This is a genomic window from Hymenobacter sp. 5317J-9, assembly GCF_022921075.1.
Classification (GTDB): domain Bacteria; phylum Bacteroidota; class Bacteroidia; order Cytophagales; family Hymenobacteraceae; genus Hymenobacter.
In genome coordinates, this window is the sequence record NZ_CP095050.1 from 2973737 (window position 1) to 3030899 (window position 57163).

Below are 57163 nucleotides of genomic sequence, written 5' to 3' on the forward strand. Positions count from 1 at the left end.
GCTGAGAGCTTTGCTATTAGTTCCAACTCCTACTACGAAGATTTCATTAATGACTGGAAGCTTCTTGAATATCTTCTCGTTTCACTTGTAGCTAAACTTGATGGGAGTGATGAAAGCTTGCTACTGAAAAAAGGCCATAATCCAAGAATTTTCATGAAAGTCCTTTTTGAACGAGGCCTCATAGATTCAAGTTTTGTAATGAAGTTTGACCATCTTAGGAATCTGCGCAATGACATAGTTCACAATCTCCATTACAATGCAAGTGAGAATGATATTAGAATGATTTACCCTACACTGAAGTGGTGTATTGGATTGATTAAAGGCCTTTTAGGGTCTTTACCTAATCATCAATAATTTCTACAACCGCGGGTCCACCGCCTCGCTTTCCAGCGCGAGCACACCGAAGACGCACTGGTGCACGCGGCACAGGGGCTGGCCGGCCACGAAGCGTTCGAGGCCCTCGACGCCGAGGGCGAACTCGCGCAGGGCGAGGTTGCGCTTGGCTTTCACGTTGCGCTGGCGGAGGCGGTCGAGGTGGCCGGGCAGCAAGTAGTCGGGGCCGTAGATGATGCGCAGGTACTCGCGGCCCCGGCACTTGAGGGCGGGCTGGAGCAGGCCGCCTTTGCCCTGGGGGATGAAGTCGTAGGGCTTCACCACCATGCCCTCGCCCCCGGCGGCGGTGAGGTCGGTCCACCACTGGATGGCGGCTTCGACTTCGGCGGGGTTGGTGAGGGGGACGACGCGGTAAGGCGTGGCGCGGAGCAGGCTGGGGTCGGCCAGGGCGAGGGTGCGCAGGGTTTCCATGTGCCAGGCGTGGTCGCGGTCGAAGTAGGTCTTGCCTTCGGTGGCTAATAAATGGAAGGGGGCCAGTTTGAGGTCATCCAGCGAATGGACGGGCCAGCAGTAGCGGCGGTAGGCGTCGGCGTAGTGGGCGGCGGCCTGGTGGCGGGCTGTTGTGCGGGCCAGCAGGGCTTCGGCGCCGTCGAGCTGGCGGGCGGCGGCTTCGGTGAGGGCGGCTTCGACCTGGGGCAGGGCGGCGAGGGCGGCGGCGGCCACGGCGGCGTACTGGGTTTTGACCAGTTCCTGGGCTTTGGCCGACCAGGGCAGCAGCTCGGCATCGAGGCAGACCCAGTCGGTGTAGAATTTCTCCCAGAAACCGGCCGTGCTCAGGGCGTCGCGCAGGCGGGCGAGGAAGGCAGTTTCGAGGGCAGCGTCGGTGAAGAAGTTGCGGCCGGTGCGGGTGTATACCTTGCCGATGCCCTCGCCCACGAGGCCGAGGCGGCGCTGGATGGCGGCTTCGTTGCGGCCCAGTACCACGACCACGCGGCTGCCCATGTGCTTTTCTTCGCACACCACGCGCTCCACGCCGAGGCGTTTGTAGTAGTCGAAGGCTTCGGCGGGGTGTTCGAGCAGGTCGGGCAAGGCCGAGGTTTCGGTGGGCGACATGGTGGGCGGCAGGTACAGCAGCCACTTGGGGTGCAGGGCGAAGCTCGACATCACCTCCAGGGCGGCCACGGCGTTGTCTTCGCGGATGGTGACGCCGCGCATGAGCCGGGTTTCGATGAACTGCTTGCCGGTCACGTCGCGGATGTCGAGCAGGTCGTCTTGCTCGTGCTGGGCGGACTGTAGTGCGGACTCTGTATTCCGCGAATCGGGGGATTGTTCTGGGTCGCGGACTACAGAGTCCGCGCTACTTGTCGTACTACGGCTGCGGTAGTTGAGCGGCCTGGCTGGTTCGCAATACACCTGCGCGGCGGGCACGGCCACGAGCTCGCGCTCGGGGTAGCGCAGGGCGGTGAGGCGGCCGCCGAACACGCAGCCGGTGTCGAGGTCGATGGTGTTGTTGAGCCATTCGGCCTCGGGCACGGGCGTGTGGCCGAAGGCGACCATGGCGCGGCCCCGGTACTCGCGGGCCCATTCGTAGCGCACGGGCAGGCCGAATTCGTCAATCTCGCCGGTGCTTTCGCCAAACAGCGCGAAGGCCCGCACGGCCCCCGAGCCGCGTCCCTGCATCTCCTCGGTGAGGCCGGCGTGGGCGACGACCAGCTTGCCGCCGTCGAGCACATAGTGGCTCACCAGGCCGTCGAGGAAGCGCCGCACTTCGCTTTTGAAGGCTTCGGGCTCGGGTTCAAGCTGGGCCAGGGTTTCGGCCAGGCCGTGGTTGACGGTGACGTTTTTGCCGTTGAGGTGGCGCAGGAGCTTGATGTCGTGGTTGCCGGGCACGCAGAGGGCGCTGCCGTCGCGCACCATGCTCATCACGAGGCGCAGCACCTGCGGGGAAGCGGGGCCGCGGTCCACGAGGTCGCCGAGGAAGATGGCCTTGCGGGTCGTTCTAGAGGACGCCTCACCCCCGGCCCCCTCTCCCCAAGGAGAGGGGGAGTCTGACGATTTCCGTCTGGTGCAAGACCGGTGTCCCCTCTCCTTTCGGAGAGGGGGTCAGGGGGTGAGGCGCCCGCCTGCACGACCAACGGCGCCACCACCCGCACGCTCAAATCCCGCACGTCCGTAATCGGCTCTTCCGTAATCTGATACCCCAGTTTCTCCAGCAGCGCGCGCAGCTCCTCGTAGCAGCCGTGCACGTCGCCGATGATGTCGAAGGGGCCGGTTTCCTCCTGGCGGTTGTTGTAGAGGCGGTCGCGGGTGATGGACTGGATGGCGTCGATTTCGCCCACGTTGCGCAGGTGGTGGATGTGCCGGAAGCCCTCCTGTTTGAGGTTGCGCAGGCTGCGGCGCAGCTGCTGGCGGTGGCTGGCGATGACGTGCCGGCCCAGGTGGCGGCGGTCGGGGCGCTGGGCGTTGCGCTCCTGGGCCACGGCATCGGGCACGTCGAGCACTATCGCCACGGGCAGCACGTGGTATTGGCGGGCCAGGGCCACCAGGGGCTTGCGGCCTTCCTCTTGCACGTTGGTGGCATCGACCACGGTGAGCAGCCCGCGCTTCAGGCGCTTGGCCACCAGGTAGTGCAGCAGCTCGAAAGCGTCTTTGCTGGCCGATTGGTCGTTTTCATCGTCGGCCACTAGGCCCCGGCAGGCATCCGACGACACGATTTCCGTGGGCTTGAACAAGCGCCGCGCAAACGTGGACTTGCCCGCGCCCGTGCTGCCAATGAGGAGGATAAGGGAGAGTTCGGGGACCTTGAGGGTATCTTGGGGCATTGGAAAGGGTATTTCAGGCAACATCATGTGAAAATTCACATGGCTTGGCATCTTGGCAATATGAAAAATTTGGTAAATGCTTTATTTTGGGTGTGTATCAGTTTTACGTCTTGCAGAACTCAACTATCTAAACAAAAACCATCTATTCAAGTGGTTCAAACAAAAAATCAGACTCTGATTGGATTAAAAGGGTCTAATTTCAAAGGGACCATATTTACTAAGGAATACCCTTTCCAACTTTTATTTGTATCTGATATTGACTCAATTCAAAGATTCACTCCTTCACTGGAAGATGTGGGAATTGCGGAGAACTTATTGCGTCAACAACTAAAGACTATAAACAAACTTCGGCCAAACCAGCAGGCTGGCAATCCAGTTCTGCATAGGAATCTGCCAAAGTATTTCAGGCAATATGTTGGCTTTATAGATAAGAATGGTGACAAAATAATTCACATTAATTTTCACTGGAACAGATATAACATCATCGATAAAATCAATAATTATATCTATTTCAATGATAGCAGAATCAATTATGATTCTGATTACACCCTTGTAATGGATGGTGGAAGTTACTATTGGGGAATAAACGCTAACATTACGCAGAAGCGCCTAACGGATTTAGGTGTTAACGGCTTTGGCTAATTGAGATAGAGCCGGTTCGGGTTGCCCAAACACCGCCATCTGCGAAGGCGCGCCCACGCCTTCCACCTCCTCCCCCATGCTCTCCAGCCGCAGCTGATACCCGTGCCGCTCAGCCACGCCGGCGGCCCAGGCGGCAAACTCGGCGCGGGACCATTCGAAGCGGTGGTCGTCGTGGCGGAATTCGCCGGCGTTTAGCTTTTCGAAAAGCTGGTTGTAATCGGCGTTGGGGGTAGTGACGAAGACGTGCGCCGGGCGGGCCTGGCCGAATACCACGGCTTCGAGGGCGGCGAGGCGGTTCGGGTCGAGGTGCTCGATGACTTCGACCAGGGCCGCCGCGTCGAAGCCGGCGAGGCGCTCGTCGCGGTAGAGCAACGAGCCCTGGATGAGGTCGATACGGGTGCGCTGGCGCGGGGGCATCTCGTCGAGGTGCAGACGCTGGGCGGCGCGGGCCAGCGCCTGGTGCGATACGTCCATGCCGAGAATGTACTCGATTTTGGGGTGGCGCAGGAGCAGGCGCAGCAGCTTGCCTTCGCCGCAGCCCAGGTCGAGCACGCGCTTGGGGGCGAGTTGGTAGATTTCGTGGGCGACTTGCTGCAGGCGCTGGTCGTGGAGGGAAGTTTTGGGGTCCGTGCTTGCGGGCGCCTCACCCCCGGCCCCCTCTCCGAAGGGAGAGGGGGAGCCAGACGACTTTCATCTAGAGACTGACCGGCATCGCCTGAAGCAAAACCGGTGCCCCCTCTCCTTTCGGAGAGGGGGCCAGGGGGTGAGGCGTCCTCCTGAACTTCCCCTTCCATCAGCCGCTCCAGCGTCGGGTTCACATACGCCGCCAGGTAGCGCAGGTAGCGGCGCGTGATGAAGCCGCGCTCCGGGTGCTGGGGCAGCCAGCCGACGCCGCGGTGCAGCAGCTTCTCGGCCTCGTGCTCGCCGATGTAGTAGTGCTTGTCGTTATCGAGCACCGGGAGCAGGACGTAGAGGTGCGTCAGCACGTCTTGCAGGCGCAGGCCGGCGTGGCGCAGGTGCAGGGTGTAGTAGCGGCTGTCGCCCCATTCGGGCTGGGTGGGGTCGAGCGGAGTGGTTTCGATTTCGACTTCGTAGCCCAGCGGCTCGAAGAGGCGGCGCGGCCAGTCGGGACCGGGCGCGGATACTACGGTCACTTTCACGGCCAGCGGCAGGGCTTGGGCGGGCAGGTCGGGCTTGTCTTTGCAGGTGCCGTTCATGGCCGTGCCGAAGGCTTTGCTCAGGGCCGCGCTCAGGAAGGACGAGGCCACGTAGGGCCGGTCGTTCACGTACTGCTCCAGGGCGAAGCCTTCGCCGGAGGCGCCGCCCCGGCCGCGCACCAGGCCGATGGGGTCGAGGTCGAGCAGCAGGGCGGCGGTGCAGCGCTCGGCGGTGGCTTCGGGGTAGAAGATGTGGGCCTGGCCGCCGGCTACTTCGAGGCTTTGCAGGCGCGCGGGGTTCTTGTGCAGCAGGTAGCCCAGGTCGGTGGCGGGCTGGTAGGTGGTGGAGATGGTGAGGAGCATGAGGCGAAACAGAAGCTGCGAAGCGCCGAATGTAGCACTGTTGCCCTCGGGACAGGGCTTTTTCAGCCAAACCGAAATAGGTTTGCGTACTGAATAAGCATTTTCTTGTTGCAATCCCTCTGTTTTTAAAGCTGCCTCACGTGTCTGACTCCGCTTCCACTGCCAGCCCAGCTGGGCCTACTCTAAACGATTTCGCCAGCTTCTATCTATACGGCCTCACCAATAATCCTTACCAGCAATCGACTGACTTCGACAAGTTTGGCGAACTCTACAACCTGGTCATCGGGGCGCACGGGGGCTTTAGCATTGCCAGCTCTTTCCACCCCTACCAGCTGGTGAATCCGGCCGGGGTGTCGGTGTGGTACGCGGCCTATGCGCAGTTCTATTCGCAGCCCAACCGCGTCGAAATGTTTGGGGAAATGACCCTGGAACAGGCCAAGTTTGTGGTGACGCCCCCGGATTCTTTTTCGGCCTACCACGTGTGGCCCGACAGCCGCCTCATTCACGCTGAAAACCCCATTTTCAGCCAATATATCCCCTTCGTGCTGCCTTTCCTGGTGCGCAAAGACCCCGCTGCGCTGCGCTGGGACGCTGAAATATCGGCCGCGGAGGGCGACCGTGAACGCCTCGGCTGGTACCACGACGCGGTGAATGAGGCCATCAAATTCGTGCAGCCCTCCCCCTCTTTTGTGCTGGGCTTCGAAGAATTTGACGAACAGCACCCCGAGCGAGTGATTGAAAAATTCATGAGCTGCCGCGACATGTTGCGGGCGCTTTAATCAGCGAACCAAGGCGAAAGCTTGCCTGGGTCTTACTGCTGGCGCAAGGCAGCTTCCCGAACCTGTTCTGCTCCAACCATTGCCCCGCTCAGGAAATCACGGTACCAGCGCCCGGAATCTTTCACGATGCGCTCCTGGGTTTCGTAGTCGACGTGGATGAGGCCAAAGCGCGGGCCGTAGCCCTCAGCCCACTCGAAATTATCGGTCAGGCTCCAGGCAAAATAGCCGGCTACGTTCACCCCTTCCTGTCGGGCCCGCAGCACCTGGCCGATGGCGGCCTGCAGGTAGGCGCGGCGCGCTTCATCGTGCACCCGTCCTCCCGTTGCCACATCCGGGAACGCTGAGCCACTTTCGGTTATGAGCAGCTTTGGGGCATTGGGGTAAGCGCCGAATTGCTTTAACATTTGGTAAACCGACTCCGGATATACCTCCCAGCCCATGTCGGTGTAAGGCACGCCGCGCTGCTTGGCGGGTACCAGGGCAGCCCATTGCAGGGGCAGCCAAGGCGAGAATTTCACCACCTCGCGGGTGTAGTTCTGAATGCCCCAGAAGTCGAAATCGAAGGCCATGCGCCGTTCGTCGCCCGGCTTGTGGTAGCGTTCCAGCAGCCAGCGCAGGGCCGGCAGCTCGGCCAGCGGGTAGCCCAGGCCGAGGGCGGGCTCCACAAAAAAGCGGTTCAGCACGGCATCGGCGCGGCGGGTGGCGGCTTCGTCGTAGGCATTGCCGGGGCGGTGCGGCGTGAGGTAAGAGCAGGAGAAAGTGGTACCGATTTGGGCTGCTTCGGGCAACACGGCTCGCAAAGCACGGCCGCCTTCGGCCTGGGCCAACGTGGCGTGGTGGGCCGCTGCCAGAAAGGCCCCCAAATGCCGCCGGCCGGGCGCGTGAATTCCCAACAAATGCCCGGCACCCACAAACACCATGGGCTCATTGAGCACGGCCCAATGCCCCACCCGGTCGCCCAGGCAGCGCCCCATGAGCTGGGCATAGTCCGCAAACCAGCCCACCACGTCGCGGTTGGCCCAGCCGCCGCGGGCCTGCAGGGCGCTGGGCAAGTCCCAATGGTAGAGCGTGAGCCAGGGCCGCAGGTCGCGGGCCAGGCAGGCATCCACCAGCCGGTCGTAGAAGTCGAGCCCGCGGCGGCTCACGGCGCCGGTGCCCGCCGGCAGTACCCGCGACCACGCCGCCGAAAAGCGAAAGTCGCTGAGCCCGAGCCCGCGCGCCAGGTCGAGGTCGGTTTCGTAGCGATTATAAAAGTCAGTGGCCACGCGGGCGTGCTCGTTGCGGCGAATGGCGCCTTTGCGGCGCGTGAAATCGTCCCAGATGCTGGGCCCTTTGCCCTGGTGTTGCCAGGCGCCTTCCGTCTGGTAGGCGGCGGCGGAGGCACCCCACGAAAAATCGGTGCCGAAATCGGCGCGTGAGAAAGGCAACGGGGCCGACGGCGGGTAGAAAGCCGGCGGCAACGGCTCAGCGTAGCGAGGCGGGAGGTGCAGCATGCACTGTGTGCTATAAAACCAGGTGAACGAATACTTATACCGCTAAGCCGCGGGCGCGCTGGCGGGCGGGGGCACGGCCGTTGGCATCGGGCAGCTGCTGGCGCAGCAGCCGGTCTAATACGGCTGCGGTGCCGTCGGGGTAGTCAACGGCGATGGTACCCTCTTCGTGCAGCCACTGGTCGACTTTGTCGAGGTTCTTGTCCTTCAGGCTTTTGATGACGGGCACGCCCATGTGGGCCAGTGCGGCGGCGTTGCATTGCTGCTCATATTGCTGCTTCATGGGCATAACCAACAGCTTTTTACCAAGATATAGAGCCTCGGCGGGCGTTTCGAAGCCGGCGCCGCACAGCACCCCGGCCGAGCGGCCCAGGCTGTCGAGAAACGCCGGGCCGCTCACCGGCCACACTTGCACGTTGCCGTGAGTGGCGGCCGCTGTGCTGTGTTTGCTGAACACCTCCCAGCGGGTGCTGCGGCTCAAGTACTGCAGGCGCTCCACCAGCAGCTTTTCCTCGTAAGCCGGCAGATACACGGTGTAGTGGCCGTCGTTCACGGCGCGCAGTTCGCGTACCTGCTGCCGAATAACCGGCGTGGAGATTTCGGGCGCATACGCCTGAAAATGAAAGCCGTACTGGGCCGTACTCGGGGCATAGTGCCGCAGCACGGCGCGGCCCGCCGGGTCTTCGCCGCGGGGGCGCGGGGCCTTGGGGTGCAACACCACGCTCTGGTGGCTCAGGGCCACGCAGGGCACCTCGCGCAGCTTGCAGGCCCAGCTGCTCACCGGCTCGAAGTCGCTGATGACCAAGTCGTACTGTTCTACCGGCAGCTGGCGCACCTCACGCAGAAACGTGGCCGAATTGAACTGCCAGAAGGTTTTTACGAAGTTGATGCCACCCTTTTTGCCAAACAAAAAGCCCATGCCCTGCGCCCGGTGCTTCACGGCGAAGGGCAGCGGCAGGTCGGCCGGCGGGCCGCTCACCAGCACGTCGACCTGCTCGCAGCGGGCCTGCAACAGGGGCACCACGTCGAGGGCGCGGGCCAGGTGCCCGTTGCCGGTGCCCTGAATGGCGTATAGAATGCGGGGCATGTCGTTTGTTGTGTTGTCTCCTAAAACACCATCTGACTGCGCACAGACCGCAGAAAGGCGTGCCGAAGCTGCCTTCATTCTTCAGACTTTGATGTTGAACTCCGCAAGCAGTCCTTCCAATAGCTGCGCCGGGTTGGCGTCGGCGAGTTCCTCGGCGGCATCGGTAGCATCGGCTTCGGGGGCTTGTTGCATGCGGGGGTCGTCGTTATAGTAATATAGCTGCCAGCCGGCCTCGGCTGTGTATTCCAGCGCCGTGAGGTTTTCCACCCAGTCGCCGGAATTCAGGTACACCACCTCCCCTTTTTCAGTGGGCAAGGCCTTTATCTCGGGTTGGTGAATGTGGCCGCAGGCCACGTAGCGGTACCCTTCGTCGGCGGCAATGGCGGCCGCGGTGGCCTCGAAGTTGCTAACGGCCGCCACGGCGGTTTTCACCCGCTCCTTCACCCGCTTGCTCAGGGCCACGCGGGGCCGGCCCAGGCGGGCCAGGCCGTAGTTCACGAAGCGGTTTATCAGAATCAGCAGGTCGTAGCCGTGCCCGCCCAGCCGGGCCAGCCAGCGCGAGTGGCGCATGGTCAGGTCGAACACGTCGCCGTGAAACAGCCAGGTGCGGCCGTGCGGCAGGTCGAGCACCAGCTTGTTATCGAGCCGAAACTGGCCCAGCCGGAGGCCGGCAAATTTGCGCAGCAGCTCGTCGTGGTTGCCGGTGAGGTAGTGAATGGCGGTGCCTTTGGCAGCCAGGCCGGCCAAGTAGCGCACTACGCGCATGTGGGCCGGCGGCCAGTAGTTTTTGCTGAATTGCCAGATGTCCACAATATCGCCGTTGAGCACCAGCACCTGCGGCCGAATGCTTTTGAGGTAGCGCAGCAGTTCGGTGGCGTGGCAGCCGTAGGTGCCTAGGTGCACGTCGCTAATCACGGCCACCTGCACGCGGCGCTTGCGCCGGGGCTTGGGGCTGGCCGGAGCGCCAGGCACTGTCAGTAGTGAAGGGTGCTTGCTCATGCGGCCGCGGACTGGGCCAAACGTCCCGGGCGGGTATGGCCGCCCCCCGTGCGGCGCGGCCGGATGGCGGGGCCGCGGCGGGCCGCGCCCCACTCGCCCCCGCCGCCCAGCGCCGAGCGCAGGCTGGCCAGCGTGCGCAAGCCAAACGCCAGCCACAGCGCCACTCGAAACAACTCGTACACGAGCCAGCGCCCCAAGCGGCGCAGCCCCAGAACCAAGGCCGGAAAGTGCATGGCAGAAAGTCGGTTATGGTGGTTAAATTCTGCGCTCAAAGTTCTGCCCCGGCTGTGAAGGCTTGATTACGCCGGGGTTATACTTCCGTCACCAGCTTCGCCCTGCCACGCGGCGCCAACCGCCGCCTGCGCACGGTATGGCGGGTGTTCGCGTCGCAAAGTGTTAATATTGGTCAGCCATTCTCCCGGCGTCGCCCATAATTTTCATTTGTTGCTTTCCAATTGCATTCCCCCAATTATGCCCACCTTTTCCCGTTTCTGCCGCCACCTGCTGGCACTGCTGGCTGTTAGTTTTTTTGCCGCCGGGGCTGCCCATGCCCAACCCACCGGCAAGGCCGCCAAGGGCCGTAAGCGCTACACCTTCGCGCAAAAAGACGCCGTGTCGCCCTACGTGCAGAACGTCACCAAAAACACCGACGAAGAACAGGACGTTGACGGCTCCTTCACCCGCCTGGGCTACCGCTCCTATACCGACCTGCTCACCGAAGTGGAAGCTCTGCGTAAGCTCAAGGACTGGGCCGATACCACTTACCAGCGCCGCGTGGCCGCCATTCCGCCCGGTGGCGTGCTGCTGGTCACCGTGCACCGCCAGGGCCCTAAAGGCGTGGAATTGGCCAACCTCACGCTCACCATCACCAACAAAGACGGCAAGGAAGTGCTGGCCCAAACCCTGGCGCCCGGCGGCGGCCGCTTCATGGGCCGCGACCTCTACCAGGGCCAGCGCCTCATCCCCTTCCCCAAAATGGAGCCTCAGGAGCTCACCGTGAGTATCCGTGACGCCAAGCTTTACCAGACCTTCGACTACATTCTGACCTTGCCCAAGGCCCAGTAGGCCCGCCACTATTTTTTGGCGCAACAACATGGGGGCGGCCTCCGCGAGCGCGGGGCCGCCCCTTTGCGTCAGGACTTGTCAAAATTTATCGGCGCAATTGGCTCAGGCCCGCTGCCGCAGGCGCACCCATTGCACGGCAATCACCGTTTTGGCGTCGCGCAGTGGTTCGGCCACCAGCGCTTCAAAGGAGAAATCCACCAGCTCAATGCTTTCGTGTTCTTCGGCCAGCCCGCCGCCGTCGCCGGATTTGTGGCTCACTTCGGCGTAATACACGGTGATTTCCTCCGAGCTCATGCCCGGCGAGGGCCAGATGCACACGATTTCCTCCAGCTTGTCGATTTCGTAGCCCAGCTCTTCGTGTATCTCGCGGCGCACGGCAGTTTCCGGCGCTTCGCCGCGGTCTATCATGCCGGCGGCAATTTCCAGCAGCTCGGCCTCGGGTCCGATGCGAAACTGGCGCGTGAGCACATACACCTGGCGGGCCGTGTCATACACCAGCGCCGCCACGGCTTTGCCCGGCACAAACTGCTCGCGCTTCAGCTCGTGGCCGTCGTGCTGCACCAGGAGCTGGTCGATTTTATAATGGCCGTTGAAAACGCGGGTGCGGTCGATAATCTGCATGTTCGGATTTAAGTGTTGTACCTTTGTTGTCACCAGGGCCGCCGTCGGAGCAGCCCGCTGCCCGGCGGCGCCGGGCAAAGCCCCGCGCCTCGGCTGTCTCCGCGAAGTAAGCGCACCTCACCCCAATTCCACTTCATCTTGGGAATCGGTCGGCCTCCGACGAGCCGCCCACCCTCCCCACGCCCGGCCCTTGCCGGCGTGGCCATGCCCGCCTATGCTACGGCGCAGGCTCGACCACTCATTGCGCAGGCCATTGCCTGCCACCATCTTACCGCGGCAGCTGCTATGCAGCGCCCGGTATTCCCTACTTACCCCTTACATGACGTTTGACGAGTTAAATCTGATTGACCCCATTCTCAAAGCCCTCAAAGAAGAAGGCTACACCACCCCCACGCCCATTCAGGAGCAAGCCATCCCGCACGTGCTCGAAGGCAAAGACCTGCTCGGCGTGGCCCAAACCGGCACCGGCAAAACCGCAGCCTTCACGGTGCCCATTCTGCAGGTGCTGCACCGCACGGCCCAGCTCGAGCGCCACGCCCCCCGCGCCATTCGCTGCCTGGTGCTCACGCCCACCCGCGAGCTGGCCATCCAAATCAACGAAAGCTTTGGCGCCTACGGCCGCCACCTGAGCCAGATTCGCCACACCGTCATTTTCGGCGGCGTGGGCCAGAATCCGCAGGTGCAGGCCCTCAAGCGCGGCGTGGAAGTGCTTATTGCCACGCCCGGCCGCCTGCTCGACCTCATGAACCAGGGCTTTGTGGACCTGCGCCAGATTGAGGTGTTCGTGCTCGACGAAGCCGACCGCATGCTCGACATGGGCTTCATCAACGACATCAAGCGCATCCTGCCCAAACTGCCCACCCGCCGCCAGACGCTTTTTTTCTCGGCCACCATGCCCGGCCAGATTCAGGAGCTTGCCGCCACCATCCTGCGCCCCAACCCCGTGCGCGTGGCCGTGACGCCCGTGAGCAGCACCGCCGACACGGTGACGCAATCGGTGTATCTGGTGGAAAATAACGACAAGCCCGGCCTGCTGCGCCACATTCTGCAGGATAAGGACATCAAGCGCGTGCTGGTCTTTACCCGCACCAAGCATGGCGCCGATAAAGTGGTGAAAACCCTGGCGGCCAATCAGATTCCGGCCGAAGCCATTCACGGCAACAAAAGCCAGAACCACCGCCAGCGCGCGCTGTCCAACTTCAAAGCCGGCAGTACCCGCGTGCTCGTGGCCACCGACATTGCCGCCCGCGGCATCGACGTTGACGAGCTGACCCACGTCATCAACTACGAAATCCCGAACGAGCCCGAAACCTACGTTCACCGCATTGGCCGGACGGGCCGGGCCGGGGCGTTTGGCACCGCTTTCTCGTTTGTGGAAGACGAGGAGCGCGCCTACCTGCAAGACATCCAGAAGCTCATCAACCGCCAGATTGACGTGGAGGCCGAGCATCCGTTTGTATCGGGCCGCATCAAGCCCGTGATGCTACACGGCAACGAGCGCATCATCCGGCCTAAAGGCCCGGCCGGTCGCCCGCCCCGCTCAGGCCCCCGCGAGGGCGGCAACGGCGGCCGTTCGGGTGGCCAAGGTGGTGGCCGTGCCAGCGGCGGCCAGGGCAATGCCCGGCCCAGCGGGGAGCGCAACGCCGGCGGCCGTTCAGACGGCGGCGAGCGTAACCGCCCGGCGGCTTCTGGCGGCCAGGGCCAGTCGGACACTGCGCGCCGCTTCGGCAGTGGCGGGGCCCGCGTGAACGTGGGCGGCAACCGCGAGGGCGGCGACCTCGGCGGTCGTCGGCGCGGCGAAGCTGGTGGTTCGCGCCGCGGCTCGTTCTAAGCATTGCCTGCGGCCACTGCGGCGCGCAGCCTTAGCACTTCATAAGCAACAGGTCCCGGAAAACCTTTTCCGGGGCCTGTTGCTTTTTAGGCTGATTACTTGCTTCGTTGGTAACTAATTTCTGCTCGATATGGCTCAGCCCACGCTTCCTGTTATCCAAGCTCTGCGCAACACCGCTCACCGCCTCGCTACCCAGGCGCCCTACCAATGGGGCCACATGGGCAGCTGCAACTGCGGGCACCTTGCCCAAACCGTTACGCGCTTGACCAAAGCCGAAATCCATGCCCGTGCCATGCAGCGCTATGGCGACTGGGAGCGCCAGCTCATCGACTACTGCCCTACCAGCGGCCTGCCCATCGACCAGACCATCGACGAGATGCTGGCCCTCGGCTTTTCGCGCCGGGACCTCACCCACCTCGAACGTATTTCCGACCCTACCATTCGGGCCGCCATCCCGTTTGAGCGCCGCGACGCCTTGCGCCACAACCAGCGCGACGACGTGGTGCTCTACCTGCGCACCTGGGCCGACTTGCTGGAACGCGACCTGTTGGCCGGCATCAGCCTGCCCGATTTCAACGTTGCGCCCGTTCCCACGTCGGTACTGGCAGTTGCCCAGTAACTGCCGCTCGGCCACCAAGCCCGGCAGCCGACACTATCCTTCACGCAAAAAGCCCCCGTCAATTTCTTGACGGGGGCTTTTCATTTCATAACTGAACCAGTCTATCCGCGGGCGCGAACATCTGGCGAGGAATTATTGACGGGTGACGTTGGAACGCTGGGCCTCGCGATAGCCTTCAGCCCGGTGCTCGCGCTTGTAGGCGGCATCGGCCATGGGGTCTTTTTCAGCATCGGGGGCCTGAGAGCAAGAGGCCGTCAGGGACAAAGCCGCCACTGCGGCCAACCAAAGATTCGTGCGGGTCAGTTTCATGCTGCGAAGGTAGCCCAGCGCCGCCAAATGGCCAACCCCGGTCTGCCCACACTCGCCCGGGTTTGTGGTGCTCCTAGCATTGAGCCCCTCTTTGCTCACGCCAATTACCTACCGTGCCAACGCACCATAGGCAGGTTTACATTTGACAACGCCTCCTCTCCCGGCCTGTGAAAGCTCTTTCATTACAGCCCTTTTCAACCGTCGGCTTTGCTCCTTGATAAAGCCCTGGCAGCAACAGCAACACAGCGTGTGCGCAGACCTCCAAAATCTGCTTTTACCGTACAGGCACCGCTCAATCGATTAGCACCACCCAATTCGGGCCGCTCACCTGATTTTGAACTTAACCCCGGAACAGGCCTGTCAATACAATTAGCACACAGATTAGTTGCAGTGCTACAGGCAAACCTATACCATGCTCGATTTCGTGTTAGCAAACCCTGCAAACCATATAGTATCGAACACGCCAAAAAGGTATCCAAATCAATTTATTCTTTGGTTTTATTAGCAATGTTAATCTCTTTGAAAACAAGTATTTTATGACATTTAAAAAGCCTGTTATTTAAGCACTCAAAAAGCACCCACTCTATTTAGCAAGGTGAGAACATCAATATTCCAATTATCAGGGGTTTCTACCATCTTATTTGTCGGATAATGAACGTCCCATAAGCTCGGTTTTTCATTACTGACAAGTTGCATTCCCCGCAGGCAGCGCTGCGCAACATACACACTACTTCAGAAATGGAATGGCAAGCCAAAAGACACCACATAGGTGCGACAGGAGTACGTTATTCAACCTAGGATGAGAGGCCTGTTGGTAGCCGAAAGAAGGTGATTGGCATGCCAGTTGAAGCCACAATGAACCCCTCGACGCTTACAGATAAAAGCCCGCTCTAACACCCATTGCGTACGCAACAGTTGCCAAAGCGGGCTATGCTGAAGTTGGGACGTGAGTGACCAGCCGGATGACAGCGGGCTACTCCGGTTGGTAGTCGGCAAATGAGCCGTCCCGGTAAAAAATCACAATTCGCCGAATAGGTTTTTCAGAGTTGGCCAGCAGTTGAGTTGCCATGCCGGGGCCCGAGGGCTCAGCAGGCTCAGGAAGCGCAGCGGGAGCGGCAACCGGGACCGGAGCGGCACTATTGGCAGGCTCGTCAGAAGTAGCTGCTACGGGAGCAATAGCCGACTTTTGCGCCGGTGCAAAACGCTTCGGCATCGGCGCTTCCACCGGGGGCTTAGGTGCCTGGCGTGGCAGCGCGGGACCCGTTTCGGGTTTATGAATGCTAATAACCTCAGGGTCTGGCTCTTGTGCAACTACCTGCGTCGGCTCTGAATGCTTAGGAGGGGCCGGTGCGGGTGCCTGAGGGGCGCTGACCTGCGTGGGGGCCACCATCGGCTGGGGCGTTGGTGCCGAAGTGGTAGCGGCCAGCATGGCCCCGGTGCCAATGAGCAGCCAGGGCATCGAAAGGTCAGGCATCGCCGTCAAAATTCGCTGTACCACTTCCAGACTGGGCTTATTGCGGCCCGACAGGATGTGACTAACAATAGGCCGGGCAACGCCAATGGCATCGGCAAACTGGGTGGGAGTTAGCTGACGGACTTCCAGCAACGTCCTGATACGTTCAACCATTACAGAAACAAAGCAATTAATAACAAATGTAAGTACTGATAATTTGTTCTTGCTACTCCATCCTACTATTTCATTGTTTACAAAAGTGTCATCTAAAGGAGATTGATTTACTTTTGTTTCACAAAGGGCAGCTTCTTGTCCGCGGTGAATCACCACTGCCATCGGCACCATTAATTAACAATTGTATTTAAATAAAGAAGCCCATCAGCATAATTGCTGATGGGCTTCTTTACAAGCGGAACCTCCTATACTTCGGGTCGGAGGCAGTCCAACTGAGTGCTTGGCGCGCAGTAGGCAAACGCTCAGTTTAGTCGAAGAACTCCTTCGCGAGGGTTTTGTCGTGACCATAGATGTCGTCGCGGAAGTGCGGGTGCCCGGCGGCATCGGCCCAGGCCGTGAAGTAGACCAAGTATACGGGAAGCTTTTCCTTTAGCGGAACGTATTTCTCACGGCGCACGGCAATGGTGTCGAGGATGGTTTGCTGGTCCCAGCCGGGCTTGTTGCGCAGCAGGTAGGTGGCCAGTTTGATAGGCTCCTTAACCCGCACGCAGCCGTGACTGAAGCTGCGGGCCGACTGCGAAAACAGGGCATCATGCGGGGTGTCGTGCAGGTAGATGTCGTTCGAGTTGGGGAAAATAAACTTGACATCGCCGAGGTCATTGTCGGGCCCGGGGCGGCGGCGCAACGTGTATTTGAAGGTCTGCTGCGTCACGTTGGCCCAGTCCACGGAGGTCGGGTCGATGACTTTGGCCTTGCGGCCGAAGCCTTTCACCACCTCCATATCGAGGCGGTTGAGGGTGCCTACGGGGTCGGCCACGAGCTTGCCGCGCATCTCGTTCTGAATGATGCTGAAGGGCACGTTCCAGTAAGGTGCGAGCACCACATATTCCATTTTGTCGCTGAATATGGGGGTTTCGTGCAGGACTTTGCCCACGATGACGGGCATCGAAAAAGCCTCCTTGTTGTCCTCCACCACGTGCAGCGTATACTCCGGAATGTTCACCAACAGGTAGTCTGGCTCGAAGCGCTTGGGCAGCCAGCGCCAACGCTCCATGTTCAGGATAAGCTGGTCGATGCGCGCGCCAATGGGCACGTTGAGCTGGCGCAGGGTTTCGCCGCCCACCACGCCGTCGGGCTTTAGGCCGGCATCCTGCTGGAATTTCTTCACGGCGGCCACCAGCTCGGGGTCATAGGTGTAGGCGGCCGGGGCCGCTCCCACCCGCGTCGAATCGGCCGGGGGTGTGCTGGCGGCTTCGCCGCCTTCGCTGTTGAGCAAGCGCTTGCGCAGAGCCGCCACGGCCGGCGACGACTGCCCCGGCTTGAGCTTGAGGCTGGCCGGCAGCGAGGGCCAGCCCCCCGCCCGCTCCTGAGCGCGGTAAATGGCCAGCGCCTTTTTCAGCTGGTCGTACTCGGGGTGTAGCGGGGCAAACTCGTAATAGTTATAGCGGCTTTTCCGCTCACCCAGAAAGGTGAGCAGGGCTTTGTTGAGCTTGATTTTATTGGGCTTCACCTGCCAGGTGGTGCTCTTCAAATCGCGCGGATTGGCCACGCCGCGGTAATAGTCCGATGCCCACTTCATATAGATTCCGGTCAGCAACACGTCAATTTCGCGCTCCAGTGCCGTGCGCTTGGTCGAGTCGGCGCGCACCTGTTCCAGCTTTGCCAATAGAGGCCTAACATCCTTAACCTTATAATCTTTAGGGTCTAATCCCTCATCCGAGGCTTTAGCAATAATATTTTGCAAAGTCTGAACCTGAGGAACGGGTTGGTGGTCTTTGAACCATGCCAGCCGAAACTGATGCTCCCGGTAAAAGCGCCGGGCTTGCAACAGGTAGGCCTTAAACTGGGGCTCGGCCCGGAATGTGCTGATGACGTAGGTGCTGTCGATGAGGGGCTGGGGACCCAGCTCGCGGACAGCCGCGCTGTTCCCACTGGCTGACTCCGACTGGTTGTTGTCGGAGCCGCAGGCTTGCAGGGTGAAGCCGCCAATGACTGCCGCGAACAGCACCCAGAGCAGCGAAGAAAATCGAAGAAAGAAAGACATTGAGAAAATTGAAGCAAGCGAAACATCTGCCCCGGGCAACGGCCCGAAGCCGGCGGTTGTACTGCCAAGCTGGAGGGTAAGTTGCGTCGGGAAGGGCCGCTGGCCGTTCGGCTGCAAATTACACTGTGGCCAGGCAAGGTCTGCCGCTACCATGCCCGTAATCGTGCCAACTTCGTACCATACACGTTTGCTTCCGGCAACCCGGCACGTCCCCTTTCCTGCCTAAACCCCTTGTAGGCAGCACGCTGGTGAACATTGAGCCACCTCCGCGAGGTTGCCTGGCTCAGCTTTTATTTTGCCCCGGCCGCACTGGTAACGTGTAGCACCTGGTGCTGGCACGCACTGCCGAAGCGCGCCGTCGTGATTTTTTGCATTAGACAATTGATTTTTTGTTTGACCCGCTGCCCATGCCCCTTTCGATTTCCCAAACGCTTCCCGCAGACCCGCACAGCCACGCTGGCGACAGCCCGGCCCGGGTACGCCACCTCGACCTCGACCTCACGGTGGATTTTGGTGCCCGCACCCTTACTGGCCGCGCCACCTGGAGCCTCCAAGCCGGCCCGGCAGCCACCGAGTTGGTGCTCGACACCCGGGACCTGACTATTGAACAAGTAGAGTTGCTCAACAGCGCTGGAAATTCAACGCCGGCCGACTTCACGCTGGGCAAGGCTGATGCGGTACTAGGCCAGGCACTGAAGGTGCCGCTAGCGCCCGAGACGGCTGCTGTGCGCGTGAGCTACCGTACCTCGCCGGCCGCCGCTGCCCTGCAGTGGCTGGAGCCCGCTCAGACTGCCGGCACCGAGCCCTTTCTCTTCACGCAGTCGCAGGCCATCCTGGCGCGCACCTGGCTGCCGTGCCAGGATTCGCCGGGCATCCGCTTCACCTACGAGGCCACGGTGCGGGTGCCGGCCCACCTGCTGGCCCTGATGAGTGCCGAGAACCCGCAGCAGTTGGACGCCCGCGGCGAGTACCGCTTTCGCATGGCGCAGCCCATCCCGGCCTACCTCATGGCGCTGGCGGTGGGCGACCTGCGCTTTGCCCCGCTTAGCGGACGCACGGGCATCTATGCCGAGCCAGCTACCCTGCCCGTGGCCACGAATGAGTTTGATGACCTCGAAAAGATGGTGGCCGCAGCCGAAGAACTATACGGCCCCTACCGCTGGGAACGGTACGACTTGCTGGTGCTGCCGCCCAGTTTCCCTTTCGGTGGTATGGAAAACCCAAGATTAACATTTGTAACACCAACCATTCTGGCTGGCGACCGCAGTCTGACCAGCTTGGTGGCGCACGAGCTCGCCCACTCCTGGTCGGGCAACCTGGTTACAAATGCAACCTGGAATGACTTCTGGCTGAACGAGGGCTTCACGGTGTATTTCGAGCGCCGGATTATGGAACATTTGTACGGCGCCGAATATGCCGACATGCTGCAGGTGCTGGGCCGGGCGGCTCTACTCGAAACCATAACTGAGATAGGCTTGGCCAGCCCCGATACCCACCTGCACCTGGCCCTGGCCGGCCGCGACCCCGACGAAGGCCTCACCGAAATTGCCTACGAAAAAGGCTGCGCGCTGCTGCTCACGCTGGAGCACCTGGTGGGCCGGCCCCGACTCGATGACTTTATTAAGGAGTATTTCGCCCGCTTCAGCTTTCAGGCAATGGACACCGCCACCTTTCTGCACTATCTCCGCGCCGAGCTGCTTGACCAGGAGCCGGACCTCGAAGCGCGCCTGAATCTGGCGGCGTGGGTAGAAGGCCCCGGGCTCCCGCCCAGCGCGCCGCCCGTTGCGTCGCGGCGCTTTGAGGCCGTCGACCAGGAACTGGCTAGGTTGGAGACGGGCACGACGCCGGCCTCCCTCCTGCCAGCCACCGCCGGCTGGAGCAGCCACGAGTGGGTGCATTTTCTGCATGGGCTGCCGGCCTCGCTTTCGGTAGACCAAGTAGCAGGGCTCGACGCGGCCTTTCACTTCACCACTTCCGGCAACGCCGAAATTCTGGCCGCCTGGTTTCCGCGGGCGTTGCGAGCCGGCTACGCGCCGGCCGACGCGGCGCTGGAAAAATTTCTGCGGCACGTGGGGCGGCGCAAGTTCCTGGTGCCGCTGTACCGGGCCGTGCTGGCCACGCCCGACGGCCTCGTCCGGGCCCGCGACGTGTATGCCCAGGCCCGGCCCAACTACCACTCCGTGGCCACCGGCACGCTCGATGCGCTGTTGGATGTGCGCACATAAGCGCGCCCGGCCCGAACTTTGCCCGGCGCTTGGTGCCGGCCCCGGCGCCGCGCCGGCTTGTTTCGCATCTCTAAGTACTACATATAAAGAAGGCATCCATTGAAATCCATCATTCCGCTCGGCAAACTCATCGCCGTGGGGGCAACGAGGATAAGGGCACGTACCCCAACCCCCGGACCCGCCGCAAGTACTACCTCAACTTTTTCGAGTTGGGCATCCTCAAGCGCATCGTGCTCGAAACGGGCAAGTTGGACCCGCGCATCGAAGTCATCACCACCGCTTCCATGATTCCGGAGGAAGTGGGTCCGATTTACACGGGGTCCTTTGCCATGCTCAACTGCCTGAACGTGGGCATCATGGACATCCGCACGCCCGAAGATGCCCGCCAACCCGAATACCTCGAGCGGCTGCTAGCCGCCGACGTCATCATGTTTTCGGGCGGCAACCAGTCGCGCCTGCGCGAGATGTTCGGCGAAACGGATTTTCTCGACCGTATGATTCAGCGCTACTACGCCGAGCCCAATTTCGTGATTGCGGGCACCAGCGCCGGGGCCATGGCCATGTCGCAGCACATGATTCGGGGCGGCTCGGTGCCCGACGCGCTGCTGAAAGGCGCCGTGAAAATGGGCAGTGGCCTCGGCCTGCTGCCGGCGGCCATCGTCGACTCGCACTTTGTGAAGCGCGGCCGGTTTGGGCGTTTGATTGAGTCGGTGGCACTGCACCCCAAACTCATCGGCATCGGGCTGGGCGAAGACACCGGCGTGCTCATCACGCAGGGCAACTGGGTTGAAACCATTGGCTCTAACTTGGTTATCATCCTCGATGGCCACGACATTCAGCACAACAATGCCGCCGCGGCCAAGAAAGGCACGGTGCTCTCCATCGAAAACGTGACCATGCACGTGCTGGCCAAAGGCAACGTGTACGACATGCGCGAGCGAAAATTCTACGTGAGCAAAGACGCGCTGCCGGTGCTGGCCACCCCGCCCGTGGTCAAGGAAGCAACGACGTCGGCCAGTTAGGTTAACTACTTAATACGCCGCGAAAAGTCCGCTCATCGGCAAGACGAGCGGGCTTTTTGTTGTTTGCATTGCCCGAAGGCAGCCGCTTACGTATGCCGGTTGTGGCTTGCTTTGCACCACAAGCCGCTTTTTTTACATCAACTTACCTCAAGAAATTACAGGATGAACTACCGCAAGCTGGGCAAAACCGGCATCTCCGTTTCTGAAATCAGCCTCGGTACCTGGCAGGTGGGCGGCAAATGGGGCGAACCCTTCAGGCACGCCAACGCCGACCAGATTCTGAACGCCGCCGTGGACGCGGGCATCAATTTCATCGACACCGCCGACGTGTACGGCGACGGCGAAAGCGAAAAAGCCGTGGGCCGGCTGGTGCGCTCCCGCTCCGAGCGCATTTTCGTGGCCACCAAATGCGGCCGTCGCCTGCAGCCTCACGTGGCCGACGCCTACCAGCCCGCCGCCCTGCGCCGCCTCGTGGAAGACAGCCTGCGCAACATGCAGCTCGAAACCCTCGACCTCATTCAGCTGCACTGCCCGCCCACGGAAGTGTATTACCGCCCCGAAATCTTTGAGCTGTTTGACCGGCTGCGAGAGGAAGGCAAAATCCAGCACCTCGGCGTGAGCATCGAAAAAGTGGAGGAAGGCCTGAAGGCCATTGAATTCCCGAACGTGACCACCGTGCAGCTAATCTTCAACATGTTTCGGCAGCGCCCGCCGGAACTGTTATTCAAAGAAGCGGCCCGGCGCGACATTGGCTTGATTGTGCGCGTGCCCCTGGCCAGCGGCCTGCTTACCGGCAAGTTCTCGGCCCAAACGGCTTTCGCGCCCGACGACCACCGCAATTTTAACCGCAACGGCGAGGCTTTCGACAAAGGCGAAACCTTCTCCGGCGTCGACTACGCCACCGGCTTGGCCGCCGTGGAGGACCTCAAGCAAGCCTTCCCCGACCAGCCCCTGGCCGACATAGCTCTGCGCTGGATTCTGATGTTTGATGAAGTGAGTTGTGTGATTCCCGGCGCCTCGCGCCCCGAACAGATTTTGCAAAACCTGCAGGCCGCCGAACTTCCGGCGCTCACGGCCGAGCAAATGCAAGCGGTGCGCGACATTTATGACAGCCGCATCAAGCCGCTGGTGCACTACACCTGGTAGCACGCAGACAAATTATGGCATCAGCCAAAGTCCGTCATGCCTAGCGCAGCTGAGGCATGACGGACTTCCTTATGAAAGCGTCGACCGCAACTACTCCTTATATATAGCTACCCGCGCGGCGGCGCCCTCCGCGCGGCTGGCGCGGTACATGCCGTCGGAGTTGAAGGGCAGCGTCACGTTGCCGGCCGCGTCCACGGCGATGAGGCCGCCTTCGCCGCCGGCTGGCGCCAGCTTGTCGTGCACCACCACACGGCAGGCTTCTTCCAGGCTCAGGCCCTTGTACTCCATCAGGCAGGCAATGTCGTAGGCCGCCACGGCCCGGATGAAATACTCCCCGTGCCCCGTGCAGCTGATGGCGCACCGCTCGTCGGCCCAGGTGCCGGCCCCGATGAGGGGCGTGTCGCCGATGCGGGCGTAACGCTTGTTGGTCATGCCGCCGGTGCTGGTGGCGGCGGCCAGGCGGCCGTGCTGGTCGCGGGCCACGGCGCCCACGGTGCCTTTCTTCCAGTTGGGGTCGGCGCCATTGCCGACTATATCCGACTTGTTTAATGTGGCGGCCGTGCGGGCCTGGCTGTGGTCGAGGCGCATGCGGCCTTCCTGCAGGGCTTCCTGCAATTGGTTGTAGCGGTGCTGGGTGAAAAAATATTCGGGCGGCTGCAGCGGCAGGCCGTGTTCGCGGGCCAGCTCGTCGGCGCCGGGGTAGGCCAGCAGCACGTGCTCGGTCTGTTCCATCACGAGGCGGGCCGCACGGATGGGGTTTTGCACCTGGCGCACGCCGGCCACGGCCCCGGCCAAACGGGTGTGGCCCTGCATGATGGCGGCGTCCATTTCGTGGTGGCCTTCGTGCGTGAACACGGCACCGCGCCCGGCGTTAAACAAAGGACAGTCTTCGAGGCTGCGAACGGTGGCTTCCACAGCGTCGAAGGCGGCGCCGCCTTGTGCCAGAAGAGAATACCCCACATTCAGGGCTGCTTCGAGGGCTGCGCGGTACTCGCGTTCGGCTTCGGGGGAAAGGGAGGCGCGGGCAATGGTGCCGGCCCCGCCATGGAGGGCGAGTGCAAACATTTTTTAGGAAAATTTTACGGCGAAAAGCGGCTGCAAAGGTAGCCGCAGGGAACGGCTAGCGGGCTGCTAGTGTTTTTTTTCGTAGGTTTGATGTTCAAGTTTATTACTACCAAAACACCCCCAATTTTATGGCATACGACGTAACCGGCCGGCTGCACGAAATCTTTGACGAACAGCAGGTAAGCGAAAAATTTCGCAAGCGTGAGTTCGTGCTGGAAGTCCAGGACGGCCAGTATCCCGAGCATATTAAGTTCCAGATGGTGCAGGACAAAACCAGCCTCATCGACCCCTTCAAAATGGGCGACGAGGTGAAGGTGACCTTCAACCTGCGGGGCCGTGGCTTCAACAAGAACGGCCAGATGCTGTACTTCACCAACCTCGAAGCCTGGAAGATTGAGCCCGCCTCGGGTGGCAACGCCGGCAACAGCTACGGTGGTGGCCAGCAGGCTGCTCCCCGCCCCGCCGCGCAAAACCAGAACCCCACGCTGCGCGCCCAGCCCTCGGCGGCCCCCATCGCCAGCGACGACGACAACGACCTGCCCTTCTAAGGCCAGCCGTTAGCCGCAACTTGCAAAATGCCGCATCTGAGCTTCAGGTGCGGCATTTTTTGTGCCCAAATTTCGTTTGAAAGGAGTATGGATTTACACGAACTGATAGCGCGCGGCGAGGGCGAAGAACTGGAATTCAAGCAGAAAACTACGCACCCGCACCGCATTTCGCGCACGCTGGCCTCGCTGGCCAACACCCGCGGCGGACTGGTGCTGGTGGGCGTCGACGACGCCGGCCGTGTGCTGGGTGTGCGCGACGCTGAGGAGGAGGTGTTTATGCTCCTTGATGCGGCTACGAACTACGTTGAGCCACCCCTGACGGGGCTTAAATTCCGCGAAATTGAAACCGAAGGCCGCACCGTGCTGGTGGTCACGGTGCCCGAAAGCGTTAACAAGCCCCACCGCGCCCTGGTGGCCCCCGACGACTGGCGCGGCTACGTGCGCGTGCGCGACTCCAGCGTGCAAACCAGCGGCCTCACTGAGAAGCTGCTCAACCGCCAGCAACCCGAAGCGCGCTTCGAGCACCTCCCCCTCAACAAGCAGGAACTGGCCGTCATCGACTATCTCAAAACCCACCCGCGCATTAACCTGGCCCAGTTCATGAAACTGGTCAACTTCGGCAAGCGTCGCGCTTTCCAGACGCTGATAAAGCTGGTGCTGCACGGCTACATCCGCCACCACGATAAGGAGAAAGAGCCGTACTACACACTTTAAATGTGGGTCACTAATGCAAAAAGGCCGCTCGGATGAGCGGCCTTTCATGTTTTTGCTTACGGACTACTGCGCAAGCTGCAACGCTTGCTTTAATCCGTAGCTCAGACTACTCCTGCTTGCGGGCGCGGGCTACTTTCTTCTCTTCTTTTTCCGCTTTTTTCTCCTTCATGGATTTAACGGGCTCTTTCTTTTTCTCTTTGCGGGCGTCTTGTGCTTTGGCCATGGTTGAAAAGAAGTTTGGTGAGGGGTTGATTTCGGGTAGTTCAACGCACGGCTGGGCCAGCGTGTTGTAGCGGGCGAAGGTATAAAATTTGCCTCAGCCGCGCAGTATGGGCAGATACCGCTCGCGAATAATGTTGAGGTGGTGCAGCTCATGCCCCGCCGTGATGAAGAGCAGGGCGCGCACCGTGGCCGGGCCGTTGTTGGCAGCGCCGCGGCGGTTCAGCTGGTCTTCGGTCAGGCTCTCGGCCAGGGCCAGGGTGGCGGCACGCACGGCGTCGTATTCGGCCAGCAGGCTGGCCAGGGGGCGGGCGTTAGCGCCGCTGTGGGCCACATAGTCGTCCTGCTCAAAACCCGGTAGGTTCTGGCTGTCGCCGCGGGCAAAGCGCAGCGCACGATAAGCGAATATGCGCTCGGTATCAATCTGATGCAGCAGCATTTCCTTCAGCGTCCATTTGCCGGGGGCGTAGGCTTGCTCGGTCTGCCCTTCGCTGAGGCCGGCAAATGCGGCGTGGAGCTGCTGCGGCTGGGTGCGCAGGGCCTCCACCGGGTCGGCGCCGTCGGGCACCAGGTTGATGTAATTGCCCGCATAGGGCAGAAAATCTCCCTCGGCAGGGCGCGTGGTCGACATAGCAGCTGGGCTTGGTTGAGTATTAAGGTCGATGGTAAAGCTGTGGGGCTGCACTGCCGCCGGTATTTCTGTGGGCAGCACCAGGGGCACGGGCGCAGCCGCCACCGGCGCATCAGGTGGCACAATGGACGGGGCCAGCGCCGGGTCGAGCTGCAGGCGCACCACGGGCAAGGGCGCGGGCAGCGCAGCCGTGGCTTCCGGCTGTCCGAAAGCCCAGAGCAGAAAATCGGGCATGATGGAGCCCCAGGTGTGCTGGTGGTGATGCCCGCCTTCCAGCTGCACGTAGCGCAGGGCCTGCTGGGCATTCAGGCCCTTGGCAATCAGGGCTTCGATGAGGTCAAGGCAGTCCTCAACGGAGTCGATGACGCCGTTTTCGTTGCGGTCGTTGCGTTCGTCGAGGGTACCGGTTTGCAGCCAGAAACGGTGCGTCGGGTGCAGCTGGCCCGCCCGCACCAGGCCGTGCATGATGCGGTCGGCGGGCGTGTAGCCGGCTCCCACTGCCTTTTGCCGCCACCAGAACGAGCCCGAAAAAACGCCGGTCCTTGCCAGCGCTTCGGGGTGGTGCCACACAATATCGAAGGCCGACAGCCCGCCGAGCGAAAAGCCAGCCATAACAGCTTCCTGCGGATTGGCCGAGGCCTGAAAGCGGGCCTGAGCAAACGGCAGCAATTCCTCTAGCACGAAGCGGGTATACGCGCCGGCAAGGCTGCCACGCCCGTTGAAGTCGGCGTGCGCGGCGGTGCCGTATTCCTGCGTGCGCAGCTCGTTGGCGTGGGGCGCCACCAGCACGAAGGGGCGAATTGCCTGGCGGGCGTAGAGGGCATTCAGGGTTGCTTCCAGGTGCAGGCGCTCAAAATCCTGGCCGTCATTTAAATATAATACCGGGTAGATTTCGGCAGCGGCTGCGGCCGGCGGCAGCGCAACGGTGAGCTCCACATCGCGCCCCAAACAGTTGGAAACCAACACCTCGCGCACGATACGCACGCCGGTAGCAGGCAAATGAGACAAGGAAGCATCGGGAAGCATGAAACAAAGTAACGCAGCCCGCCGGAGTTGAAACCAAAAACTGAAAAATGCAATGGGCTATGGCAGGCCAATTATTTATGACTAGTTTGCCGTACAGCTTAAAAAAAGCCGCCCCTTCCACCCCACCCTTATATCGCCCCCGCCGTGCAGGAACAACACCGCCGCTTCTACTCGCACCACCTCGGCCAGGACATCGACATGCTGGTTTTTGGCACCTGGGGCTACCCGGTGGTCATTTTTCCCACGTCCGGCGGCCACACCAACGAAGCCCGCGACTTCAAGCTCATTGAGGCGGCCCGCCCCCTGGTGGAAGCCGGCCGCGTGAAGCTGTTTTGCATCGACAGCATCGACGCGCACTCCTGGTATGCCAAGCACCTGGAGCCGCGCATCCGGGTGCAGAACCACGTGTTCTACGACCAGTTTCTGAGCGAAGAATTAGTGCCCATGCTCCAGCGCGAATGCCACGTCGACAAGATTGGCGTGGCCGGCTGCAGTTTCGGCGGCTTTCACGCCCTCAATTTCGCCTTCCGCCACCCCAACCAGGTGGCCCACCTCTTCACCATGGGCGCCGCGTTCGACATCCGCCAGTTTGTGGACGGCTACCACGACGACAACGTGTACTACAACAACCCGCCCGAGTACCTGCCCGGCGCGCAGAGCGAGCATTTCCAGTGGATGAACATCATCCTGGGCACCGCCGAACACGACTTCTGCAAAGAGTCGAATTTTCAGATGGCTCGTATTCTCAGCGAAAAGGGCATTCATTACACCCTGGACGTGAAGCCCTTTGGCGACCACGACTGGCCGGTGTGGCGCGAAATGTTTCCGCAGTACCTGAGCACCATCGGTTAACTCCACCCCCTGTTTCTTCTTCATACCAACTCCCCTTCACCCCCTGCCTAGCGGCAACCCAACACCCCAGCCATGAAAAAAATCGGCATCCTTTTCGGACAAGAAAACACCTTCCCCCAAGCCTTCGTCGACCGCGTGAACCAGAAGGCCGTGGACGGCATCACGGCCGAGTTCGTGAACATTGAGCAGGTGGAGCAGGCCGTGCCCTGCGGTTACGACGTCATCATCGACCGCATTTCGCAGGACGTGCCCTTCTACCGCGCTTATCTGAAGAATGCCGCCCTCACCGGCACGGCCGTCATCAACAACGCTTTCTGGTGGAGCGCCGACGAGAAGTTTTTCAACAACGCCCTGGCCGTGCAGCTCGGCGTGCCGGTGCCCAAGACGCTGCTGCTGCCCAGCAAGCACCGCCCCGACGACACCACCGAAAACTCCTTCCGCAACCTGTCGCTGTTCAACTGGGAAAAGGCGTTCGAGCACATCGGCTTCCCGGCCTTCATGAAGCCCCACGCGGGCGGCGGCTGGAAGAGCGTTTATAAGGTAGACAACCCCGAACAAGCCTGGCGCGCCTACGACGAAACCGGCCAGCTGGTGATGCTCTACCAGGAAGCCATCGAGTTTGAAGACTATTTCCGTTGCTATTGCCTGGGTGGCAAGCACGTGCTCATCATGCCCTACGAGCCCCGCAATGCCCCCACGAGCGGTACCAGACCACGATGAAGACCGAAGGCGAAGCCGGCAAGCGTCTACTCGATACCATCAAGAACTACACCTTGCGCCTGTGCCAGGGCCTGGGCTACGATTTCAATACGGTAGAATTTGCCGTGCGCGACGGCATTCCCATCGCCATCGACTTCGGCAACCCCGCGCCCGATGCCGACATCAATTCCGTGGGCCCCGAGAACTTTGAGTGGGTGGTGGAACACGCCGCCCAGCTGGCCATTGAGCGCGCCCAGTCCCACCGCGCCGGGCGCACCAACCTCACCTGGGGCACCTTCGTGCAGGATTCGGTGCGCGCCGCCCCAAGGGTTCGCCCACCATCGGCGCCAACGTGCAGATGGGCCAGGCCGTGCGCGAAACCAACGACCTGGGCGCCACCGGTGCCCCCAAGCCCGCAGCCAAAAAACCAGCGGCAAAGAAAACCGCCGGCGCTCCCAAGCCCGAGCCGCCCACCGGCGGGGTATCGGCCAGCGAGCAGTCGGCCGCCAAAAAAAGTGCGACTCCGGCCAAAAAGGCCGCTGCGCCCAAGGCCGCTACCGCCAAGAAAGCCGCTCCTAAAAAGAACGAGTAGCCTCTTCCCAACGCTGATGCTGCCCGGCGTGCGGCCTTCGCGCGCCGGGCAGCACCGCGTCTGTCCGCCTTTCCCTTCGCATTCGTTCTCCGTATGGCCATGCCCACATTTACCCTCGGCATCGAGGAAGAATTTCAGACCATTGACCCCGAAACCCGGGAGTTGCGCTCCCACCTCTCGCAAATAGTGGAAGGCGGCCGGGTGACGCTGCAGGAGCAGGTGAAAGCCGAGATGCACCAAGCCGTGGTGGAAGTGGGCACCAACATCTGCCACAACATTGCCGAGGCCCGCACCGAGGTACTGCACCTGCGCCGCCAAGTGATTGAGCTGGCCGACCGCCAGAATCTGAAGATTGGCGCGGCCGGCACGCACCCGTTTTCGCGCTGGCAAGAGCAGCCCATCACGCCCGATGCCCGCTACGACAAGATTGTGGAGGAGCTGCAGGAAGCCGCCCGCTCCAACCTGGTTTTCGGCATGCACGTGCACGTGGGCATCGAAAACCGCGAAATCGGCGTGTACATGATGAACACGCTGCGCTACTTTCTGCCGCACCTGTTCGCCCTCAGCACCAACTCGCCGTTTTGGGAAGGGCGTGAGACTGGCTACAAGTCTTTTCGCACCAAGGTGTTTGAGCGGTTTCCGCGCACGGGCATTCCGGGCTACTTTCACAGCGCCAGCGACTACGACGAGTTTGTGCAACTACTAATAAAGACGGGCTGCATCGACAACGGCAAGAAAATCTGGTGGGACGTGCGCCTGCACCCCTTCTTCGACACCATCGAGTACCGCATCTGCGACATGATGATGCGGGCCGACGAAACCATTGCCGTGGCGGCCATCATGCAGGCGCTGGTGGCTAAAATCTACAAGCTGAAGGCCCAGAACCTCAATTTCCGCATCTACCGCAGCGCCCTCATCAAGGAGAACAAATGGCGCGCGGCGCGCTACGGGCTCGACGGCCAGATGATAGACTTTGGCAAGCAGGAAGAGGTGCCCACGCGCAAACTCATCCTGGAGCTGCTCGACTTCATCGACGACGTGGTGGACGAGCTCGGCAGCCGCCACGAGGTGGAGTACGTGCTGAAAATGATGGAGATGGGCACCGGCGCCGACCGCCAGCTGGCCGTGTTCCGCGAGACCAACGACCTGAGCAAAGTGGTCGACTACATCCTGTCGGAGACTACCCAGGGCCTTTAGAAATTGTACCTTTGCCCGTGCAACGCCCGCCCTTTGGCCGGCGTTGCTTCTTTTTTCATCGGGTTTGCTGCACAGGCTGGCTTGGGCCAAGCTCATTTTACTGATATTTATGGAGGCTATCCGCATTGCTATTCTCGACATGTACGACAACGCCCGCAACGAGGGCATGCGCTGCATTCGACAGCTGCTGGCCCGCGGGGCGTCGGAAAACGGCGTCGCGTTCGACGTTGATACTTATAATGTTCGGGCCGAAAACGTGGTGCCGGGCCTCGATTATGACATCTACATTTCGAGCGGCGGGCCTGGCAGCCCCCTGCCGTCGGACGAGCCCTGGGAGCGCCAATATTTCGATTTCATCGACGCGCTGCTGGCCCACAACCAAACCCAGGAAGCCAAAAAGCACCTGCTGCTCATTTGCCATTCCTTCCAGCTGGTGAGCCGGCACCTGGGCCTGGGCACCGTGAGCCGGCGCAAGTCGACCTCGTTTGGCGTGCTGCCGGTACACCTCACGCCCGCCGGGCTGGCCGAGCCCGTGCTGCAGGGCCTGCCCGAGCCGTTTTACACCGTCGACTCGCGCGACTACCAACTTACCAACCTCGACCTGGACCGCCTGAACGCCTACGGCGCCCAGGTGCTGTGCCTCGAAAAAGAGCGCCCGCACGTGCCCCTGGAGCGCGCCGTGATGGCCATTCGCTTCACGCCCGAAGTGCTGGGCACGCAGTTCCACCCCGAAGCCGATGGAGAGGGCATGCTCCGCTACATGCTCACCGACGAGCGCAAGCAGCAGGTCATCGAAACCTACGGCGAGGCCAAGTACCACGAGATGGTGCGCCTGCTGGCCGACCCTACCACCATTGAGCATACCGAGTCGGTGGTGGTGCCCGCTTTCCTGCGCCGCGCCCTAGCCGGCCTGGGCCAATTTGCCACTGTGTAATTCCACCTTTCGTCGCTGCCTCTGCACATGATTCCGGAACCCCGCCACGTTTTCAATGCCGCCTTCAGCCCAGACCGCTACCAGGAAATGCTCGCCGATATTGAGCAGCAGCTACCTGGCCAGCTCGACTTCCGCGTGGCCGAAACACCGGTTTTTGTGCCGGCTGGCTTGCGCGACAAGCTGATTGCGGCCGGCGAAAGCATTATTAAGGTCATTGAGCGCCCTGATTTTAAGGCACTGACCGAAGCGGCCATTCCACCGCACCAGCGCGTGCCGCACGAGGATGCGCGACCTGAGTTCCTGACGTTTGACTTTGCGGTGTGCCGCGACGCCACCGGCGAGCTGGAGCCCCAGCTCATTGAGATGCAGGGGTTTCCGTCGCTGTACGCATTTCAGTCCTGGCTGCCCGGCGTGTTTGCCGCCCATTATCCCATTCCTGACTCGGTGACGCCGTTTCTGGACGTGGCCGATTTTGGGGCCTACCAGCAGCGCATGCGGAACTTCCTTTTGGCCGGCCAGCCGGCTGAGAATGTGATTCTGCTGGAGCTGTTCCCCGAAAAGCAGAAAACCCGCGTCGACTTTGCGCTCACCAAGCAGCTGTGGGGCGTTGAGGCCGTGTGCCTTACCCGCATTCGCAAGCGCGGCCGTCAGCTATTCTATGAAAAGGACGGGCGCGAAATCCCGATTACGCGCATCTACAACCGCATTATTTTCGATGAGCTGGCGCGCTACCCGGACCTGAAAACGGAATTTCATCTCACCGAAGACGTGGACGTGGCCTGGGTGGGACACCCCAACTGGTTTTTCCGCATCAGCAAGTTCACGCTGCCGCTGCTGCAGGGCCCGTTTGTGCCGCCCAGCTATTTTCTGCACGAGCTGAAGGAGTACCCGACCGACCTCGAAAATTATGTATTGAAGCCCCTGTTTTCGTTTGCCGGGGCGGGCGTGCGGCTGCATTTCACGGCGGCCGACCTGGATGCGCTGCCCGATAAACAGCACTATTTGCTGCAGCGCAAAGTCACCTACGAGCCCGTGGTGCAGTCGCCCGATGGCCTGGTAAAGTGTGAAATCCGCCTGCTCTACATCTGGCCCTTGGGCGAGCCGCGGCCTCAACTCCTCACCGGCCTGAGCCGTCTGAGCCGGGGCGAGATGATTGGCGTCGATTTCAACAAGGACAAGGACTGGGTGGGCGGCACCACGCCGCTTTTTGCGCGCTAGCTCCACGGCCGGGCACGGAGTTTGACTATGGCCGAACAACGCCGGCTGAACCTTGCGCGTAAAGTCAGCCTCACCCCCACGACTTTATCCATGTCATCACTTTCCGAAAAAGGCCTGAAGCTTTCCAAAAACGTCATCTTCAACGTCTTCATTGGCCGGGCCACCAAGCTGCTGGGCCGCCCGTTCAAGGTTGTCACGGTGCTCAACGAAGCCGCTGACAAGCTGGCCGACCAAAAAAGCCACACCAATAAGTTTCGCCAGCTCTTCGACGTCGCCCTGACGCTGGTGCGTCTCGTGCGCAGCTACATCAGCGGCGAATACCGCGAGATTTCCACCAGCACCATTATTTCGGGCCTGGCCGTGCTGCTCTACGTGCTGTCGCCCATCGACCTGGTGCCCGACTTCATCCCGGTGGTGGGTTTTCTCGATGATTTGAGCCTTGTGAGCTGGTTCGTGGGCAAGTTCCAGGTCGAAATTACCAAGTACCGCGAGTGGGAAACCACCGCCCGCGGCCACTCTGAGGACGACAGCACAGCTTCGGCCCAGCCCGACGCCGTGGCCGAACCGGCCCGGGGCGACGCCGCGCTGCCGAGCGTGGCCGAGCTCGGCCATTCGTAAGGCCCCGATTTGCCGCTTCGGGCTGCCGGGCCATCATTTTTTCCGCTCGCGCAGCGTCTCTTTGTCGGATGCGCTACCTTTCCGGCCTCCCAGCTTTTTCGCTTTATGCCCACGTTTGTCGTTTCCCTTCGGCTGCCGGAAACTTTTGATGAGGAATTCATCTCCCTCATCCCGAGCCACCGGGCCTTTATCAACCAGCTGCTGAGCGAGAAAATTGTGGAAGTTTACGCCATCAGCAGCGACCGCAGCCGCGGTTGGGTAACCATGCACGGCGACGATGCCGCCGCAGTGCGCGCCGTAGTGGAGCAATTCCCGCTGTTTCATTTCCTGGAAGGCGTGGAAATCGACGAGCTGTTTATTTTCGACAGCACGGCCTCACGCTTTCCGCACATCAGCCTCAACTAAGCCCATAGCTTTCCTGCATTTTCTTATTTTTTTATCCTTTATGAGGCCTTTCGTGACCGGTTCGGTTTTTCATTTTCGTCTGGCCGCTGCGGCCGGGGCGCTGGCGGCCGTGACAGTGGCCGCCACCAGCCCGCCGCCCGCCATCACCACCGAGCAGCTGACCACCCGCATGAGCACGGCCATCGAAGGCCTGAAATACCTGCGCTGCGTCGTGAAAGCGCAGGAGCGCATCGGGGGCAGCATCAACCAGGCGCGCAGCGTTATGAAGCTGACCTATAAGCCGCTGCGCATCTACATCAAGAACCAAAAGGGCGTGGAAGTGCTCTGGCTGCAGGGCCAGAACGACGGCGATGCCTGGGTGTACCCCGCCAGCTTCCCTTACGTGACCCTCAGCCTGGACCCCAACGGCAAGCTCATGCGCAGCAACCAGCACCACACGGCGCTGCAGGCAGGTTTCGGCACCATTTCGGACCTGCTACGCACCACCGGGCTGAGGCAGGACAACTCCTACAGCCGCTCGTTCCGCTACGTAGGCGACACTACCTTGCAGGGCCGCACCGCCCACGTGCTGCGCTCCGATTTTCCGCAGTTCCGCTACGTCAGCTACAAAGCCGGCAAAAACGAAACCATTGAGACGGTGGCCGAACGGTTTGGCTGCGGCGCCTACCGCGTGGTGGAGCGCAACAACCTAAGCATCGGCGAAAAAATCCCCGAAGGCAAAGTGCTGCAGGTGCCCAATGCCTACGGCCGCCGCACGGTGCTGTGCGTCGACCCCAAAACCTACCTGCCTATGCTGGTGCAAGTCAACGACGACAAAGGGCTGTTTGAACGGTTCGAATTTCAGGACGTAGTGCCGAACCAGCCCATCCCGCTCGAAGAGTTTTCGAAGGATTACAAAGGCTATAAATTCTGACCACGGATTCGGACGGATTTTTTGGTTTGCACGGGTATTATGCAGTTTGTTCCCTGACGCTAACAAGAAAGGCTTGCCGCATGGCAAGCCTTTCTGCTGATTATCCAGTAGCCGGGGCTACTAACACCGCGTAATCCGTTGTTTAACGGCGCATGGTTTTCTCAATCTGGTCCCACATTTCAGGCGTGAGCATTTCCAGCTTATTGAATTCGCCGGCGCCATTGAGCCACTCGCCGCCGTCGATGGTCACCACTTCGCCGTTCACGTAGGCCGAAAAATCGGACACCAGATAGGCGGCCAGGTTGGCCAGTTCCTGGTATTGGCCCACGCGCTTGAGCGGCACGCTGGCGGCCGGGTCGAGCTTGCTGGCCAAGGGCTCGGGAAACAAGCGGCTCCAGGCGCCCTCCGTCGGGAACGGGCCCGGCGCAATGGCGTTGGAACGAATGCCGTACTTGGCCCACTCCACGGCCAGCGAGCGGGTCATGGCCAGCACACCTGCCTTGGCCGTGGCGGAAGGCACCACGAAGGCAGAACCAACTGAAGCGTAAGTGGTAACGATGTTGAGAATGGTGCCCGGTTTTTTGTCGGCAATCCAACGCTTGCCCACGGCCAGCGTGCAGTTATAACTGCCGCGCAGCACAATGTCCACAATCACATCAAACGCCTTGTGCGACAGGCGCTCCGTGGGGCTGATGAAGTTACCGGCCGCGTTATTCAGCAGCACGTCGACGCCGCCAAACTCCTGAATGGTGCGCTCCAGCATGGCTTCCACTTCGTCGTATTTGCGCACGTCGCAGGCAATGGCCAGCACCTTGCCGCCGGTTTGCTGGCGCAGTTCCTCAGCGGTTTTTTCAAGCACATCGAGCTTGCGGCTACTGATGGTGACATTTGCCCCCAGCTGCAAAAAATAGGTGGTCATGGCCCGGCCCAGGCCGGTGCCGCCGCCGGTTACGATGATGGTTTTGCCAGCCAGCGCGTTGTCGCGTAGCATGGGTTGCGTGTAGGGAGTGTTCATGCAAGTCGTAAGAGAGGGTGGGAAGCGCGGGCGTGTCCGCTGCCCGAAGGTACTAGAACCCGGCCATCAACCCGCCGCCGGCAGCGGGCCTACCAATTCACCTACCGAATATAGTATTACGTATTTTTTTCGGACCTTCGGGCCATTAGGCCAAGTTAATTGTTGAGATTACATGACAAGTTCCAATTCCGGGGGCTCCGCGAGCACAACATCTGGAGCGGAACACCCCACCGTATTAGTGCTGGGCTGCGGCTGGCTGGGCATGGCCCTGGCCCGCGCCTTGGCCGCCGCTGGCCACGAGGTGCTGGGCACCACCACCACGCCCGAAAACCTGACCGGCATGGAGGCTGCTGGCATTCAGTCGCATCTGCTGCGCCTGGGCTCCGATTTTAATGCCCCGGCCGAAGCCCTGCTCATGCGCCTGCTCCGCGCGGCCGATGTGCTGGTGCTGAACGTGCCGCCCCGGGCCGCGGCCGCTGGCGCCTATCCCTCGCTGCTGCGGCCGGTGCACCGGGCGGTGGCTGCGGCCGGCACGCCACATGTGCTGTTCGTGAGTTCCACCAGCGTATATCCCAACGAGCCCCGCCTGATGCGCGAAGCCGACGCCCTGAGCACCCGCGATGCTGCCTCCGACGTGCTGCGGGCCGAGGGCCACTTTGTGCCCCGCTACGGGCAATGGAAAAGCACAGTGGTGCGCCTCGGCGGCCTCATGGGCCCCGACCGCTCCCCCGGCCGCTTCCTGGCGGGCCGCCGCGAGCTTGAGCAGGGCAACGCGCCCGTCAACCTGGTGCACCTCACCGACGTGGTGGGCGTGCTTTCGGCCATCATCCGGCACGGCGTGTGGGGCCACACGTTCAACGTGTGCGCCGAGCAGCACCCGCCGCGCCGCGATTTTTACCCGGCGGCGGCGCGCTACCTCAAGCTGGAAGCGCCCACGTTCAAAGAAGAGAACAACGTGAGCGGCAAAACCATCGACAGCAGCTTGGTGCGTTCGTTGGTACCCTACACTTTTCAGCACGACGACGTGCTGGCGGCGCTGGAGCACTGCTAATAGGTGGCCCAAGCAGGCCCGCCGTACCTTTGTGCGGTGAAAACCGATGCTACTCTTCCCCTGGTGGCCGTGCTGGGCGGCGGCGCGGCCGGCTTTTTTGGTGCCATTGCCTGTGCCGAAGCCAACCCGCATGCGCGGGTGCTGCTGCTGGAAAAAACGGGCAAGCTGCTGAGCAAAGTGCGCGTATCAGGCGGCGGGCGCTGCAACGTGACTCACGCCTGCGAAACCGCGGCCCAGCTTGTGGCGCACTACCCGCGCGGCAGCAAGCAGCTCAAAAGCGCATTTCAGCGCTTTGGTGTGGCCGATACCATTGCCTGGTTTGCCCGGCGCGGCGTGCCCCTGAAGACCGAGGCCGACGGCCGCATGTTTCCCACCACCGACTCGAGCGAAACCATTGCCCGGGCCTTGGAAGAGGCCGCGCGCCGCGCCGGCGTGCAGATAATAACCAACACCAGCGCCGACGACATCCAGCCCCTGCCCACGGGCGGCTTTCGCCTGCGGCTGAGCGGCACCGGCGCGGCCGGGCTGGGTCCCACACTGCACGCCCACCGGGTGCTCATTGCCACCGGCGGCAATCCCAAAAGCGCCAACTATGACTGGCTGCGCAGCCTGGGCCACAGCATCGCCGAGCCGGTGCCGTCGCTGTTCACGTTCAACGTGCCGGCCTCGCCGCTGCAGGAGCTCATGGGCGTGAGCGTGCCTCACGCCCGCGTGGTACTGGCCGGTGAAAAGCTGCAATACGAAGGCCCCCTGCTCGTAACGCACTGGGGCGTGAGCGGGCCGGCAGTGCTCAAGCTATCGGCCTGGGGCGCCCGCCGGCTCAGCGAGTTAGGTTACGTAGGCACGGCCCTTATCAACTGGATTCCGACGCACACCGAAGAAACCCTGCGGCCCTGGCTGCAGCAGTTTCGGCAGGAAAACGGGAGGAAAGTAGTGGCTTCCAACCCGCAGTTTGGCCTGCCCCAGCGCCTGTGGCGCAATCTCGCCGAGCAGGCTGGCATCGGGCCCGAAACCCGCTGGAGCGACCTCCCGGCCAAATCCCAAAACCGCCTGCTGGAATTGCTGCTGCGCTCCCCACTGGCCGTGCGCGGCAAAACGACCTACAAAGAGGAATTTGTAACCTGCGGCGGAGTTATGCTGGACGAAGTCGACCTCAAAACCATGGAAAGCCGGCGGGTACCCGGCCTGTATTTCGCCGGCGAAGTGCTCGACATCGACGGCATCACGGGCGGCTTCAACTTTCAGGCGGCCTGGACGACCGGCTTCCTCGCCGGCCAGGCCATGGCGCTGAGAGACAAAAACTGAGGAACAATCAAAGAACGTTGTGCTGAGCGCAGTGGACGCACCTCCACCGCAGCAATAACCAAAGACTGGCGCAGTAGAGGTGCGTCCACTGCGCTCAGCACGACGTTTCTGTTCAACCGCAGGTGTCTGTAACCTTCCCATAGCCGAGGCAGTAAACGGAGCATACTTTCCAACTTACTTTTCTCTTTCCAATGGAAGCCAAAGCCACCACCGCCCTCCTCAACGAACTGGTCGAAACCCTTAAAGATGGCCAGAAAGGCTACGCCGACGCCATGACTGACGTGGAGGACAGCAGCTTGAAAGACACGTTCAAGAAATACGCCGCCCAGCGCGCCAGCTACATCACCGAAATCGAGGACCAGATGTTCAAGCTGGACCTCAAGCCCGACGAAAGCTCGTCGATTACCGGCACCGTGCACCGCGCCTGGATTGACCTAAAATCGGCCCTCACCAGCAAAGACAACAAAGCTGTTCTCAACGAGTGCGAGCGCGGCGAAGACTACGCCGTGAAAGCCTACCAAACGGCCCTGAAAGCCCAAGACCTGCCCTCGGCTCTCAAGTCGGTGATTGAGAAGCAGTACCAGGGCGTGCAAGAAGCCCACAACGCCATCAAGGCGCTGCGGGACTCGTCGAAGTAAGCTGTTCTGTCTTACCTATTAAGGCAACAAAAAAGCCGCCCATTGGGCGGCTTTTTTGTCTTCTAACCTTCTTCTAAATAGTCACACGTAAAATCGTCACCTAATCTGGATAGCCCAGTTAACAAAGCGGTTGGCTATTCGTCAAAGCCTTCGTTGCGGGGCGCACGGGGAGTGCGGGGCGTTTCGTATTCGCGCGGGGTGCCGTAGCTGGGCTTGTTGCCGTAGCTGGGGCGGTTGCCGTAGCCCGACTTGCCGGTGCCACCTTCGCGGCGGTCGCCGTAGCTGGGGCGGTTGCCGTAGCCGCTGCCACCGTCACGGTTGCCTTTGTAGCCACCGCCGTAGCCGCCTTCGCGGCGCTCGCCGCCACCAAAGCTGCCGCCACCGCGGTTGCCTTTGTAGCCGCCGCCGTAGCCGCCCTCGCGGCGCTCGCCGCCGTTGAAAGGACGACGCTCACGGTCGCCGCCAAAACCGCCGGGGCCGCCGCGGCTGAAGCCTTCCTGCTTCGCCTCGCCTTCCTGCACCGGAGTGGCAATGCTGAAGCTCACCGGCGAGCCCTGAATGCTGGTGCGACCCAGCTTGCTCACAACCTCATCGGCAAATTCCGAGGGCACTTCCACGAAGCTGAACTTGTCGTAGAGGGCGATGTCGCCCACCTTGGCACCGGTCAGGTTGGTCGATTCCGAAATCAGGTCCACGATGTCGCGGGGGTGAATCCGGTCTTTCTTGCCCATGGTTACGAAGAGGCGCGTGAAGCCGGGGCGGGCCGAACCGGCCGCCTTGCTGGCGTCGAGGCTCTGCTGAGCACTCTTGTCCTCTTTCATGGTCATCTTCAGCAGCGCAGCGGCGATGTCGAGCGAGGTGATTTCATCGCCCTGGTCGAGCAGGCGCTGCACGCGGCCCACGTACTTGTCGAGGTTGCCTTTCTCGATGATTTCCTTAATCTGGTTCAGGAACAGCGTGGTTTTCACCTCCGACACGTCGGCAAACGACGGCACCTGCGCCAATTTGATGTCGGCCTTAGTGAAGCGCATGATGTCGCGCAGCTTATAAATGTCGCGCCCGCTCACAAACGTGAAGGCTTTGCCCGACTTGCCGGCGCGGCCCGTACGGCCGATGCGGTGCACGTAATATTCTTCGTCGGCGGGCAGGTCGTAGTTCACTACGGCTTCCACGTTGTCCACGTCGATGCCACGGGCGGCCACGTCGGTGGCCACCAGCACTTCCAGCGTCGATTTACGGAATTTATCGAGCGTATTCTGGCGCTGCTGCTGGCCCATGTCGCCGTGCAGGCCTTCGGCGAAGTAGCCTTTGGCTTGCAGGTCGGCCACTATTTCGTCCACCATGCGCTTGGTGTTGGCGAAAACGATGGTCGACTTCAGGTTGTACATGTCGAGCAAACGGGTCAGCACGTCCTTTTTCTGGGGGCCGCGCACCTCGTAGTAGCTCTGCTCGATGTTGGTCACCGTCATCGTCTTGTGGTTCACCTTCACAATCTGCGGCTCGCGCTGATATTTCTTGGTGAGCTCCATGATGGGCTTGCTCATCGTGGCCGAGAAGAACACCGTCTGGCGGTCTTCGGGCATCTTGGTCAGGATGAACTCGATGTCGTCGCGGAAGCCCATGTCGAGCATTTCGTCGGCTTCATCCAGAATAATCTTGGTGGTTTTGTCGAGGCGCAGGGTGCCGCGCTCGATGTGGTCCATCACCCGGCCGGGCGTGCCAATCACAATCTGCACGCCGCGCTCCAGGGCGCGGAGCTGACGGTCGTAGGGGCTGCCGCCGTAGATAGGCACCACCATCAGGCCACGCTTGTACTTGCCCAGCTTCTGGATTTCGCCCGAAACCTGCACCGCGAGTTCGCGGGTGGGGCAGAGCACCAGTACCTGCACGTCTTTGCTCTCGGTATCGATGTTGTCGATGGCGGGAATGGAGAAGGCAGCCGTTTTGCCGGTACCCGTCTGGGCCTGGCCGATAACGTCTTTGCCGGAAAGCAGCACCGGGATGGCGGCGGCCTGAATGGCCGAGGCTTCCTCGTAGCCCATCTCGGTGATGGCGCGTTGTACTTCCTCGGAGAGGTTCAGTTCGTCAAAGCGAACCACAATTTTTTCAGCTTCCATGAGTGGAGTTGATAAGGGGGGAAAAGAGACTTAGCTCTGAAAACAGCCGTACTCAGCGACGTTTCCCCTCCTTCTACCTTGTCACAATCAGGCGGGAAAAAACAACCAAAAAACTACGCGACCAATGCGTTAGCGCCTCTCTCGGGCTTGCGCGGACTTAGGCCGTCCTCAAATGCGGGTGCAAAGGTAGGACTTTTATTTTGGAAATGCTAATGCGTGGCGAATAAGAATTTGATAGAACGTCATGCTGAGCGCAGCCGAAGCATCTCGCGTGTGGTAGTAATCCAATCGTTGAAAAAGGATTAGTGGTGGCACGCGAGATGCTTCGGCTGCGGTCTGCATGACGTCTTATTTCGTTCTGCCCTTTGTTCTTACTTCCCCGCCGGGCACAAAAAAAAGCCCACCAAAGGCGGGCTTTCTTAGATTGCAAAGCTTGAGCTGAATTAAACCAGCGATACTTTTACTGCGTTCGGGCCTTTTTTGCCTTGGGCTACTTCGTATTGAACTTTGTCGTTTTCGCGAATCGAGCTAACCTGGAGGTCGCTGATGTGAACGAAGATGTCTTCGCCAGTTTCGTCGTTTTTGATGAAACCAAAACCTTTGGTGTCATTAAAGAATTTTACCGTTCCGGTGGGCATGGTGGTTGGTTGTGGAGTTTCCCTAAGCGTTTGGGCCACCGTGGCTTGGTTTCTTAGGTTGCGTCAAAGATAGGCAGAATTTCCAAATGACCAAGTCCATAGATATTTTTTTCAACGGCTTGGAGCGCTAGCTGAGAACGTCTTGTCGTAAGTTGGAGAGGGCGCCACAGAGCGCAGCCCAGTGGTTTGGTTGCCTGGAATTGAAAGCAACGGCTTCATTCGTGCTTTGCCTCGCTGCGCCCGCTATGACGTTCTTTTGTGTCCCGCGCACCGATTCAGTCCCATTTTCTTCGCCTCCTTGTCTATGCCCGACGCGCCTGCCCACGCTTTCTCGCACGAGTTCCAGGTTCCAGCCAGCGCCATTGATGCGCTGGGCCATGCCAATAATGTGGAGTACGTGCGCTGGGTGCAGGATGTGGCCGGCGCACATTGGCTAAGCATCTGCCCGCCTGAGTTGCGCGACCAGATTATTTGGGTGGTGCGCGAGCACCGCATCCGCTACCTGCAATCGGCTTTCGCGGGCGAGACGCTGCGGGCCAGCACTTGGGTGGGCGAAACCAGCGGGGCCACGTCGCTGCGCTACACCCGCCTCAGCCGCGTGAGCGACGGCGTGCTGCTGTGCGAGGCGGAAACGACCTGGGTGCTGCTCGACCCCAAGAGGGGCCGGCCGGTGCGGGTTACGGCGGAGATGGTAAGTTGGCTACGGCCTAAATCAGATTAGGCTTCGCCATTAACTAGCAAGTTATAGTATTTACCAGTAGTTAAATTCACTATAAAGCTATAATAGCAGTTGCCGCCATCATCAACCAAGAAAAGCTTGGTTCTCCATTCATTATCATATGCCTGACAGAAACAATTAACCCAGACCAACTTGTCCCCTTTCTGGTCAATTACACAAACGTATTGTCGTTTGTATACCTTCAATTTGTTGTCTTGGGCAGCACGAACTAAAAACAAATTCACCTTATTCAATTCGTCTTGATTAAGAGAAGCTTGTTTTACGTCCTTCTCAAAGCCCATCATTTCCCAATTGGAATTCCGATAAGGCAGTACAGCAAAATCAGAAGCGGGTGCAGCTTTTTGCTTCTTGTTAACTAACGTTTTTTGCGCTTCCGCATTAAATCCTAGCAACATTAGACTCAAACCGAGAAGTAGTTTGTCCGTCTTCATAATACTTGTCATCAATCCGTTTGGCAAAACTAAATATATATGCCTCCCTCCTTCCGCATCTACTCGTCTTCGGCTGGCTCGGGCAAGACGTACCAATTAACGAAAGAATACCTGCTGCTGACGCTGGGCGCCGACGACCCAGCGTATTTCAAGCGCGTGCTGGCCATTACGTTTACCAACGACGCGGCGGGGGAAATGAAGGAGCGCATTGTGGGGGCGCTGCGGCGGTTTGCGTACCCGGAGGGCGGGAAGGCCGACGGGCTGCTGGCCGACATCGCGGCCGAGCTGAAGCTGCCGGAGACGGAGGTGCGGCGGCGGGCGGCCGAGACGTTCCGGCTGGTGCTGTACCACTACGCCGATTTTGGGGTGAGCACGATTGACTCGTTTGTGCAGCGGATTGTGACGGCGTTTACCCGGGAGCTGGGCTTGCCGGCCACGTTTGAGGTGGAATTGGATACGGATGCGGTGCTGCAAAGCGCGGTGGCCGCGCTGCTCGACAAGGTGAACCGCGACCCCAACAGCCGGCTACTCTCCCAAACTCTGGCCGAATACGCGCTGGGGCAGGCCGACGAGGGCAAAAGCTGGAGCCGGCTGCCCGAGGAGCTGGCGGGCTTCGGGCGGGCGCTGTTTAACGAGACGGTGCAGGAGGCGGTGATGCAGCTCGGCCGGCTGACGCTGGCCGATTTCCGGCGGCTGGACAAGCAGATTCGGGCGAAGCGGGCGGAGATTGAGGCGGCCTTTGCCCAGACGCGGGAGGCGGCGCTGGCGGTGCTGGAGCAGGCCGGCGTGGCGGAGGGCGACTTTTTCCAGGGCAAGCGCGGCATTTTCGGGTACGTGCAAAAGGGCGTGGACTTGCTAGCCCCGGAGGCCGGGCCGAACAGCTACGTGGCCGCCACGCTCAGCGACGACAAGTGGTACAGCGGCAAAATAAAGACCGAGGCCGACCGCGCCCGCGTGGATGCGGTGAAGGAGCCGCTGCGGGCGGTGGTGGCGGCCGTGGAGCAGCTGCGCGAGGCGTATTTGTCGAGCTACGTGCTGCTGGCGGCCATGCAGCCCTACTTGTTTCACGCCTCGCTGCTGAGCGAGCTGAACAAGGTGGTGGAGCAAATCAGCCGGGAGCGCAACGTGGTGCTGATTTCGGAATTCAACCGGCGCATTGCCAGCATTGTGCTCACCGAGCCGGTGCCGTTTCTGTACGAGCGACTGGGCGAGCGGTACGAGCATATTCTGATTGACGAGTTCCAGGATACGTCGGTACTGCAATGGAACAACCTGCTGCCGCTGGTGGAAAACACGCTGGCCAACGGCCACAGCAGCCTGGCCGTGGGCGATGCCAAGCAGGCCATCTACCGCTGGCGCGGGGGCGAGATGGAGCAGATTCTGCGCCTGCACCAGCACAACACGGCCGCCCTGGTGGCGCGGGCCCGCGAGCCCGAGATGCGCGAGCTGCTGCGCCTGCGCTACGAAACCCTCGACCCCGTGCTCGAACCCAAAGCCCTGCAGGTAAACTACCGCTCGGCCCGCGAAATCGTGGACTTTAACAACGCATTTTTCAAGGCGGTGAGCGACCGGCACGCCACGCTGGGGCTGGTGGCGGGCATCTTCGACAACTACTTTGGGCAGCAGGTGCCCGAGTCGCAGAGCACTGCCCAGCAGGGCCACGTCGAACTCCTCTTCACCCAAAAAGACGCCCCTGCCCTGCGCTACGACGCGGCCACCGGCGCCTACACCCCCGAGGCCCTCCCCGGCCACTTGCCCGAGGCCGTGCTGGGCTACGACGAAAGCACCTGCTACCTCACCCTGCAGCTGGTGGAGCAGGCCCTGGCCGAGGGCTACGCGTTGGAAGACATCGCCGTGCTGTGCCGCACCCGCTACGCCAGTAAAATCATTGCCAAGTTCCTGAAAGAGCGGGGCTACCCCATCATTTCGGCCGACTCGCTGGCGCTGGAATTTGCCGAGGTGGTGAACCTGCTGGTGAGCATCCTCAGGGTGCTGCACCAGCCGGCCGATACCCTGGCGCGGGCCGAAGCCCTGCTGCTCGTGGACAAGGTGGTGCGCGGGCTGGCCCCCACGCCGGCGCGCGCCCGGCACATTGCCGAGGTGGCGAATGCGGCCGGCGGCCACTCGTTTTTCGACGAGCTGCGGGCGCTGGGCTACGACGTGCGCGAGGCGGAAACCGGCAACCTGGGCCTCTACGAGCTGGCCGAGCGGCTGCTCAACCTCTTCGGCCTGCTGGGGCGCAACGGGGAGAGTGACTACCTGTTCCGCTTCCTCGATTTGACGCTGGAATACAGCCTGCGCTTCGGCAACAACCTGGGCAACTTCCTCACCTATTGGGAGGAGCGCAAGGGGCGCATCAGCATCAACGCGCCGGGCGGGCGGGCTGCTATCACCATCACCACGGTGCACAAGGCCAAGGGCCTGGCCTACGGCGTGGTCATCGTGCCGTTTGCCGACTGGAGCCTGGAGCCGCACCGGGGTACCCTGCTCTGGGGCCACCTGGAAGCCGGCGAAAAGCCCCTCGAAAACATGCCGGAAGTAGCAGTAGTGAGCCTGCAAAAAGGCATTCAGCAAACGGCGCTGGCGGCCCAATACGACGAGGAGCGCGAAAAAACCTTCCTCGAAGGGCTCAACACGCTATACGTGGCCTTCACCCGGCCGCGCCACCGCCTCTACGTCATCAGCAAAAAGCCCGCTTTAGTTGCTAGTTCTTCGTTGTCAATTGTTAGTTCGAAGGAAGGCAAAGAGCCGCAGGGCGGCGCCTCTCCAGCTCGTAATGTTGCCGACCTGTTGCACGGCTATTTAGAAGAGCGCGGCGAGTGGCAAGATGAGCAGGTGTCTTTCGTGGTTTCTAAAGGCTCCCCGGCCAAGAAAAAACCTGACAACGGACAACTAACAACTAACAACTACGAGCTAACCAACCTCGCCGCCGCGCCCTGGGAAGACCGCCTCAAGCTGCGCCGCCACGCCACCACCCTCTTCGATTTTGACGAGCAAAAAGAGCAGGGCGAGTGGAACCGCAAGCTGCACTTTGCCCTGCGCCGCCTGCTCACGGCCGCCGACGTGGGCCGGGTGGCCAGCCAGCTCGTGGCCGAGGGCATCTTGAGCGCCCGCGAGCGGCCCCAGCTGGTGGCCAGCCTCGAAACGCTGGTGAGCGACCCGCGCCTGGCCCCCTACTTCGCCCCGCACCTGAGCGTGGAAACGGAGCGCGAAATCCTGGTGGGCGGCGTGAAGCTGCGCGACTACAAGCCCGACCGCATCGTACTCGAACCCTCCCTGGAAGAACACCACCGCCTCGGCGGCCGGGTCACGCTGCTCGATTTCCGCCTGCCCCCGCCGCAGGAGAAACACCGGCGCCTGCTGCGGAATTACGCCACGCTCTTTGAGCAACTGGGGTACACGGAGGTGAAGGGCATTATTTATTATTTCGGGACGGGGGAGGTAGTGGAGGTGTGAGAATTTACATTCAATGACTTATGAGGAAATTCCTGACATTGATTTTAATTGTTCTCATGGCTCCGGTAATTGGTGGTATTTACGGAGCTGTACATGACCAACTAACTTATACAATTTCGCCAGAATACTACACCAAATTCAAATTCATTCAATTTGAACTCGCAGCTGAAGGTCCGGAAGCTCATCTTACGAATCCAAGACTTTGGGTGGCAGTGGTAGGCTTTCTAGCAACGTGGTGGATGGGAGCTTCAATTGGCTTTATTTTATGTCTGGCTGGGCTAACTCATGCTACTTGGAAACAAATGCTCCGCGTGACACTGAGGGCTTTCCTAATTACCATGTTTACAGCTTTTGTAACAGAAATTGCTGGTCTCGTCTACGGGCGTTTGGTTTTGGCAAATGACCCAGTAAAGGCATTCGAAAATTGGTTTATCCCAGAAAATATTATTGATTTTAAAAATTACATCGCCGTCGGTTCTATGCATAATTTCAGCTATGCTGGCGGATTTATCGGTTTGATTGCGGGAATTATTTATTCCTTATATCAAAAGCAGAACCCGCTTCGGCCGGGGCTTCCTCTCCCGCGCCTGCCGTCGACGCGGCGGTGAACCCCAAGCTCCTCATCCCCAAAAAAGACGGCCCGCTGGCCGAAGTCGCGCGGCTCGTGGCCGAGGCCTGGGGCAAGGAAACCTGGTTTGCGCTGCGCTGGAAAACGCAGGCCAACTTCGCCCAGCTGGCCACCGATTTCGGCGCCGCCATCGCCGAGAAGCGCGGAGCCGCCGCGGCCCGCACCCCGCAAAGCCAGCGCCTGCAGGAGCTCGACGACCAGTTCGATGAGGGCCTGCGCATTCTGAAAAAATACATCAACGAAGACAGCGGCTACGACAAAGCCCGCACCGATGCCCGCCTGCCCGGCTTCGGGCTGATAACGCGCAAAAGCGGCGGCTTTGCCCTGAGCGCAGACCGCAACGAGCGCCTCAAGGCCCTGCGCGAGCTGCTGCTCCCCGCCGTGGCCGTGGCTCCCTTCGCCAAGCGCGACTTCGGCACGTCCTTCTGGCAAACCCGCTTCGTTGAGTACCAGGACCTGCTGAGCAAAACCGATGGCCTGGTCAGCAAAGTGAGCAAGTCCGTGAGCCAGAAAGACACCGCCAAGCTGGAGCTGCGCAAGGTGCTGCAAGCCCTGGTGTACGCCCTCAAGGCCAACTACCCGGACACGTTCGAGGCCGAGCTGCGCGCCTGGGGCTTCCGCAAGGAGAGCTATTAATTAAGGGGGACGTGCGCCGGTCCGACCGCCCTAGGCGGTCCGACCGGTTTTCGGGGAGGGCGAGTATCGTGCTCACGGCCACCGGTCGGGCCGCCTAGGGCGGTCGGACCGGTGGTTTACTACCGACCTTTGCCCCCATGCATACCCTCGAACAGCTGCGCGCCGGGCAGCTCCACGGCCACAAGCGGCTTGATTTGGCCGCCGGCCTCACCGAATTTCCCCGCGAGATATTTGACCTCGCTGATACCCTCGAAGTTCTCAACCTGACCGGCAACGCGCTGTCCTCCCTTCCCGACGCCCTGGGCCGCCTGCGCCACCTACAGGTATTATTCTGCTCCGACAACCGCTTCACCGAAGTACCCGCCGTGCTGGGCCAGTGCGCCGAATTGCACATGGTGGGTTTCAAAGCCAACCAGATACGCACGCTGCCCGGAGCCGCGCTGCCGCCCAAGCTGCGCTGGCTCATCCTCACCGACAACCAGCTGGAAGCCTTGCCCGAGGAAATCGGCAACTGCGCGCAGCTGCAGAAGCTGATGCTGGCCGGCAATCGGCTCACCGAGCTGCCCGCAACGCTGGCCCGGTGCACCAAGCTGGAGCTGCTGCGCTTGGCCGCCAACCGCCTCACGGCGCTGCCGCCGTGGCTGCTGGCCCTGCCCCGTTTGTCCTGGCTGGCCTACGCGGGCAACCCGCTGTCGGCCCTTGCCGAAAAGCAAGCCGACGTGCAGCAAACCGTCGGCCCGATTGATTGGGAGCAACTGACCGTGGAACAGCAGTTGGGCGAAGGCGCTTCGGGCGTCATCTACCGGGCACTGTGGCAGCGGCCCAATTCTGAGGATGCGGAAGTGGCCGTGAAGCTCTTTAAAGGAGCCGTGACCAGCGACGGGCTGCCCCATTGCGAGATGCTGGCCTGCCTACAGGCTGGCGCCCACCCCAACCTGATTGCCGTGGAAGGCAAAGTGAACGGGCATCCGTCGGGCGCCGAGGGCTTGGTCCTGGAACTCATCGACGAGTCGTTCGGCAACCTAGCCGGGCCGCCCAGCCTGCGCACCTGCACACGCGACGTGTACGTCCCCGGCACCCATTTCACCCTGAAAACGGCCCTTCACATCGCGCAGGGCATTGCCGCTGCGGCCGGTCATTTGCACGCGCAGGGCATTCTGCACGGCGATTTGTACGCCCACAACGTGCTGACGACTGCCGACGGCAATGCGCTGCTGGGCGACTTTGGAGCGGCCAGCTTCTTCGCGCCCGACGGCGAGGCCGCCCCTGCCCTGCAACGGCTGGAAGTGCGAGCCTTTGGCTGCCTGCTGCAGGAATTGCTGGCGCATTGCCCCGAAACGGAGGGCTCCCCGCAGGCATCAAGTCTCCAGCAGCTCGAGCAGCAATGCCAGCAGCCCGATGTGGCCGCTCGGCCCTGCTTTGGCGAGATTCAGCAGGTGCTGGCAAGGCTGTAGAAACGCAACGTCGTGCGGCTCGGCAGGCTAAGTCTTACTTGCTAAGCCACCCGTTGGCGTCCATCCAGTTGCGCAGGCGGTCGGTCCAGAGGTCTTTGGTGGTTTTATTGTTGAGGCCGAAGCCGTGGCCGCCCTTGGGGTAGAGGTGCAGCTCGGCGGGCACACCGTGGCGCAGGCAGGCTTGGTAAAACACGATGCTGTTGTTAACGGGCACCGTTTTGTCGTCCTGCGCGTGCACCAGGAAGGTGGGCGGCGTCTGGGCCGATACCTGCAACTCGTTGGAATACTGTCGAATTTGCGCCGGTGTGGGCGTTTTGCCCAGCAGATTATCCCGCGAGCCGGCGTGCCTGAGCGTGTCGCTGAAGCTGATGACTGGGTACATCAGCACCAGAAACGCCGGCCGCACCGACACCGGGCCGGGATTATCCGCCACCGGGCGCGCAAACTGCGTGCCCGCCCACGCCGCCAGGTGCCCGCCGGCCGAGAAGCCCATCAGGCCGATGCGCTCGGGATTGAGGCTGTATTTGGCGGCCTGCTGGCGCACCAGGCGCAGGGCCTGCTGGGCATCAAGCAAGGGCGCGATGGATTTGTCGGGCTGGCTTTGGTCGTTCGGCAGGCGGTATTTGAGCACGAAGGCCGTGACGCCCATTTCGTTGAGGCGCTTGGCCACGTCGTAGCCTTCGCTGTCGATGGACAGGCGCGTGTATCCGCCGCCCGGGCAGATGATGACTGCCGTGCCATTGGCCGTGCCCGCCGGCGGCACAAAAACCGTGAGGTTGGGCTGCACCACGTTGGAAATGCGTACCCCGCCGTTGGCCAGCGTGAGGCTGGTTTCCTGCACCGCGCTGGGCTTGGAATCAGGAATGGTGCCGGTGTAGAGCGGGAGATTTTGCTGGGCGCGGAGGTGGCCCGCAGAAGTAGCGGCGAGGGCTAATATGCCGAGGATAAAGGACTTTTTCATAAGCAGGGCAATTGTACGCAGAAAATTATATGATGGCCGATGAGTGGCATAATATGAAATTGCAGTATAATTTTTCAAATAAATTTTAAGAAAACGCAACCCAAAATGAACCATGCCGTAGCGAGGCGGGTCTGGGGAACATGCGAAAGACCACTCTGCTGGCCGCCGCCGCCCTGCTGGGCAGCCCCGGCCTCACCCTGGCCCAAAACACCGCCGAGGAAAACAACCCCAATGTGGATGCCCCCTTCGTGCGGAACATTCGCGCCGACCGTCCCGGCCAAACCATCACCGCCCAAGTATTGCAGCCCGGCCGCTTTCAGCTCGAAACGGGCTTCCAGCGGCAGTTTGGCGGCAGTAGCTTGGCCCAGAGCCTAAGCGCGGCCACCCTGCGCATCGGTTTTTTCAACAGCATGGAGCTGCGCGTGACGCAGGGCTACCGCCACAACGGCGCCATTATGGCCACCGAGGCCGGCCCGGTAGAGGCCCGGGGCTACGCCCCCACGGTTGTCGGCACCAAGCTCATGATTTCGCCCAACTACGACACCCGCACCCAGGTCGCCATCATGGTAGAATCAGCCGTGCCGGGCACGGGCAGCGCGGCCCTCAAGGCCACCACCTGGGCCCCCGCCGGCCGCCTATTAGTGAGCGAGCAGCTGGGCGAGCAGTTTGGCCTGGAAGGCAACTTCGGCTTCAGCCAGCCCGGCATCACTACTGCCGACATCAGCAAAGGCCAGTTCCTCGGCTCGCTGGCCCTGAACGGGCCGCTGAGCCAGAAAGCCGGCTTTTTCGTGGAAGCATTCGGCTACGGCCGTTCCGGCCTCAACACCGGGACCACGGCGGGCCTTTACGTCCGCCCCATTCCCGCCATGCGCCTCGACGTGACGGCCGGGCAGGTGCTGGGCGGCACGGCCGCTGGCACTACTACGGTAGGCGCCGGCCTCACCTTTAAAGTCGGCAATTAGCCTGCCCTCGGATAACGACACCCCAAAAGCCTGCGTAATAACGCAGGCTTTTTTGCGTAGAAGAGCAGGTTAGCTGCAACAATATGCGTCTCCCCATTTTGATTTCACTTGTGATGGCCACGGGTTGCCAATCGCGCCCGCCCCAAGAAACCGCCGCCGCGCCGCCTGCCCGGCAGGCACCCGCGGCCGCCCTGCGCGAAACTCACTGGGTACCGCGTGAGCTGGCCGGCCGCCCCCTGCGCCTGCCGGCCGACACCCGCGAGCCCTACCTCACGCTTCGCGCCGACGGCACGGCCGAGGGCAACGGCGGCTGCAACCGCTTCCGCGGCAGTTTCTTCAGCGAAAAACCGAATGAGCTCACCTTCAGCCCGCTCATGAGCACGCGGATGGCGTGCCCGGCCATGGAAGCCGAAAACGACTTTACTCGCGCTCTGGGCCAGAGCCGTACCTACCGCATCAGCGGCGACACACTGCGCCTGTTGGACGCGACCGACGCGACCGTGGCGCGGCTCGAAGCCGTGTACCTGCGCTAGCGGGCGCGGTCGTCGGTGAGGGGCGGGATGCGGCTGGGCGTTTGGCGGCCGGCCACAATGCCGCTGGCACTCTGCGCGATGGCCTGAATGACGGCCGTCATGTTGGTCAGGTCGAGGGTTTCCACTTCGTCGTCGACGGAGTGGTACAGGCCGTCGGTCGGAATCTGGTCGGTGCTGATGGTGTGGGCTGGCACGCCCAGACGGGCCAGAGTGGCGTTGTCGGAGCGGTAGAACAGGTTTTGCTCGGGGTACGGGTCGGGCTCGAAGCGGAACTTGCTGCCGGCCAGGTTGGCCTGCAGCAGCTTGCCGAAATCGGACTTGTCGTAGCCCGTGATGAAAGCTGTGTTCGGGCCAAACTTGGCCTCCTTGCCAATCATCTCGATGTTGAACATGGCCGCCACCTGCGCGGGGTCGAGCTGTTTGGAGAAGTACTGCGAACCAAACCCTCCCACTTCTTCGGCCGCAAAAGCCACGAAGATGAGCGGACGGGCATTGTCGTTGCGCCTTTTGAAATACTCGGCCAGGGCCACCACGGCAGTGGTGCCGCTGGCGTCATCGTCGGCGCCGTTGGCGATGGAGTCGCCGGCCACGGGCTTAAGGTAGCCCAGGTGGTCGTAATGGCCCGAGAACACCACGTTTTCTTTGCTGCGCTTGGGGTCGTGGCCCGGCAGTTGGCCCACGATGTTGCGCAGCTCCACCGGCTCTATCACGGTGCTGGCGCTGATGCGGTAGCTGAGCGTGGCCGGCCGGGCGCCCAGCACAAACACCGTCGCAAACGGCTTAGGCCGCTCAGGAGTGGTGGTGCCCCGGCCCAGGTAGCCCACCAGCTGGCGGAAAGCCTTGGTTTGGGCCGTATCGACAAACACCAGGGTGTTGGCCGTGGGGTTGTTGACGTAGCCAAACAGCTTGCGGCGCTCGGCCGGCTCCGAGCCGATGACCGCCACGGCGGGCGGCTGAGCGTCTTCGCTCGACCACGTTATCGAGGGCTGGCCCGAAGCGGCTACGACCTGCGCCGATGCCAACGTCTGGTCGTTGATGACGGCCGCCACGGGCGTGCTCAGGGTTTGGTACACGGTGAGCTTCTGCTCAAAACCCGTTTGGCCCGGCAGTGGCTTCAGGCCAATGCGCTTAAATTCGCCAGCCAGAAAATCGCCGGCGCGCTGGCCGCCGGGCTGGCCCGTGCCGCGGCCCTGCATGTCGTCGGCAGCCAGGGCCTGCACCACGCGCGTGACCGTGACAGCCGATACCGCAGGTGCTTTGGGCGCGGGCTTGGCGTTTTTTTTCTGGGCGAGGGCGGGCTGGGTGGCTAGCAGTGCACCAAGCAGCAGGAAGTGTTTCATACGAAGTGCAACAGTGTGGAATTAACGCAATGTAGGGGCGGGGCTTGTCCCCGCCCGCCGCTACAACGATTTCGTGCAACGACGGGCGGGGGCAAGCCCCGCCCCTACCAGTTGTTTTAGCTCAGCGTCAGCACGAGGTCGTCGGCGCTTACCCGGGTTCCTTCGGACAGCACCACGTCGGCCACGGTCAGGTCCTGCGGCGCGGTGATGGTGGTTTCCATCTTCATGGCCTCGATGACGAACAGCGGCGTGTTTTTGGTGGCTGCTTGGCCGGGCTTCACCAGCACTTTGCTGAGCATGCCTTGGAGCGGGGCGCCCAGCTGGCGCGGGTTGGCTTTGTCGGCCTTGGCGTTGCTGATTTTGGTGACTTCAACGGATTGGTCGCGCACCTGCAGGTTGCGGGTCTGGCCGTTGAGAGTGAAGAAAATGGTGCGGCAGCCCTCCTCGTTCAGCGTGCCCACCGACTCCAGGCGCACGATGACGGACTTGCCCCGGGCGATTTCGATGATGGTTTCTTCTCCCGGCTTCAGGCCGTAGAAAAACACCGAGGTAGGCACTTTGCTCACGTTGCCGAATTTCTGGCGGTGCGCCCAGTACTCCTCAAACACTTTCGGGTAGAGCAGCGACGACAGCAAATCGGTGAACTTGGCGCCGGGAAACTTCTCCTGAAAAGCCGCCCACTCCTGGTCGAAGTTGATGGGCGCGAGGTGCTCGTTGGGCCGGTCGGTGAAGGGCGTTTCGTTCTTCAGTATGAGCTTCTGCAGCTCCTGGGGCCAGCCGCCTTCGGGCTGGCCAATGTCGCCGCGGAACAGCTCGCGCACCGACTCGGGGAAGTTCAGGCCCTCCCCGCGTTCCATCACGTCCTGGGGCGTGAGGTTGTTCGACACCATGAACAGGGCCATGTCGCCCACCACCTTGCTGCTCGGCGTCACCTTCACGATGTCGCCAAACATTTGGTTCACGTCGGCGAAGCGCTGCTTCACTTCCTCAAACTTATCGATGAGGCCCAGCGAGGCCGCCTGCGGGCGCAGGTTGGAGTACTGCCCGCCCGGAATTTCGTGCTGAAACACCTCGGAAGTGCCCGCCTTCAGGCCCGATTCAAATGGATAATACATCTCGCGCACAGCCTCCCAGTAGTTGCTGAACTCGTTGAGCGAGTGCTGGTCGAACTCGCGGTGGCGCGGCGTACCGCGGAACATTTCCACCACCGAGTTGAAGTTGGGCTGCGAAGTGAGCCCCGACAGCGAGCCAATGGCCACGTCGATGACGTTGACGCCCGCCTCCACGGCCTTGGCGTAGGTGGCGGGCTGCAGCGACGACGTATCGTGCGTGTGCAGGTGGATGGGCAGCTTCACCGTATCGCGCAGGCCCTGAATGAGCTCGGTGGCAGCGTACGGCTTCAGCAGGCCGGCCATGTCCTTGATGCACAGAATGTGAGCGCCGGCATCTTCCAACTGCTTGGCCAGCCGGAGGTAGTAGTCAAGGGTGTATTTGGTGCGCTTGGGGTCCAGAATGTCGCCGGTGTAGCAGATGCTGGCTTCGGCCAGCCGGTCGGTTTTGTTGCGCACAAAGCCGATGCAGGCTTCCATGCCCTTCATCCAGTTCAGCGAGTCGAAAATGCGGAAGATGTCGACGCCGGTTTCGGCTGCCTGCTGCACAAACCGCTCGGTGAGGTTGTCAGGATAAGCCTTATAGCCCACGCCGTTGGCCCCGCGAATGAGCATTTGCAGCAGAATGTTCGGGATGGCTTCGCGCAGCTGGGCCAGGCGCTCCCAAGGGTCTTCGTGCAGGAAGCGCAGGGCCACGTCGAAGGTGGCCCCGCCCCACACTTCCAGGCTGAAGGTTTGGGGGTGCATCTGGGCGTAGGCGCGGGCCACTTTCAGCATGTCCCAGGTGCGCATGCGGGTGGCCAGCAGGCTCTGGTGGGCGTCGCGCAGGGTGGTGTCGGTGTAATGCACCAGGGGCTCGTCGCGCAGCCACTGGGCAAAGCCTTCGGGGCCCAGCTCGTGCAGCTTCTGCTTGGTGCCGGGCGCGGGCGCCTCGTGGCCCGAGTGCGGAATGTGCGGCCGGCGCGGGTTGGCGCGCGGGTCGAGCAGGTTGCGTACGTCGGGGTTGCCGTTCACCACCGTTTCGCCGATGAAGCCTAGCAGGCGGGTGGCGCGGTCGCGCCGGGTTTCGAACTTGAAAAGCTCGGGGTGGTCTTTGATGAAGTCGACGGTGGCGTGGCCGGTCTGGAATTCCTCGTTGCCGACGATATTCTTGAGGAATTGAATGTTGGTTTGCACGCCGCGCACGCGGAATTCGTCCAGCGCACGCAGCATTTTCTGGGCCGCGGCGTGCAGCGTCGAGGCGTGGGCCGACACTTTCACGAGCATGGAGTCGAAAAACGGCGACACCACCACGCCTTGGTACACCGAGCCCTCGTCGAGGCGAATGCCGAAGCCGCCGGCCTGCCGGTAGGCCACGATGGTGCCGTAATCGGGCTTGAAGTCGTTTTCGGGGTTTTCGGTGGTCACGCGGCACTGCATGGCAAAGCCGGCGCGCAAGGGCTTCACGTCGGGCCCGAGGCCAATTTCGGGGTCGCTGAGCTTGTAGTTGGCCGCGATGAAAATCTGAGTTTTGATGAGGTCGATGCCCGTAATCATCTCGGTCACGGTGTGCTCCACCTGGATGCGCGGGTTCACCTCAATGAAGTAGATGCGGTCGTGCTCGGGGTTCACCAGGAATTCCACGGTGCCCACGTTGTCGTAGCCCACGGCCCGGCCAATGCGCAGCGCGTACTCATACAAAAGGTGGCGCTGGTGGTCGGGCAAGTTCATGGCCGGGGCCACCTCCACCACTTTCTGAAAACGGCGCTGCACCGAGCAGTCGCGTTCGTAGAGGTGCACGAGGTTACCGTGGTGGTCGCCCACCAGCTGCACTTCGATGTGCTTGGGTTTCTCCACGAATTTCTCCAGAAATACCGTGTCGTCGCCAAACGCGTTCAGGGCCTCGTTGCGGGCTTCAAAAAAGCCTTTCTCCAGCTGCTCGTCGTCGCGAATGACGCGCATGCCGCGGCCGCCGCCACCGGCCGCCGCCTTCAGCATCACCGGGTAGCCGATGCGGTTGGCTTCGGTTTTGGCGGTTTCATAGTCGACTAACTCGGGCTCGCTGCTCTCAATCTGGGGCACCTGGCACTGCTGGGCCACTTCCTTGGCGCGCACCTTGTCGCCGAGGGCCTCCATCACCTCGGGGCGCGGGCCCACGAAAATGATGCCTTCTTCGGCGCAGCGGCGCGAGAGCGTGGCGTTTTCGGACAGGAAGCCATAGCCGGGGTGAATGGCGTTGGCCCCGTTCTCTTTCGCCACCCGCAGGATGCTCTCGATGTCGAGGTAGGGCTTCAGGGGCTCGTCGTCGCGGCCTATCTGGTAGGCTTCGTCGGCTTTGTAGCGGTGCAGCGAGTACCGGTCCTCGTAGGTGTACACGGCCACAGTGGGGATGTTGAGCTCGGTGGCGGCGCGCATGACGCGAATGGCAATTTCGCCGCGGTTGGCGACCAGGAGTTTGGTTATGTTCATATGCGAGTAGTGGGATAAACGCGCTTACGGCGAAACTACGCGAAAGGCTGCCATCAAACCAGGCCTCGCCTTTTTTTCCAGCGAAATTTCGCTAACAGAGAATCTTCGGCAAACGTTTGCATTTTCGTTTGCGACTCATACTCGCAAAACTTTCGCCCTGATACAGGGTTTGCAAGACTTTCGCACAGCTAAGCTTTCCTGCATGGATTTCACGGACAAAAACATTCTGCTCATCGGCGCTTCTTCGGGCATTGGCCTGGCCACGGCCCGGCTCCTGAGCTCCCTCCACGTCAACTTATTCACGGCCTCGCGCCACCTGTCGCCGGAGCTGGCCGAGCTGGGCACCACGCACATAGCTTACGATGCGACCCAGCCCGTGGGCAACGCGTTCGATGCTCTGCCGGAGGTACTGCACGGCTTGGCTTACCTCCCCGGCAGCATCAAGCTCCGGCCGTTTGAGCGCATTCCGACCGATGATTTCCAAGCCGACTTTGACTTGAATGTACTGGGCGCCGTGCGCGTCATCCAAGCCACCATTAAGCGCCTGAAAAAAGCCGAGGGAGGTGCGTCGGTGGTGCTGTTCAGCACCGTGGCAGCCGATACGGGCATGAGCTTCCACACCAGCATTGCCACGGCCAAGGCTGCCGTGGAGGGCCTCACGAGGGCCCTGGCCTCCGAATACGCCGCCAGCGGTGTGCGCGTAAACTGCATCGCGCCCTCGCTCACCAACACGCCCCTGGCCGCCGCCCTGCTCAACTCGCCCGAGAAGGTGGAAGCCGGCGGCAAGCGCCACCCGCTGCAGCGCATCGGCCAGCCCGAAGATTTGGCCTACATGGCCTCTTTCCTGCTGTCGGACCACAGCTCGTTCATCACCGGCCAAACGATGGCTGTGGATGGTGGGATGGGGAAACTGAAATAGGTAAAAGCACGTCATGCTTCGCTGCGCTCTGCATGACGTGCTGCTTTGCACAGATAACCACATCCACAACATGAAAATCTGCCTCTTCTGGCACCGGCGCGACTTGCGCATTCACGATAACGTGGGCCTAGCGGCGGCGCTGGCCAGCGGCCTGCCGGTGCTGCCGCTGTTCATCTATGACCAGAAAATTCTCGACCACTTGCCCGATAAGGCCGATGCCCGGCTCATGTTCATTCATGATGAAGTGGAGAAGTTGGCCGCCGAAACGGAAAAGGCCGGCGGCACCTTCCTGGCCCGCTACGGCGAGCCGCTAAAGGTGCTGGAGCAGCTGGTGAAAGACTTCGACGTGGCGGCGGTGCACACCAACGAGGACTACGAGCCCTATGCCACCGAGCGCGACACGGCCGTGGCAAAGCTGCTGAAGAAGCACGACGTGGAATTCCACACCTATAAGGACCAGGTTATTTTCGCCAAAGAGGAGATTATGACCAAGTCGGGCACCGTGCCCAAGGTGTTCGGCGCTTACCTAAAGGCTTACACCGCCAAGCTGACCGACGAGCTGCTGGAGCCCGCTAAATCCAAAAAACTGTTCAAAAAAGAGCACCTGCAGCACGTTTCGAAGGAAAAAGCGGGGGCCCGGCCCACGCTCAACAGCATGGGATTCGAGCGCAGGGAGCAGGATATTCCGCCTGTGAAGCTGCCGGCGGAAAGCGTGGTCCGCAACTACCACAAAACCCGCGACACGCCCGCCAATGAGCACGGAAGCACCCGCGAGTCGCTGAACCTGCGCTTCGGCACGCTCAGCGTGCGTGAGGTAATGAAGCAGGCCAAGGAACTGAACCCGAAGCTACTGGCCGAAATTATCTGGCGCGACTTTTTTATGATGCTGCTCTGGCATTTCCCCAACACCGCCACCGAGAGCTACGACCCCAAGATGCGGCACATCCCCTACCGCAACAACGAGGACGAGT

50 protein-coding genes and 3 pseudogenes (2 of these 53 cut by a window edge) are annotated in these 57163 nt (G+C 61.4%); 32 read left to right on the forward strand and 21 right to left on the reverse strand.

Annotated elements, in window-relative coordinates; all coding sequences use genetic code 11:
* Positions 1-354: the 3' end of a HEPN domain-containing protein gene (locus tag MUN81_RS12570; RefSeq protein ID WP_245110855.1), read on the forward strand. Its footprint begins 795 nt before the window's first position; only the last 354 of its 1149 coding nucleotides appear in the window; its start codon lies off the left edge, out of view; its stop codon occupies positions 352-354.
* A 3-nt stretch (positions 355-357) separates the two neighbouring features.
* On the opposite strand, the gene MUN81_RS12575 is transcribed toward MUN81_RS12570, so the two are convergent.
* Entirely contained in the window at positions 358-2298 is a 1941-nt protein-coding gene (locus tag MUN81_RS12575; RefSeq protein WP_245110856.1) for a polynucleotide kinase-phosphatase, read from the reverse strand.
* Positions 2256-3155, reverse strand: a complete 900-nt coding sequence (locus MUN81_RS12580; protein ID WP_245110858.1) for an AAA family ATPase — start codon at positions 3153-3155, stop codon at positions 2256-2258. Before MUN81_RS12580 ends, MUN81_RS12575 begins: the two co-directional genes overlap by 43 nt.
* Positions 3156-3182: 27 nt before the next feature.
* Here MUN81_RS12580 and MUN81_RS12585 point away from each other — a divergent pair, with 27 nt between their 5' ends.
* Complete coding sequence (locus MUN81_RS12585) at positions 3183-3797, forward strand: hypothetical protein (protein ID WP_245110860.1); 615 nt, start codon at positions 3183-3185, stop codon at positions 3795-3797.
* On the opposite strand, the gene MUN81_RS12590 is transcribed toward MUN81_RS12585, so the two are convergent.
* Positions 3774-4349, reverse strand: a complete 576-nt coding sequence (locus tag MUN81_RS12590) for a methyltransferase (RefSeq protein ID WP_245110862.1) — start codon at positions 4347-4349, stop codon at positions 3774-3776. The genes MUN81_RS12585 and MUN81_RS12590 overlap by 24 nt on opposite strands.
* A 227-nt stretch (positions 4350-4576) precedes the next feature.
* Positions 4577-5317: pseudogene (locus tag MUN81_RS12595) on the reverse strand (3' terminal RNA ribose 2'-O-methyltransferase Hen1); the annotation flags it as partial.
* Positions 5318-5457: 140 nt separating this feature from the next.
* Here MUN81_RS12595 and MUN81_RS12600 point away from each other — a divergent pair.
* Positions 5458-6096: a hypothetical protein gene (locus tag MUN81_RS12600; protein ID WP_245110864.1), complete on the forward strand. Its 639-nt coding sequence runs from the start codon at positions 5458-5460 to the stop codon at positions 6094-6096.
* Positions 6097-6128: 32 nt separating this feature from the next.
* On the opposite strand, the gene MUN81_RS12605 is transcribed toward MUN81_RS12600, so the two are convergent.
* The 4 genes from MUN81_RS12605 to MUN81_RS12620 all read right to left on the reverse strand — a co-directional run bounded on the left by MUN81_RS12605 (position 6129) and on the right by MUN81_RS12620 (position 9905).
* Positions 6129-7589 (reverse strand): GH1 family beta-glucosidase, encoded by a 1461-nt coding sequence (locus MUN81_RS12605; RefSeq protein ID WP_245110865.1) that lies wholly within the window; start codon positions 7587-7589, stop codon positions 6129-6131.
* 34 nt (positions 7590-7623) lie between these two features.
* On the reverse strand, positions 7624-8673 hold the full coding sequence (locus tag MUN81_RS12610) for a glycosyltransferase family protein (protein WP_245110867.1): 1050 nt from the start codon (positions 8671-8673) through the stop codon (positions 7624-7626).
* An 81-nt stretch (positions 8674-8754) separates the two neighbouring features.
* Positions 8755-9645 (reverse strand): UDP-2,3-diacylglucosamine diphosphatase, encoded by an 891-nt coding sequence (locus MUN81_RS12615; RefSeq protein ID WP_245110868.1) that lies wholly within the window; start codon positions 9643-9645, stop codon positions 8755-8757.
* Positions 9646-9668: 23 nt separating this feature from the next.
* A complete protein-coding gene (locus tag MUN81_RS12620; protein ID WP_245110869.1) occupies positions 9669-9905 on the reverse strand; it encodes a hypothetical protein in 237 nt (78 codons plus the stop codon).
* A gap of 238 nt (positions 9906-10143) precedes the next feature.
* On the opposite strand from MUN81_RS12620, the gene MUN81_RS12625 reads away from it, so the two are divergent.
* A complete protein-coding gene (locus tag MUN81_RS12625) occupies positions 10144-10737 on the forward strand; it encodes a hypothetical protein (protein ID WP_245110871.1) in 594 nt (197 codons plus the stop codon).
* 102 nt (positions 10738-10839) lie between these two features.
* Here MUN81_RS12625 and MUN81_RS12630 read toward each other — a convergent pair whose 3' ends face one another.
* Positions 10840-11358 (reverse strand): NUDIX hydrolase, encoded by a 519-nt coding sequence (locus tag MUN81_RS12630; protein WP_245110873.1) that lies wholly within the window; start codon positions 11356-11358, stop codon positions 10840-10842.
* Between the two features lie 319 nt (positions 11359-11677).
* Here MUN81_RS12630 and MUN81_RS12635 point away from each other — a divergent pair, with 319 nt between their 5' ends.
* On the forward strand, positions 11678-13189 hold the full coding sequence (locus tag MUN81_RS12635) for a DEAD/DEAH box helicase (protein WP_245110875.1): 1512 nt from the start codon (positions 11678-11680) through the stop codon (positions 13187-13189).
* 130 nt (positions 13190-13319) lie between these two features.
* The gene (locus tag MUN81_RS12640) at positions 13320-13808 is read left to right on the forward strand and encodes a hypothetical protein (RefSeq protein WP_245110876.1); all 489 of its coding nucleotides are present in this window, start codon (positions 13320-13322) and stop codon (positions 13806-13808) included.
* A 132-nt stretch (positions 13809-13940) separates the two neighbouring features.
* Here the strand turns inward: MUN81_RS12640 and MUN81_RS12645 are convergent, their stop codons facing one another.
* The 3 genes from MUN81_RS12645 to MUN81_RS12655 all read right to left on the reverse strand — a co-directional run bounded on the left by MUN81_RS12645 (position 13941) and on the right by MUN81_RS12655 (position 17788).
* Positions 13941-14117: a hypothetical protein gene (locus MUN81_RS12645; protein WP_245110878.1), complete on the reverse strand. Its 177-nt coding sequence runs from the start codon at positions 14115-14117 to the stop codon at positions 13941-13943.
* Positions 14118-15090: 973 nt separating this feature from the next.
* Complete coding sequence (locus MUN81_RS12650; protein WP_245110880.1) at positions 15091-15906, reverse strand: helix-turn-helix transcriptional regulator; 816 nt, start codon at positions 15904-15906, stop codon at positions 15091-15093.
* A gap of 145 nt (positions 15907-16051) precedes the next feature.
* Positions 16052-17788 carry a L,D-transpeptidase family protein gene (locus MUN81_RS12655; RefSeq protein ID WP_245110882.1) on the reverse strand — a complete coding sequence of 579 codons (1737 nt, stop codon included), beginning with the start codon at positions 17786-17788 and terminating at the stop codon, positions 16052-16054.
* Between the two features lie 407 nt (positions 17789-18195).
* Between MUN81_RS12655 and MUN81_RS12660 the strand changes: the two genes are divergently transcribed.
* The 3 genes from MUN81_RS12660 (at position 18196) to MUN81_RS12670 (ending at position 22181) form a co-directional block, all read left to right on the forward strand.
* A complete protein-coding gene (locus MUN81_RS12660; RefSeq protein WP_245110884.1) occupies positions 18196-20013 on the forward strand; it encodes a M1 family metallopeptidase in 1818 nt (605 codons plus the stop codon).
* 209 nt (positions 20014-20222) lie between these two features.
* Complete coding sequence (locus MUN81_RS12665; RefSeq protein WP_245110885.1) at positions 20223-21035, forward strand: cyanophycinase; 813 nt, start codon at positions 20223-20225, stop codon at positions 21033-21035.
* Positions 21036-21197: 162 nt separating this feature from the next.
* Positions 21198-22181, forward strand: a complete 984-nt coding sequence (locus MUN81_RS12670) for an aldo/keto reductase (protein WP_245110887.1) — start codon at positions 21198-21200, stop codon at positions 22179-22181.
* Between the two features lie 90 nt (positions 22182-22271).
* Here MUN81_RS12670 and MUN81_RS12675 read toward each other — a convergent pair whose 3' ends face one another.
* Positions 22272-23246, reverse strand: a complete 975-nt coding sequence (locus MUN81_RS12675) for an isoaspartyl peptidase/L-asparaginase (RefSeq protein ID WP_245110889.1) — start codon at positions 23244-23246, stop codon at positions 22272-22274.
* A gap of 128 nt (positions 23247-23374) precedes the next feature.
* Here MUN81_RS12675 and MUN81_RS12680 point away from each other — a divergent pair, with 128 nt between their 5' ends.
* Together MUN81_RS12680 and MUN81_RS12685 are read left to right on the forward strand one after the other, a co-directional pair.
* Positions 23375-23794, forward strand: a complete 420-nt coding sequence (locus MUN81_RS12680) for a DUF3127 domain-containing protein (protein ID WP_190924634.1) — start codon at positions 23375-23377, stop codon at positions 23792-23794.
* A gap of 87 nt (positions 23795-23881) precedes the next feature.
* Entirely contained in the window at positions 23882-24508 is a 627-nt protein-coding gene (locus MUN81_RS12685) for an ATP-binding protein (protein ID WP_245110890.1), read from the forward strand.
* Between the two features lie 316 nt (positions 24509-24824).
* On the opposite strand, the gene MUN81_RS12690 is transcribed toward MUN81_RS12685, so the two are convergent.
* Positions 24825-26366, reverse strand: a complete 1542-nt coding sequence (locus MUN81_RS12690) for an alpha/beta hydrolase-fold protein (protein ID WP_245110893.1) — start codon at positions 26364-26366, stop codon at positions 24825-24827.
* Between the two features lie 162 nt (positions 26367-26528).
* On the opposite strand from MUN81_RS12690, the gene MUN81_RS12695 reads away from it, so the two are divergent.
* The 9 genes and pseudogenes from MUN81_RS12695 to MUN81_RS12735 all read left to right on the forward strand — a co-directional run bounded on the left by MUN81_RS12695 (position 26529) and on the right by MUN81_RS12735 (position 33812).
* Positions 26529-27236, forward strand: coding sequence for an alpha/beta fold hydrolase (locus MUN81_RS12695; RefSeq protein ID WP_245110896.1), 708 nt, complete (start codon positions 26529-26531; stop codon positions 27234-27236).
* Between the two features lie 72 nt (positions 27237-27308).
* Positions 27309-28249: pseudogene (locus MUN81_RS12700) on the forward strand (hypothetical protein); the annotation flags it as partial.
* A 38-nt stretch (positions 28250-28287) separates the two neighbouring features.
* Positions 28288-28527, forward strand: a complete 240-nt coding sequence (locus tag MUN81_RS12705) for a hypothetical protein (protein WP_245117450.1) — start codon at positions 28288-28290, stop codon at positions 28525-28527.
* A gap of 99 nt (positions 28528-28626) precedes the next feature.
* Positions 28627-29724, forward strand: a complete 1098-nt coding sequence (locus MUN81_RS12710; RefSeq protein WP_245110897.1) for a carboxylate-amine ligase — start codon at positions 28627-28629, stop codon at positions 29722-29724.
* Between the two features lie 109 nt (positions 29725-29833).
* Positions 29834-30658, forward strand: coding sequence for a GMP synthase (locus MUN81_RS12715; RefSeq protein ID WP_245110900.1), 825 nt, complete (start codon positions 29834-29836; stop codon positions 30656-30658).
* Positions 30659-30685: 27 nt separating this feature from the next.
* Entirely contained in the window at positions 30686-31876 is a 1191-nt protein-coding gene (locus tag MUN81_RS12720; RefSeq protein WP_245110902.1) for a hypothetical protein, read from the forward strand.
* Between the two features lie 354 nt (positions 31877-32230).
* A pseudogene (locus MUN81_RS12725) lies at positions 32231-32320 on the forward strand (DUF1232 domain-containing protein); the annotation flags it as partial.
* A gap of 279 nt (positions 32321-32599) precedes the next feature.
* Positions 32600-32899, forward strand: a complete 300-nt coding sequence (locus MUN81_RS12730) for a hypothetical protein (protein ID WP_190924620.1) — start codon at positions 32600-32602, stop codon at positions 32897-32899.
* 40 nt (positions 32900-32939) lie between these two features.
* On the forward strand, positions 32940-33812 hold the full coding sequence (locus tag MUN81_RS12735) for a DUF1571 domain-containing protein (RefSeq protein WP_245110904.1): 873 nt from the start codon (positions 32940-32942) through the stop codon (positions 33810-33812).
* 142 nt (positions 33813-33954) lie between these two features.
* Here MUN81_RS12735 and MUN81_RS12740 read toward each other — a convergent pair whose 3' ends face one another.
* Positions 33955-34827 carry an SDR family oxidoreductase gene (locus MUN81_RS12740; protein WP_245110906.1) on the reverse strand — a complete coding sequence of 291 codons (873 nt, stop codon included), beginning with the start codon at positions 34825-34827 and terminating at the stop codon, positions 33955-33957.
* Between the two features lie 172 nt (positions 34828-34999).
* Here MUN81_RS12740 and MUN81_RS12745 point away from each other — a divergent pair, with 172 nt between their 5' ends.
* From MUN81_RS12745 to MUN81_RS12755, 3 genes are all read left to right on the forward strand, one after another.
* Positions 35000-35878: an NAD(P)-binding domain-containing protein gene (locus tag MUN81_RS12745; protein WP_245110908.1), complete on the forward strand. Its 879-nt coding sequence runs from the start codon at positions 35000-35002 to the stop codon at positions 35876-35878.
* 36 nt (positions 35879-35914) lie between these two features.
* A complete protein-coding gene (locus MUN81_RS12750; protein WP_245110911.1) occupies positions 35915-37183 on the forward strand; it encodes an NAD(P)/FAD-dependent oxidoreductase in 1269 nt (422 codons plus the stop codon).
* 191 nt (positions 37184-37374) lie between these two features.
* On the forward strand, positions 37375-37821 hold the full coding sequence (locus MUN81_RS12755) for a PA2169 family four-helix-bundle protein (RefSeq protein WP_245110913.1): 447 nt from the start codon (positions 37375-37377) through the stop codon (positions 37819-37821).
* A gap of 134 nt (positions 37822-37955) precedes the next feature.
* Here MUN81_RS12755 and MUN81_RS12760 read toward each other — a convergent pair whose 3' ends face one another.
* Together MUN81_RS12760 and MUN81_RS12765 are read right to left on the reverse strand one after the other, a co-directional pair.
* Positions 37956-39938, reverse strand: a complete 1983-nt coding sequence (locus MUN81_RS12760) for a DEAD/DEAH box helicase (RefSeq protein WP_245110915.1) — start codon at positions 39936-39938, stop codon at positions 37956-37958.
* 443 nt (positions 39939-40381) lie between these two features.
* A complete protein-coding gene (locus MUN81_RS12765) occupies positions 40382-40576 on the reverse strand; it encodes a cold-shock protein (RefSeq protein ID WP_068239330.1) in 195 nt (64 codons plus the stop codon).
* A gap of 304 nt (positions 40577-40880) precedes the next feature.
* Here MUN81_RS12765 and MUN81_RS12770 point away from each other — a divergent pair, with 304 nt between their 5' ends.
* Positions 40881-41297: a thioesterase family protein gene (locus MUN81_RS12770; RefSeq protein WP_245110917.1), complete on the forward strand. Its 417-nt coding sequence runs from the start codon at positions 40881-40883 to the stop codon at positions 41295-41297.
* Here the strand turns inward: MUN81_RS12770 and MUN81_RS12775 are convergent.
* Positions 41294-41746: a hypothetical protein gene (locus MUN81_RS12775; RefSeq protein ID WP_245110919.1), complete on the reverse strand. Its 453-nt coding sequence runs from the start codon at positions 41744-41746 to the stop codon at positions 41294-41296. The genes MUN81_RS12770 and MUN81_RS12775 overlap by 4 nt on opposite strands.
* A gap of 39 nt (positions 41747-41785) precedes the next feature.
* Between MUN81_RS12775 and MUN81_RS12780 the strand changes: the two genes are divergently transcribed.
* The 4 genes from MUN81_RS12780 (at position 41786) to MUN81_RS12795 (ending at position 47920) form a co-directional block, all read left to right on the forward strand.
* Positions 41786-45202, forward strand: a complete 3417-nt coding sequence (locus MUN81_RS12780; protein WP_245110922.1) for a UvrD-helicase domain-containing protein — start codon at positions 41786-41788, stop codon at positions 45200-45202.
* A gap of 20 nt (positions 45203-45222) precedes the next feature.
* Positions 45223-45810 (forward strand): hypothetical protein, encoded by a 588-nt coding sequence (locus MUN81_RS12785; protein WP_245110924.1) that lies wholly within the window; start codon positions 45223-45225, stop codon positions 45808-45810.
* A complete protein-coding gene (locus MUN81_RS12790; protein ID WP_245110926.1) occupies positions 45807-46466 on the forward strand; it encodes a hypothetical protein in 660 nt (219 codons plus the stop codon). Before MUN81_RS12785 ends, MUN81_RS12790 begins: the two co-directional genes overlap by 4 nt.
* A gap of 137 nt (positions 46467-46603) precedes the next feature.
* Positions 46604-47920, forward strand: a complete 1317-nt coding sequence (locus MUN81_RS12795; RefSeq protein WP_245110928.1) for a leucine-rich repeat-containing protein kinase family protein — start codon at positions 46604-46606, stop codon at positions 47918-47920.
* A 34-nt stretch (positions 47921-47954) separates the two neighbouring features.
* Here MUN81_RS12795 and MUN81_RS12800 read toward each other — a convergent pair whose 3' ends face one another.
* Entirely contained in the window at positions 47955-48881 is a 927-nt protein-coding gene (locus MUN81_RS12800; protein ID WP_245110930.1) for an alpha/beta hydrolase, read from the reverse strand.
* Between the two features lie 140 nt (positions 48882-49021).
* Between MUN81_RS12800 and MUN81_RS12805 the strand changes: the two genes are divergently transcribed.
* Together MUN81_RS12805 and MUN81_RS12810 are read left to right on the forward strand one after the other, a co-directional pair.
* Entirely contained in the window at positions 49022-49843 is an 822-nt protein-coding gene (locus MUN81_RS12805; RefSeq protein WP_245110932.1) for a transporter, read from the forward strand.
* 83 nt (positions 49844-49926) lie between these two features.
* A complete protein-coding gene (locus tag MUN81_RS12810) occupies positions 49927-50376 on the forward strand; it encodes an META domain-containing protein (RefSeq protein WP_245110934.1) in 450 nt (149 codons plus the stop codon).
* Here the strand turns inward: MUN81_RS12810 and MUN81_RS12815 are convergent.
* Positions 50373-51716 (reverse strand): M20/M25/M40 family metallo-hydrolase, encoded by a 1344-nt coding sequence (locus MUN81_RS12815; protein ID WP_245110935.1) that lies wholly within the window; start codon positions 51714-51716, stop codon positions 50373-50375. The genes MUN81_RS12810 and MUN81_RS12815 overlap by 4 nt on opposite strands.
* Before the next feature lie 116 nt (positions 51717-51832).
* Positions 51833-55273 carry a pyruvate carboxylase gene (locus tag MUN81_RS12820; protein ID WP_245110937.1) on the reverse strand — a complete coding sequence of 1147 codons (3441 nt, stop codon included), beginning with the start codon at positions 55271-55273 and terminating at the stop codon, positions 51833-51835.
* Between the two features lie 202 nt (positions 55274-55475).
* On the opposite strand from MUN81_RS12820, the gene MUN81_RS12825 reads away from it, so the two are divergent.
* Entirely contained in the window at positions 55476-56192 is a 717-nt protein-coding gene (locus MUN81_RS12825) for an SDR family oxidoreductase (RefSeq protein WP_245110939.1), read from the forward strand.
* A gap of 70 nt (positions 56193-56262) precedes the next feature.
* Positions 56263-57163: the 5' portion of a deoxyribodipyrimidine photo-lyase gene (locus MUN81_RS12830; RefSeq protein ID WP_245110940.1), read on the forward strand. The gene runs 425 nt beyond the window's last position; the window shows 901 of its 1326 coding nt (coding positions 1-901); the start codon lies at positions 56263-56265; its stop codon lies off the right edge, out of view.

Coding starts and splice junctions, on each gene's coding strand:
- MUN81_RS12580 (WP_245110858.1), bottom strand. CDS start 3,155: ATGCCCCAAGATACCCTCAAGGTCCCCGAACTCTCCCTTATCCTCCTC.
- MUN81_RS12605 (WP_245110865.1), bottom strand. CDS start 7,589: ATGCTGCACCTCCCGCCTCGCTACGCTGAGCCGTTGCCGCCGGCTTTC.
- MUN81_RS12610 (WP_245110867.1), bottom strand. CDS start 8,673: ATGCCCCGCATTCTATACGCCATTCAGGGCACCGGCAACGGGCACCTG.
- MUN81_RS12620 (WP_245110869.1), bottom strand. CDS start 9,905: ATGCACTTTCCGGCCTTGGTTCTGGGGCTGCGCCGCTTGGGGCGCTGG.
- MUN81_RS12625 (WP_245110871.1), top strand. CDS start 10,144: ATGCCCACCTTTTCCCGTTTCTGCCGCCACCTGCTGGCACTGCTGGCT.
- MUN81_RS12630 (WP_245110873.1), bottom strand. CDS start 11,358: ATGCAGATTATCGACCGCACCCGCGTTTTCAACGGCCATTATAAAATC.
- MUN81_RS12635 (WP_245110875.1), top strand. CDS start 11,678: ATGACGTTTGACGAGTTAAATCTGATTGACCCCATTCTCAAAGCCCTC.
- MUN81_RS12640 (WP_245110876.1), top strand. CDS start 13,320: ATGGCTCAGCCCACGCTTCCTGTTATCCAAGCTCTGCGCAACACCGCT.
- MUN81_RS12645 (WP_245110878.1), bottom strand. CDS start 14,117: ATGAAACTGACCCGCACGAATCTTTGGTTGGCCGCAGTGGCGGCTTTG.
- MUN81_RS12650 (WP_245110880.1), bottom strand. CDS start 15,906: ATGGCAGTGGTGATTCACCGCGGACAAGAAGCTGCCCTTTGTGAAACA.
- MUN81_RS12655 (WP_245110882.1), bottom strand. CDS start 17,788: ATGTCTTTCTTTCTTCGATTTTCTTCGCTGCTCTGGGTGCTGTTCGCG.
- MUN81_RS12660 (WP_245110884.1), top strand. CDS start 18,196: ATGCCCCTTTCGATTTCCCAAACGCTTCCCGCAGACCCGCACAGCCAC.
- MUN81_RS12670 (WP_245110887.1), top strand. CDS start 21,198: ATGAACTACCGCAAGCTGGGCAAAACCGGCATCTCCGTTTCTGAAATC.
- MUN81_RS12675 (WP_245110889.1), bottom strand. CDS start 23,246: ATGTTTGCACTCGCCCTCCATGGCGGGGCCGGCACCATTGCCCGCGCC.
- MUN81_RS12680 (WP_190924634.1), top strand. CDS start 23,375: ATGGCATACGACGTAACCGGCCGGCTGCACGAAATCTTTGACGAACAG.
- MUN81_RS12685 (WP_245110890.1), top strand. CDS start 23,882: ATGGATTTACACGAACTGATAGCGCGCGGCGAGGGCGAAGAACTGGAA.
- MUN81_RS12710 (WP_245110897.1), top strand. CDS start 28,627: ATGCCCACATTTACCCTCGGCATCGAGGAAGAATTTCAGACCATTGAC.
- MUN81_RS12715 (WP_245110900.1), top strand. CDS start 29,834: ATGGAGGCTATCCGCATTGCTATTCTCGACATGTACGACAACGCCCGC.
- MUN81_RS12720 (WP_245110902.1), top strand. CDS start 30,686: ATGATTCCGGAACCCCGCCACGTTTTCAATGCCGCCTTCAGCCCAGAC.
- MUN81_RS12730 (WP_190924620.1), top strand. CDS start 32,600: ATGCCCACGTTTGTCGTTTCCCTTCGGCTGCCGGAAACTTTTGATGAG.
- MUN81_RS12735 (WP_245110904.1), top strand. CDS start 32,940: ATGAGGCCTTTCGTGACCGGTTCGGTTTTTCATTTTCGTCTGGCCGCT.
- MUN81_RS12740 (WP_245110906.1), bottom strand. CDS start 34,827: ATGAACACTCCCTACACGCAACCCATGCTACGCGACAACGCGCTGGCT.
- MUN81_RS12745 (WP_245110908.1), top strand. CDS start 35,000: ATGACAAGTTCCAATTCCGGGGGCTCCGCGAGCACAACATCTGGAGCG.
- MUN81_RS12755 (WP_245110913.1), top strand. CDS start 37,375: ATGGAAGCCAAAGCCACCACCGCCCTCCTCAACGAACTGGTCGAAACC.
- MUN81_RS12760 (WP_245110915.1), bottom strand. CDS start 39,938: ATGGAAGCTGAAAAAATTGTGGTTCGCTTTGACGAACTGAACCTCTCC.
- MUN81_RS12765 (WP_068239330.1), bottom strand. CDS start 40,576: ATGCCCACCGGAACGGTAAAATTCTTTAATGACACCAAAGGTTTTGGT.
- MUN81_RS12770 (WP_245110917.1), top strand. CDS start 40,881: ATGCCCGACGCGCCTGCCCACGCTTTCTCGCACGAGTTCCAGGTTCCA.
- MUN81_RS12775 (WP_245110919.1), bottom strand. CDS start 41,746: ATGAAGACGGACAAACTACTTCTCGGTTTGAGTCTAATGTTGCTAGGA.
- MUN81_RS12780 (WP_245110922.1), top strand. CDS start 41,786: ATGCCTCCCTCCTTCCGCATCTACTCGTCTTCGGCTGGCTCGGGCAAG.
- MUN81_RS12785 (WP_245110924.1), top strand. CDS start 45,223: ATGAGGAAATTCCTGACATTGATTTTAATTGTTCTCATGGCTCCGGTA.
- MUN81_RS12795 (WP_245110928.1), top strand. CDS start 46,604: ATGCATACCCTCGAACAGCTGCGCGCCGGGCAGCTCCACGGCCACAAG.
- MUN81_RS12800 (WP_245110930.1), bottom strand. CDS start 48,881: ATGAAAAAGTCCTTTATCCTCGGCATATTAGCCCTCGCCGCTACTTCT.
- MUN81_RS12805 (WP_245110932.1), top strand. CDS start 49,022: ATGCGAAAGACCACTCTGCTGGCCGCCGCCGCCCTGCTGGGCAGCCCC.
- MUN81_RS12810 (WP_245110934.1), top strand. CDS start 49,927: ATGCGTCTCCCCATTTTGATTTCACTTGTGATGGCCACGGGTTGCCAA.
- MUN81_RS12815 (WP_245110935.1), bottom strand. CDS start 51,716: ATGAAACACTTCCTGCTGCTTGGTGCACTGCTAGCCACCCAGCCCGCC.
- MUN81_RS12820 (WP_245110937.1), bottom strand. CDS start 55,273: ATGAACATAACCAAACTCCTGGTCGCCAACCGCGGCGAAATTGCCATT.
- MUN81_RS12825 (WP_245110939.1), top strand. CDS start 55,476: ATGGATTTCACGGACAAAAACATTCTGCTCATCGGCGCTTCTTCGGGC.